The 54,693-nt window shown below is 65.9% G+C and carries 59 protein-coding genes, 2 tRNA genes and 1 pseudogene (1 of these 62 only partly in view); 33 read left to right on the forward strand and 29 right to left on the reverse strand.

Annotation, left to right across the window (positions count from 1 at the left end; all coding sequences use genetic code 11):
* The first annotated feature begins 54 nt into the window (after nt 1-54).
* Complete coding sequence (locus ATO6_RS10075; RefSeq protein ID WP_369597066.1) at nt 55-252, forward strand: hypothetical protein; 198 nt, start codon at nt 55-57, stop codon at nt 250-252.
* Nucleotides 253-413: 161 nt separating this feature from the next.
* Here the strand turns inward: ATO6_RS10075 and ATO6_RS25420 are convergent, their stop codons facing one another.
* The 4 genes from ATO6_RS25420 to ATO6_RS10095 all read right to left on the reverse strand — a co-directional run bounded on the left by ATO6_RS25420 (nt 414) and on the right by ATO6_RS10095 (nt 2,988).
* Nucleotides 414-548 carry a hypothetical protein gene (locus tag ATO6_RS25420; protein ID WP_088623886.1) on the reverse strand — a complete coding sequence of 45 codons (135 nt, stop codon included), beginning with the start codon at nt 546-548 and terminating at the stop codon, nt 414-416.
* Nucleotides 549-656: 108 nt separating this feature from the next.
* Entirely contained in the window at nt 657-2,285 is a 1,629-nt protein-coding gene (groL, locus tag ATO6_RS10085) for a chaperonin GroEL (RefSeq protein WP_088623887.1), read from the reverse strand.
* Between the two features lie 44 nt (nt 2,286-2,329).
* Nucleotides 2,330-2,617: a co-chaperone GroES gene (locus ATO6_RS10090; RefSeq protein ID WP_062563235.1), complete on the reverse strand. Its 288-nt coding sequence runs from the start codon at nt 2,615-2,617 to the stop codon at nt 2,330-2,332.
* 134 nt (nt 2,618-2,751) lie between these two features.
* Nucleotides 2,752-2,988, reverse strand: a complete 237-nt coding sequence (locus tag ATO6_RS10095) for a hypothetical protein (RefSeq protein WP_088623888.1) — start codon at nt 2,986-2,988, stop codon at nt 2,752-2,754.
* A 150-nt stretch (nt 2,989-3,138) separates the two neighbouring features.
* Between ATO6_RS10095 and ATO6_RS10100 the strand changes: the two genes are divergently transcribed.
* On the forward strand, nt 3,139-3,873 hold the full coding sequence (locus ATO6_RS10100; protein WP_088623889.1) for a Crp/Fnr family transcriptional regulator: 735 nt from the start codon (nt 3,139-3,141) through the stop codon (nt 3,871-3,873).
* Between the two features lie 58 nt (nt 3,874-3,931).
* On the opposite strand, the gene ATO6_RS10105 is transcribed toward ATO6_RS10100, so the two are convergent.
* The 3 genes from ATO6_RS10105 to ATO6_RS10115 all read right to left on the reverse strand — a co-directional run bounded on the left by ATO6_RS10105 (nt 3,932) and on the right by ATO6_RS10115 (nt 5,167).
* On the reverse strand, nt 3,932-4,120 hold the full coding sequence (locus ATO6_RS10105; RefSeq protein ID WP_088623890.1) for a hypothetical protein: 189 nt from the start codon (nt 4,118-4,120) through the stop codon (nt 3,932-3,934).
* A gap of 211 nt (nt 4,121-4,331) precedes the next feature.
* Nucleotides 4,332-4,745, reverse strand: coding sequence for a hypothetical protein (locus ATO6_RS10110; RefSeq protein WP_254919113.1), 414 nt, complete (start codon nt 4,743-4,745; stop codon nt 4,332-4,334).
* Nucleotides 4,742-5,167: a hypothetical protein gene (locus ATO6_RS10115; protein ID WP_088623892.1), complete on the reverse strand. Its 426-nt coding sequence runs from the start codon at nt 5,165-5,167 to the stop codon at nt 4,742-4,744. The genes ATO6_RS10110 and ATO6_RS10115 overlap by 4 nt, the downstream gene beginning before the upstream one ends.
* Nucleotides 5,168-5,439: 272 nt before the next feature.
* Between ATO6_RS10115 and ATO6_RS10120 the strand changes: the two genes are divergently transcribed.
* From ATO6_RS10120 to ATO6_RS10150, 8 genes are all read left to right on the forward strand, one after another.
* Nucleotides 5,440-5,754, forward strand: a complete 315-nt coding sequence (locus ATO6_RS10120; protein ID WP_229804748.1) for a hypothetical protein — start codon at nt 5,440-5,442, stop codon at nt 5,752-5,754.
* A complete protein-coding gene (locus ATO6_RS10125; protein WP_088623893.1) occupies nt 5,751-6,137 on the forward strand; it encodes a hypothetical protein in 387 nt (128 codons plus the stop codon). The genes ATO6_RS10120 and ATO6_RS10125 overlap by 4 nt, the downstream gene beginning before the upstream one ends.
* Nucleotides 6,134-6,607, forward strand: a complete 474-nt coding sequence (locus ATO6_RS10130; protein WP_254919114.1) for a hypothetical protein — start codon at nt 6,134-6,136, stop codon at nt 6,605-6,607. The genes ATO6_RS10125 and ATO6_RS10130 overlap by 4 nt, the downstream gene beginning before the upstream one ends.
* 212 nt (nt 6,608-6,819) lie before the next feature.
* Nucleotides 6,820-7,590 (forward strand): hypothetical protein, encoded by a 771-nt coding sequence (locus ATO6_RS10135; RefSeq protein ID WP_141101961.1) that lies wholly within the window; start codon nt 6,820-6,822, stop codon nt 7,588-7,590.
* 13 nt (nt 7,591-7,603) lie between these two features.
* A complete protein-coding gene (locus tag ATO6_RS10140; RefSeq protein ID WP_369597064.1) occupies nt 7,604-8,431 on the forward strand; it encodes a transglutaminase family protein in 828 nt (275 codons plus the stop codon).
* A gap of 90 nt (nt 8,432-8,521) precedes the next feature.
* Complete coding sequence (locus ATO6_RS24795) at nt 8,522-8,701, forward strand: hypothetical protein (protein ID WP_141101962.1); 180 nt, start codon at nt 8,522-8,524, stop codon at nt 8,699-8,701.
* Nucleotides 8,702-8,778: 77 nt separating this feature from the next.
* Complete coding sequence (locus ATO6_RS10145) at nt 8,779-9,312, forward strand: hypothetical protein (protein WP_088623895.1); 534 nt, start codon at nt 8,779-8,781, stop codon at nt 9,310-9,312.
* A gap of 133 nt (nt 9,313-9,445) precedes the next feature.
* The gene (locus ATO6_RS10150; RefSeq protein ID WP_254919115.1) at nt 9,446-10,492 is read left to right on the forward strand and encodes a transglutaminase family protein; all 1,047 of its coding nucleotides are present in this window, start codon (nt 9,446-9,448) and stop codon (nt 10,490-10,492) included.
* 507 nt (nt 10,493-10,999) lie between these two features.
* On the opposite strand, the gene ATO6_RS10160 is transcribed toward ATO6_RS10150, so the two are convergent.
* Nucleotides 11,000-11,446 carry an A24 family peptidase gene (locus ATO6_RS10160; protein ID WP_088623897.1) on the reverse strand — a complete coding sequence of 149 codons (447 nt, stop codon included), beginning with the start codon at nt 11,444-11,446 and terminating at the stop codon, nt 11,000-11,002.
* Nucleotides 11,447-11,625: 179 nt separating this feature from the next.
* Here ATO6_RS10160 and ATO6_RS10165 point away from each other — a divergent pair, with 179 nt between their 5' ends.
* Complete coding sequence (locus ATO6_RS10165; protein WP_088623898.1) at nt 11,626-13,185, forward strand: DUF4331 domain-containing protein; 1,560 nt, start codon at nt 11,626-11,628, stop codon at nt 13,183-13,185.
* A 2-nt stretch (nt 13,186-13,187) separates the two neighbouring features.
* The gene (locus tag ATO6_RS10170; protein ID WP_088623899.1) at nt 13,188-13,436 is read left to right on the forward strand and encodes a hypothetical protein; all 249 of its coding nucleotides are present in this window, start codon (nt 13,188-13,190) and stop codon (nt 13,434-13,436) included.
* Nucleotides 13,437-13,508: 72 nt separating this feature from the next.
* Here the strand turns inward: ATO6_RS10170 and ATO6_RS10175 are convergent, their stop codons facing one another.
* From ATO6_RS10175 to gspL, 7 genes are all read right to left on the reverse strand, one after another.
* On the reverse strand, nt 13,509-14,429 hold the full coding sequence (locus tag ATO6_RS10175) for a general secretion pathway protein GspK (RefSeq protein ID WP_088623900.1): 921 nt from the start codon (nt 14,427-14,429) through the stop codon (nt 13,509-13,511).
* The gene (locus tag ATO6_RS10180) at nt 14,426-14,965 is read right to left on the reverse strand and encodes a type II secretion system protein GspJ (RefSeq protein ID WP_088623901.1); all 540 of its coding nucleotides are present in this window, start codon (nt 14,963-14,965) and stop codon (nt 14,426-14,428) included. The genes ATO6_RS10175 and ATO6_RS10180 overlap by 4 nt, the downstream gene beginning before the upstream one ends.
* Complete coding sequence (locus ATO6_RS10185; RefSeq protein WP_176440883.1) at nt 14,962-16,074, reverse strand: penicillin-binding protein activator; 1,113 nt, start codon at nt 16,072-16,074, stop codon at nt 14,962-14,964. The genes ATO6_RS10180 and ATO6_RS10185 overlap by 4 nt, the downstream gene beginning before the upstream one ends.
* A 126-nt stretch (nt 16,075-16,200) precedes the next feature.
* A complete protein-coding gene (locus ATO6_RS10190) occupies nt 16,201-17,436 on the reverse strand; it encodes a type II secretion system F family protein (RefSeq protein WP_088623903.1) in 1,236 nt (411 codons plus the stop codon).
* A gap of 1 nt (nt 17,437) precedes the next feature.
* A complete protein-coding gene (locus tag ATO6_RS10195; RefSeq protein WP_088623904.1) occupies nt 17,438-19,042 on the reverse strand; it encodes a GspE/PulE family protein in 1,605 nt (534 codons plus the stop codon).
* Nucleotides 19,039-19,494: a type II secretion system protein GspM gene (gspM, locus tag ATO6_RS10200; RefSeq protein WP_088623905.1), complete on the reverse strand. Its 456-nt coding sequence runs from the start codon at nt 19,492-19,494 to the stop codon at nt 19,039-19,041. The genes ATO6_RS10195 and gspM overlap by 4 nt, the downstream gene beginning before the upstream one ends.
* Nucleotides 19,491-20,624 carry a type II secretion system protein GspL gene (gspL, locus tag ATO6_RS10205; protein ID WP_088623906.1) on the reverse strand — a complete coding sequence of 378 codons (1,134 nt, stop codon included), beginning with the start codon at nt 20,622-20,624 and terminating at the stop codon, nt 19,491-19,493. Before gspL ends, gspM begins: the two co-directional genes overlap by 4 nt.
* 163 nt (nt 20,625-20,787) lie before the next feature.
* Between gspL and gspG the strand changes: the two genes are divergently transcribed.
* From gspG to ATO6_RS10235, 6 genes are all read left to right on the forward strand, one after another.
* A complete protein-coding gene (gene gspG / locus ATO6_RS10210) occupies nt 20,788-21,312 on the forward strand; it encodes a type II secretion system major pseudopilin GspG (protein ID WP_088623907.1) in 525 nt (174 codons plus the stop codon).
* Between the two features lies 1 nt (nt 21,313).
* Nucleotides 21,314-21,811, forward strand: coding sequence for a prepilin-type N-terminal cleavage/methylation domain-containing protein (locus ATO6_RS10215; protein ID WP_088623908.1), 498 nt, complete (start codon nt 21,314-21,316; stop codon nt 21,809-21,811).
* Nucleotides 21,808-22,188, forward strand: a complete 381-nt coding sequence (gene gspI / locus ATO6_RS10220) for a type II secretion system minor pseudopilin GspI (protein WP_088624193.1) — start codon at nt 21,808-21,810, stop codon at nt 22,186-22,188. The genes ATO6_RS10215 and gspI overlap by 4 nt, the downstream gene beginning before the upstream one ends.
* On the forward strand, nt 22,185-23,087 hold the full coding sequence (locus tag ATO6_RS10225; RefSeq protein WP_088623909.1) for a type II secretion system protein N: 903 nt from the start codon (nt 22,185-22,187) through the stop codon (nt 23,085-23,087). The genes gspI and ATO6_RS10225 overlap by 4 nt, the downstream gene beginning before the upstream one ends.
* A 10-nt stretch (nt 23,088-23,097) precedes the next feature.
* Nucleotides 23,098-25,038 carry a type II secretion system secretin GspD gene (gene gspD / locus ATO6_RS10230; RefSeq protein WP_254919116.1) on the forward strand — a complete coding sequence of 647 codons (1,941 nt, stop codon included), beginning with the start codon at nt 23,098-23,100 and terminating at the stop codon, nt 25,036-25,038.
* 72 nt (nt 25,039-25,110) lie between these two features.
* Entirely contained in the window at nt 25,111-25,950 is an 840-nt protein-coding gene (locus ATO6_RS10235; protein ID WP_176440884.1) for a DUF4198 domain-containing protein, read from the forward strand.
* A 302-nt stretch (nt 25,951-26,252) separates the two neighbouring features.
* On the opposite strand, the gene ATO6_RS10240 is transcribed toward ATO6_RS10235, so the two are convergent.
* Complete coding sequence (locus ATO6_RS10240; RefSeq protein WP_088624195.1) at nt 26,253-26,720, reverse strand: Lrp/AsnC family transcriptional regulator; 468 nt, start codon at nt 26,718-26,720, stop codon at nt 26,253-26,255.
* Between the two features lie 115 nt (nt 26,721-26,835).
* Here ATO6_RS10240 and ATO6_RS10245 point away from each other — a divergent pair, with 115 nt between their 5' ends.
* Nucleotides 26,836-29,208, forward strand: a complete 2,373-nt coding sequence (locus tag ATO6_RS10245) for a 1-deoxy-D-xylulose-5-phosphate synthase N-terminal domain-containing protein (protein ID WP_088623911.1) — start codon at nt 26,836-26,838, stop codon at nt 29,206-29,208.
* 195 nt (nt 29,209-29,403) lie between these two features.
* Here ATO6_RS10245 and ATO6_RS10250 read toward each other — a convergent pair whose 3' ends face one another.
* The 8 genes from ATO6_RS10250 to ATO6_RS10280 all read right to left on the reverse strand — a co-directional run bounded on the left by ATO6_RS10250 (nt 29,404) and on the right by ATO6_RS10280 (nt 37,604).
* A complete protein-coding gene (locus ATO6_RS10250; protein WP_088623912.1) occupies nt 29,404-31,347 on the reverse strand; it encodes an FAD-dependent oxidoreductase in 1,944 nt (647 codons plus the stop codon).
* Entirely contained in the window at nt 31,340-31,747 is a 408-nt protein-coding gene (locus tag ATO6_RS10255) for an OsmC family protein (protein WP_176440885.1), read from the reverse strand. The genes ATO6_RS10250 and ATO6_RS10255 overlap by 8 nt, the downstream gene beginning before the upstream one ends.
* 64 nt (nt 31,748-31,811) lie before the next feature.
* The gene (locus ATO6_RS10260; RefSeq protein ID WP_088623914.1) at nt 31,812-33,197 is read right to left on the reverse strand and encodes an MmgE/PrpD family protein; all 1,386 of its coding nucleotides are present in this window, start codon (nt 33,195-33,197) and stop codon (nt 31,812-31,814) included.
* Nucleotides 33,190-33,990: an MmgE/PrpD family protein gene (locus ATO6_RS10265; protein WP_176440886.1), complete on the reverse strand. Its 801-nt coding sequence runs from the start codon at nt 33,988-33,990 to the stop codon at nt 33,190-33,192. The genes ATO6_RS10260 and ATO6_RS10265 overlap by 8 nt, the downstream gene beginning before the upstream one ends.
* Before the next feature lie 187 nt (nt 33,991-34,177).
* The gene (locus tag ATO6_RS10270; protein ID WP_088623916.1) at nt 34,178-35,014 is read right to left on the reverse strand and encodes a MaoC family dehydratase N-terminal domain-containing protein; all 837 of its coding nucleotides are present in this window, start codon (nt 35,012-35,014) and stop codon (nt 34,178-34,180) included.
* A gap of 108 nt (nt 35,015-35,122) precedes the next feature.
* Complete coding sequence (locus tag ATO6_RS10275; RefSeq protein ID WP_088623917.1) at nt 35,123-36,535, reverse strand: amidase; 1,413 nt, start codon at nt 36,533-36,535, stop codon at nt 35,123-35,125.
* Nucleotides 36,532-36,708 carry a hypothetical protein gene (locus ATO6_RS25050; protein WP_176440887.1) on the reverse strand — a complete coding sequence of 59 codons (177 nt, stop codon included), beginning with the start codon at nt 36,706-36,708 and terminating at the stop codon, nt 36,532-36,534. Before ATO6_RS25050 ends, ATO6_RS10275 begins: the two co-directional genes overlap by 4 nt.
* Nucleotides 36,705-37,604, reverse strand: coding sequence for a polysaccharide deacetylase family protein (locus tag ATO6_RS10280; RefSeq protein ID WP_088623918.1), 900 nt, complete (start codon nt 37,602-37,604; stop codon nt 36,705-36,707). The genes ATO6_RS25050 and ATO6_RS10280 overlap by 4 nt, the downstream gene beginning before the upstream one ends.
* A 289-nt stretch (nt 37,605-37,893) precedes the next feature.
* Here ATO6_RS10280 and ATO6_RS10285 point away from each other — a divergent pair, with 289 nt between their 5' ends.
* The 8 genes and pseudogenes from ATO6_RS10285 to ATO6_RS25585 form a co-directional block, all read left to right on the forward strand.
* The gene (locus tag ATO6_RS10285; RefSeq protein WP_141101964.1) at nt 37,894-38,820 is read left to right on the forward strand and encodes a LysR family transcriptional regulator; all 927 of its coding nucleotides are present in this window, start codon (nt 37,894-37,896) and stop codon (nt 38,818-38,820) included.
* A gap of 139 nt (nt 38,821-38,959) precedes the next feature.
* Nucleotides 38,960-39,838: a sugar phosphate isomerase/epimerase gene (locus ATO6_RS10290; protein WP_176440888.1), complete on the forward strand. Its 879-nt coding sequence runs from the start codon at nt 38,960-38,962 to the stop codon at nt 39,836-39,838.
* Nucleotides 39,839-39,890: 52 nt separating this feature from the next.
* Entirely contained in the window at nt 39,891-40,715 is an 825-nt protein-coding gene (locus ATO6_RS10295; protein WP_176440889.1) for an ABC transporter permease, read from the forward strand.
* 7 nt (nt 40,716-40,722) lie between these two features.
* A complete protein-coding gene (locus ATO6_RS10300; RefSeq protein ID WP_088623922.1) occupies nt 40,723-41,565 on the forward strand; it encodes an ABC transporter permease in 843 nt (280 codons plus the stop codon).
* Nucleotides 41,566-41,609: 44 nt separating this feature from the next.
* A complete protein-coding gene (locus ATO6_RS10305; protein WP_176440890.1) occupies nt 41,610-42,692 on the forward strand; it encodes a PotD/PotF family extracellular solute-binding protein in 1,083 nt (360 codons plus the stop codon).
* A gap of 2 nt (nt 42,693-42,694) precedes the next feature.
* Nucleotides 42,695-43,834 (forward strand): ABC transporter ATP-binding protein, encoded by a 1,140-nt coding sequence (locus tag ATO6_RS10310; RefSeq protein WP_254919117.1) that lies wholly within the window; start codon nt 42,695-42,697, stop codon nt 43,832-43,834.
* A 181-nt stretch (nt 43,835-44,015) separates the two neighbouring features.
* On the forward strand, nt 44,016-44,849 hold the full coding sequence (locus ATO6_RS10315) for a CoA ester lyase (RefSeq protein ID WP_088623924.1): 834 nt from the start codon (nt 44,016-44,018) through the stop codon (nt 44,847-44,849).
* A 309-nt stretch (nt 44,850-45,158) separates the two neighbouring features.
* A pseudogene (locus ATO6_RS25585) lies at nt 45,159-45,407 on the forward strand (addiction module antitoxin); the annotation flags it as partial.
* Nucleotides 45,408-45,525: 118 nt separating this feature from the next.
* On the opposite strand, the gene ATO6_RS10325 reads toward ATO6_RS25585, so the two are convergent.
* The 4 genes from ATO6_RS10325 to ATO6_RS10340 all read right to left on the reverse strand — a co-directional run bounded on the left by ATO6_RS10325 (nt 45,526) and on the right by ATO6_RS10340 (nt 49,744).
* Nucleotides 45,526-46,383, reverse strand: coding sequence for a sulfurtransferase (locus ATO6_RS10325; protein WP_176440891.1), 858 nt, complete (start codon nt 46,381-46,383; stop codon nt 45,526-45,528).
* Between the two features lie 13 nt (nt 46,384-46,396).
* Nucleotides 46,397-47,914, reverse strand: coding sequence for a GMC oxidoreductase (locus ATO6_RS10330; RefSeq protein ID WP_088623926.1), 1,518 nt, complete (start codon nt 47,912-47,914; stop codon nt 46,397-46,399).
* Nucleotides 47,915-48,013: 99 nt separating this feature from the next.
* Nucleotides 48,014-48,352 carry a monooxygenase gene (locus ATO6_RS10335; protein ID WP_088623927.1) on the reverse strand — a complete coding sequence of 113 codons (339 nt, stop codon included), beginning with the start codon at nt 48,350-48,352 and terminating at the stop codon, nt 48,014-48,016.
* Nucleotides 48,353-48,439: 87 nt separating this feature from the next.
* Nucleotides 48,440-49,744 (reverse strand): ATP-binding protein, encoded by a 1,305-nt coding sequence (locus ATO6_RS10340; RefSeq protein ID WP_088623928.1) that lies wholly within the window; start codon nt 49,742-49,744, stop codon nt 48,440-48,442.
* A gap of 42 nt (nt 49,745-49,786) precedes the next feature.
* On the opposite strand from ATO6_RS10340, the gene ATO6_RS10345 reads away from it, so the two are divergent.
* The gene (locus tag ATO6_RS10345) at nt 49,787-50,704 is read left to right on the forward strand and encodes an MBL fold metallo-hydrolase (protein ID WP_088623929.1); all 918 of its coding nucleotides are present in this window, start codon (nt 49,787-49,789) and stop codon (nt 50,702-50,704) included.
* A gap of 78 nt (nt 50,705-50,782) precedes the next feature.
* A tRNA-Asn gene (locus ATO6_RS10350) sits at nt 50,783-50,857 on the forward strand.
* Between the two features lie 327 nt (nt 50,858-51,184).
* Here the strand turns inward: ATO6_RS10350 and ATO6_RS10355 are convergent.
* Nucleotides 51,185-51,260, reverse strand: a tRNA-Ile gene (locus tag ATO6_RS10355).
* A gap of 84 nt (nt 51,261-51,344) precedes the next feature.
* Between ATO6_RS10355 and ATO6_RS10360 the strand changes: the two genes are divergently transcribed.
* The 4 genes from ATO6_RS10360 to rnd form a co-directional block, all read left to right on the forward strand.
* Nucleotides 51,345-52,199, forward strand: a complete 855-nt coding sequence (locus tag ATO6_RS10360) for an MBL fold metallo-hydrolase (RefSeq protein ID WP_088623930.1) — start codon at nt 51,345-51,347, stop codon at nt 52,197-52,199.
* A gap of 86 nt (nt 52,200-52,285) precedes the next feature.
* On the forward strand, nt 52,286-53,341 hold the full coding sequence (gene purM / locus ATO6_RS10365) for a phosphoribosylformylglycinamidine cyclo-ligase (protein ID WP_088623931.1): 1,056 nt from the start codon (nt 52,286-52,288) through the stop codon (nt 53,339-53,341).
* Nucleotides 53,338-53,928: a phosphoribosylglycinamide formyltransferase gene (gene purN / locus ATO6_RS10370; RefSeq protein ID WP_088623932.1), complete on the forward strand. Its 591-nt coding sequence runs from the start codon at nt 53,338-53,340 to the stop codon at nt 53,926-53,928. Before purM ends, purN begins: the two co-directional genes overlap by 4 nt.
* Nucleotides 53,929-54,021: 93 nt before the next feature.
* Nucleotides 54,022-54,693, forward strand: the 5' portion of a protein-coding gene (gene rnd / locus ATO6_RS10375) for a ribonuclease D (protein ID WP_088623933.1). It continues 486 nt past the right edge of the window; 672 of the gene's 1,158 nt are visible here — the first part of the coding sequence; it begins with the start codon at nt 54,022-54,024; its stop codon lies off the right edge, out of view.

Consider the following 54,693-nt stretch of genomic DNA (forward strand, 5'->3'; position numbering starts at 1 on the left):
AGAAATCAACCTGCGGACTCTCCGGAAATCCGGAGGAGAGTCGGGTCTCCGGTCATCTGGCTCAGCGGCTGCGCCACGGGCGCTTCTGACGTCGGTGGCCTTGGGGCCTGTCCGCCCGTGATCGAATACAGCCTGGAGTTCCAGGCGCGGGCGGCCGAGGAACTGGCTATGCTGCCTGAGGGCTCGGCGATAGCGGAGATGCTGGCAGACTACGCGGTGATGCGGGATCAGGCGCGAGGTTGCATTAACTAACTCGCCGCTTCTCGATCAAATACGCATGTCGAGCATTCTCTCCGGCAACTCTTCATCGTCGTTTTCTGGCGAGCCAGAGGCTTTCCGACGCAGCAAGTCGCCGCGTATCCCTCTGCCATCTGGCTCTGCCTTCGATGCTAAATAATCAATCGGACCGCTACTTATTTCTTCTTTTGCTCGCCAAGGTTGGTCAGGGCTTTGCCCTTCGTGAAGTCGGCTGTTGCAACGACCTTTTCCTTCACCTTCTTGGGCTTCTTCGCTTCACGGTTGCCGCGTTGCTTGTCACCTTTGGACATTTCGATTCCTCCTGGTTCTGATTTTTTTTCTGAAGCACTGCTCGGTGTTTGTTTTCATGAACGCCGTGGATTAGTGTCGCGGAGCTCCTGCCCGCGGGACGCCGCCCTTCACATCATTCCACCCATGTCGGACATTTCGCTGTCGGCGCCGGCCTTCTCGAGCTTTTGCGCGACCATCGCTTCGGTCGTGATCAAAAGCCCGGCAATGGACGCGGCGTTTTCGAGTGCGATCCGAACTACTTTCGTCGGATCGATGACACCGGCCTTCAGCATGTCGCCGTATTCTTCGGCCTGTGCGTCGAAACCGAAGCTCCGTTTGTCGTTCTCGATGACCTTGCCAACAACGACCGATCCGTCGACCCCGGCATTTTCGGCAATCTGGCGCAGCGGTGCCTGGATCGCGCGCCGGACGATCTTGATGCCGGCATTCTGATCGCCATTCTCGCCCTTCAGCGTCGCCAGCACCTTTCCGGCGTGAACCAGGGCCACGCCGCCGCCGGGCACGACACCTTCCTGAACCGCAGCGCGGGTGGCGTTCAGCGCATCGTCGACGCGGTCCTTGCGCTCCTTCACCTCGATCTCGGTTGCCCCGCCGACCCGGATCACGGCGATACCTCCGGCAAGCTTGGCCAGCCGTTCCTGAAGCTTCTCTTTGTCGTAGTCCGAAGCGGTTTCCTCGATCTGCGCGCGAATCTGCGTGACGCGCGCCGCGATCGCATCCTTGTCGCCAGCACCGTCGATGATCGTCGTGTCATCTTTGGTGATCGTGACCTTTCTGGCGGACCCGAGCATGTCAATGGTGACGTTCTCCAGCTTGGTGCCCATTTCCACGGAAATCACCTGACCGCCCGTCAGCACGGCGATGTCTTCCATCATCGCCTTGCGGCGATCCCCGAAGCCCGGTGCCTTGACGGCCGCCACCTTCAATCCGCCGCGCAGCTTGTTGACGACCAGCGTCGCCAGCGCCTCGCCCTCGATATCCTCGGCCACGATCAGAAGTTGCTTCTCGGCCTGAATCACAGCCTCCAGCAACGGTACCATGGATATGAGAGCGGTCAGCTTCTTTTCGTGAAGCAGGACGACGCAGTCATCCAGCTCGACGACCATTTTCTGAGCGTTCGTGACGAAATAGGGGCTCAGATAGCCGCGGTCGAACTGCATGCCTTCGACCACTTCGGTCTCGGTCTCCAACCCTTTGTTTTCCTCGACGGTGATCACGCCTTCCTTGCCGACCTTCGCCATCGCGTCGGCGATCTGCCGGCCGATCTCGACTTCTCCATTGGCCGAAATGGCACCGACCTTGGCAATCTCGTCACTGTCGCCCACAGGTCGGGACATGGTCTTGATCTCGGCCACGACTGCAGCGACGGCTTTGTCGATCCCGCGCTTGAGATCCATCGGGTTCATGCCGGCCGCAACCGACTTCATGCCTTCCCGGACAATCGCATGGGCGAGTACGGTTGCCGTGGTGGTTCCGTCGCCGGCCTCGTCGTTCGTGCGCTGCGCGACCTCCTTGACCATCTGGGCGCCCATATTCTCGAAATGATCCGAAAGCTCGATCTCCTTGGCGACGGTCACACCGTCCTTGGTGATGCGCGGCGCACCCCAGGATTTATCGAGAATGACGTTTCGGCCCTTGGGGCCGAGGGTGATCTTGACGGCATTTGCCAGCGTGTTGATGCCTTTCAGCATTCGGTCGCGGGCATCGGTACTGAAGCGAACTTCCTTGACGGACATGGTGTGAGTTCCTGAGACTGAGGTTGATGTGAAAGGTTTCGGACTCAGGCGATCACGCCGAGAATGTCGCTCTCCTTCATGATCAGAAGGTCTTCACCATCGAGCTTGATCTCTGACCCGGACCATTTTCCGAACAGGATCCGGTCGCCGGCCTTGACGTCCATCGGGATGCGCTCGCCGTCCTCGCGCCTTCCTCCGGCGCCAACGGAGACAACTTCGCCTTCTTGAGGCTTCTCCTTGGCAGTATCTGGAATGATAAGGCCGCCCTTGGTCGTCTCGTCGCCTTCGATACGGCGAACGAGCACCCGGTCATGGAGGGGAGTGAATGACATCGATGTGCTCCTTGTCGAGGTTTGGTTGGCGGAACTGGCCGGGTCGAATGCCCGGCTGCATTGTGCGCAGGTCCGCGGTTACCTATTGTGTCTCCACTTCGAGAATTCGGATCGACACCCCCGCCCCGAGCGGTTCACGGCCGTCGAACCGAGTTTCCGCCCGCGATGATCGCGTTGATCATTTCGGCGACGGCCCGGTGCCTTTCCATTTCGAGTTCGGTGCCAACGGCATTCTCATGGGTCGCCGCGGCGTCGCGAAGAACCCCCACAATCTCGTGCTCCGGCAGCAACCCGCGATCGTTCAAGGCAAGCAGGAGCGCCTCGCAGATTGACAGGGCGGCCTGGCCTGCATGTTCGCTCGCGGTCGACATCTGGCGTCCCTTCCTTGGCATCGTGATCCCCGTGGAAGGCGAGTTTCAGATACATCCGTACTTCTCGCAGGAAGTGCTCTATGCTGGACTGATCCAGAGCAGTGTCCGGACCGATTTCCGCTCCTGGGTCACGGCACGCCGGGAGCCTTCATGACATCAGCCGAACACAGCCCCCTGACACGCAAGCTCTCCGCCTTCGTCGCCCTGTCGGAGGTCGAGCTGGCCGTGCTTGAACGACTGCATGAGCGTCGTCGCTCATTCGTCGCGGGGCGTGACATGGTGCATCAGGGGCAGTCGGCTCAAGCCGCGTACATTCTGTCGTCGGGTTGGGTCTGTTCCTACAAGCTCCAGGCCGACGGGACGCGGCAGATCGTGGATTTCCAGGTGCCGGGGGATTTTCTGGGATTGCGCAGCGTCCTGTTGCGCACGTCGGATCACAGCTTCGAACCCATCGTTGACATTGAGGCCGTCGAAGTGCTGGCGAGCGACCTTATCGATGCCTTTGCGCGGACGCCGCGCCTCGCGACCGCCATACTCTGGGCAGCGTCAAGGGACGAAGCGATGGTCGTGGAGCATCTGGTCGGGATCGGTCGGCGTGATGCGGACGCCCGAATGGCGCATTTCCTGCTCGAACTGGGATCGAGGCTTGCGCTGGTTGGAATAGGCAGCAAGGAAGGATTCGACTGCCCTCTGACGCAATACCACCTCGCCGATACGCTGGGGTTGAGCGCGGTCCATGTGAACCGCGTCCTGCGGCAGCTTCGCGAGAGTGGACTGGTCACCTTTCGGGACGGCCGCGTTACGTTTCACGACTATGGCGGGCTGGTGGAACTTGCCGAGTTCGATCCGGAATATCTGGACCAGACTGGGCCGCTACTGAAATGAGAGGGCCGCCCTCCCTTGCTCGGCAGGCGGCCCCAGTGTTCACGTCAGACGCCGGAGGTTACGCGAGGGCGTGGGTCGCCGCATCGAGTTCCTTGTTGGTCTCGGCGTCGTTCTTCGCGGTGTTGGCCTTCTCGGCTGCTTGGTAGTGCTTCAGCGCCGCATCCTTCTTCGGACCAGCGGGCGCCTTGTCCCATGCGGCCTTCACGGAGGTCATCTTTTCGGCGGTCTTTTTCTGTTCGGGAGTCATTGGGATTGTCCTTTCTGGACGCTCCGAGAATAAGAAGCGTGTCGACATGCCGTCCTTTTTGGGATCGGCACGCCCACACGCTTCTTGGGTACTCGGAAAAATGCACCACCGAATGTTCGGCGGCACGTCTCACCTAAACGGAGTCGGCGCCCCGCCGCACTGACGCAGGTTAGCCCCGACGCCTGCGGCAGGTCGATTACCTCTGCGCTTGTCAAGCCACCGAAGTTTGCTGATGGGAAATCCTCAGCCATCTGTCGTCATCGTTGAGGTAGGTAGAGGCACAGAGGGCCTTGTAGATCGGCACATCGGGTTTTTCTGCCGAGACGCGATAGGTGAGAATGGCGATATCACGACACCGGGTGACGCGCCGCTCGGCCATCGAGATGGACCGCCAGCCGGTTCTCTGTTGAAGATGGGTCCAGATTTGGTCGCCCTGGAGGATCCCGGGCGGATAGGGGAAGACCATGACGGCGTTGGTCGCAGTCGTTGCCCGCGCGTTGTCGGCGCCACTGGTCCAGAAGTGTTCCTCCATGTGCCAGAGAACGCCCTGTTCGCGAGGCGATAGCGTGCCGGACTTGTGTGCCGCATGTGCCGGTCTGCCCATGGTTGCCGTTGAGACGGTCATTCGCCTGACCCCGACCCGCCAAGCATGAACATCTGAAACAGCACAAAGACGGTCCCGAGCACCGCCCAGATCGCTCCGCTTGTGCCCGGCCGGCCGCCGGCCACCGTCGAGGCGGTTCGCTTCAGACTACCTGACGCCCGGTCTTCGGGGAGCAGCTGGCTCAGGTCTCGTGCGATCCTGCCGTGATCGCTGGCGAGCGCAGGAACGTCCCGAAATCGGGCAAGCAGCGTTCCCAATCGTGCCCGCGCGGCGTCGCGCCCGAGCGCGACCAGTTCAGCGGTTTCCTTCCATGGATCGAGGCCAAGCCGTGCGAGCGTGGAGAGGACAGTCACGGCATAGCCGTTCCGGTCCTCGCCGACGGAGGCATGGAGAAACCGATCGAACTCGGGCGGGTGCGGGTTGAGAACATTGGGGTCGGCCATCGCCAATCCTTTCAAGGGTTGCAGGAATGCAGATCATCCCTGTTTCCCAAAGAATACGCGCAGGTCGGTCTCGCCGCCCTTACACAGGTCAGTACGGGCGACTGCCCTCAAGAAAGTCGCAGCCGTTTCGGTGCCCGGGACTAACATGCGTCAGCGCCAGGCGAACGATCCCGAGGTACAAGACACTCAATCGTTCGACTGGTCGGTCCCGCACTCCAAGGGGCCGTCAACAGTGGTGAGCGACGGATCTGCCAACATCGCGGAGACCAGAGATGAACATGCGGTCGACCAGATCGACGGTGACATTTTCGAACCCGTTCGCGTTGCCGGGATACCCAGGCAATTTGCCCCCGGGCGACTACGAGGTTCTTGTTGAGGAAGAACTTCTACAAGGGCTCAGCTTCGAGGCGTATCGCCGGACCGCGACCTACCTGACGGTGCGCGGAAGGGGCGGTCATGCGGGACGGACAGAGTTACGGGCGATTTCCGACAGCGACCTGAAAGAGGCGCTGAGCCGGGATCGGGCCGCGACTGAGAAGAACAATCACGGCGAGGCGGCGCCTTCTCCGCAGGAGGACTTGAAATGAATACTCCCGAATGGCTCAAGCCCGGCATCTATGGTGCGGTGATCGGTGCGGTTTTCGTCGGCGTGGTCGGTTTTACCTGGGGCGGCTGGGTGACCGGCGGAACCGCGCATGACAGGGCAATGGCGATGTCCCAGGACGATGTCGTCGCTTCCATGGTGCCGGTCTGCCTTGAGATGGCACAGTCTGACCCAGCACGGGCCGAAAAGCTTGAAACGATCCGGGCCGCCTCGACCTATCAGCGGCGCGATGCCCTGATGGAGGCGGGCTGGGCGACGGTGCCCGGAACAGATGCTCCGAACCGCGATATCGCGCAGGCCTGCCTCGCAGCCCTTGATGTTGACTCGTTGCCGGAGCGCCCGGAAAGCGCGGTCGATGAAGGATGAACCGCGCCATGCCGATAGCTTCACCCGAGAGCACCGACCTCGAACGGCGTGTGCTGGCTCATGAACGGATCCTGCAAGCTCTGATCGCCTACATGGCCCGTACCGAGCCGCGTTTCGTGGACCACCTTCGAGAACGCTTCGTCGAGCCGATGAGTATGGCCAGGCACGAACACGACCACCGCGAAACCGACGACTACGCGGCAGAATTCATTCGCGCCGTGATGCTCCTCGGAGAAGCGCGCGTGCCAAAGGCGAAGGAGCCGGAAATGACCGACATGAAACCCGTGCCGCCGAAAAGCAGAGGAGCAAAGGATTCTTCGATGGACCGGCCGGCACAGCGCGGTGGGGTTCAGGTTCGCGAAAGAAACGGCATCTGGGAGGTGCAGGTCGATGGCAAGTTTCGCGGCGACTACCACCAGAAGGAACATGCTCTTGCCGCTGCGGCCTTGCACAAATTGTCGCCCCGATGACCAGCAGCACCCACCCCACAGTCCCGACAGACTTCTCGATCCAGGTGGCTGAGAACGAAGGCATGCCAACGAGACCGAATTCCAGAGCCTCCCCGTTACCGGCCGCGCCCACTCGACGGCTGACCGGAACGCTCACGCTTGGGCTATCGAGGACTCGCGCGGCCACCGGCGGGCACTGGTCCGCCAAGGAACAAGTTGCGATGAGACATCCCTTGGCGAGTCTGATCGCGCGGACGGCAGCCATAGCCGGTGTGATCGCCTCTTTCAACTTTCCCGTGCTTGCGCAGGATGGAACCGGCCCAATGCCGGAGAACGCCCAGCCGCGCAGCTATGGCGGTGGATGGGTCTGCGACATCGGTTACCGGGTAGAGGGCGCCGAATGCCTGCCTCTCGATATCCCCGAGCATGCCTATCCAACCGGGCGCTCCTACGGGACGGGGTGGGAGTGCAACCGAGGGTACGAGGAGGCGGACAGGACGTCCTGCAATCCCATCCCGGTGCCCGCCAATGCCTTCCTCCGGTCTTCCGGTTACGATTGGCAATGCGAACGCGGGTTCCGGCAGGAGGACGAGGCATGCGTGCCCATTGTTCTGCCCGAGCGTGCCTACCTGACGGACGATGCCTCGGGGAGGGGATGGACCTGTGATCGTGGCTATGAGGCCGCTGCAGAGACATGTTCGCCGATTGCCGTGCCAGAGAACGCGTATCTGACCAACGCAGACTACGGCGCCGCCTGGGCTTGTGAGAGAGGCTTCGTCAGAATCGACGACCGATGCGACGCCGTTGTCGTGCCATCGAATGCTTATCTGGACGAGGCATCCTATGGACCGGGCTGGAGCTGCGAGCGCGGATACGAGGTGCTGAATGGCGCCTGCGTCGCCATCGATCTGCCGGAGAACGCCTATCTCGACCGATCCGGCAACCGGTGGAGCTGCAATCGAGGTTTCCAGCTTTCGGACGGGGCGTGCGTCCTTGGAAGATGAGGGTGACAGAACGATGCGCAGCCGCGTGTCCGGCATGCGCGTCAGCATAGGGTGTCGTCTCCGATACAGCTTCCCTCAACCGACGCCGCTGATTGCGCTTCTGAACGTGCACTACTCGCGGTTCGGCGATCTGGAGCGTGCCGATTATCTCGTGACCTCGCCGAGCGTGCCCCTCGAAAGCTACCGGGATGGCTTCGGCAACTGGTGCACGCGCGTCCTGGCTCCGGCGGGCGACTTCTGCCTGTCGACGGATGGCGTCTTCCGCGACACGGGCCTGCCTGATCCCTACATGCCCGGCGCGCGGCAGCACGAGGTTCAGGATCTGCCTTTCGAGACGCTCGTGTTTCTGCAGGGCAGCCGGTATTGCGACACCGACCTTCTGTCGGAGGAGGCGTGGCGCCTATTCGAGACCACGGACGCCGGATGGTCACGCGTCCAGGCGATCTGCGATTTCGTGCATGGACATGTCCGCTTCGACTATATGCAGGCAAAGGCGACGCGCACAGCGTCGCAGACCCTCGCCGAGGGGCAGGGTGTCTGCCGCGACTTTGCCCATCTCGCCATCGCCCTGTGCCGATGCATGAACATTCCGGCCCGCTACTGCACCGGATACCTGAGCGACATCGGGGAGCCTCTGCCTCATCCACCCGGCGATTTTGCCGCGTGGATGGAGGTCTTTCTCGCTGGGGAATGGCACATGTTCGACCCGCGGAACAACAAGCCGAGATATGCGAGAATTCTGATCGCGCGCGGTCGCGATGCTGCCGATGTCCCTCTGACCCAGACATTCGGCCAAAACACGTTGATGGAATTCAAGGTCTGGACGTATGAATTGGCCTGACTGACCTCGGCTTCCTTTTCGATGCACCATCGCAATTCGGGTCGCCAGCCCCCATATGTACAGTACCGATGCGAGGTATCCCGGTCCGACATGGACGAGGAGCTGGCGTCGGAAAATCAAAGGATCGATGAAATGTCCTTCAAGGACCTGACCGCCAGGGCTGCGGCTGCGTTAAAGCCCAAGCCTGCGAAAACAGCGACGACCCCTGCCAAGGAGACCGAGCCCAAGGCTTCTGGCAAGGATGCACCCGCGAAACCCAAGACATCTTGAGGGTGTACACCGGTTACGCGCCTCATTCCCGTGAGGGGCGCGGACCGCCCACAGCACCATGGGAAAGGAGCGCGCCAATGGAAGATCTGAGAAGAAAGACCGTTGCGGTTTTTTCCCGACCCTTCACCGTTCCGGGCTTTGACGAGATTCTCCCAGCGGGAGAGTACGAGATCGATACGGAAGTGGCTTCGCCCCCTGATCAACGGGATCCCGCAGCCTGGAAAGCCTCCGTCCTTGTGAAGCTTCATCCCAGGATATCTCATCCTGGACTTGCACGGACTCTGACTGTCTCCCTTGCCGACCTCGACCAAGCACGCGCCAGGGACAAGCTGACCGGCAGGGACTTGTCCGACTTTTTCCTTGAAGAAATGCTGGCTGATCCGATGGTACAGCTCGTGATGAAGGCCGACGGGGTCTCCGAGGCGCACCTGCGACAACTCTATTCCCGGTCTGGGACGTCCGATCCGAACCTGGCTGCGCCGCCTTCGACGACGACCGCCCGAGGAGCGCGGGACGAAGAATCGATCCGGATCGCCGAAAACGAAGGCATGCCTACGCGACCGGACTCGCCGCCGCCCTTGCGCACCCGTCTGGCTGCGGGAAAAACGTGATGGCGGACAAGGCCCTCGCCGAAGGTGACGTACCGGGCATCGCGACCCCAAGGGCCGTGGGTGATGTTCCGCAAGAACGCCGATGCCTGCGATGCGAAACCTCGTTCTGGAGCGAGAGCTTCGGAGAACGGATTTGCCGACGCTGCAAGGGGTTGAATGCCTGGCGGAACGCCGCGCCCGTCAGCGCGGGCGCATCTCGCCGCCGCTGATCCCGCAGCCGCGCGCCGTCTTCCTCAATCCTGACTGGAATATCATTTTGGCCTGCCTCAAGATCGTTCACACCACGACCTACAGATACCGTCAAGAGGTCCCTCTTGGACCCCATCGGTTGATGCTACGTCCCCGAGAAACAAGGGAACTGCGACTACTGGCACATGCCCTCTCGATTTCTCCGACGGCGACGGTGACCTGGGCGCATGACGTGGCCGGCAACGCTGTCGCCACGGCCGTCTTTGACGGCGTGACGGATCATCTGGTGATCGAGAGCCGTGCCACAGTGGATCTCACCGCGCCTGCATGGCCGGTCTTTGCCATCGCCGCCTCGGCCGCGCAGTACCCTTTTGTCTACGCCGACGACGAATGGACGGATCTGGGCGCGTTGACGGTTCCGCAATATCCCGACCCGGACGGTCGGCTTTCCCTATGGGTCGAGGGCTTTGTCATGGCGCGCCCGACCGACACGCTGTCCTTGCTGAAGGACATCAGCAATGGTGTGTTCACCCAGATTTCCTACCAGAGCCGCGACACTGAAGGCACCCAGGCACCGATCGAGACGCTCGACCGGCGATGGGGCTCGTGCCGTGATCTTGCGGTCCTGTTCGCCGAAGCCGCGCGCACACTTGGGCTCGGTTCCCGCATCGTATCCGGCTATCTGTCAGACGCGGAAGAATGCCTTTTGGGTTCTGCGGGTTCCGGGTCCACCCATGCCTGGGTCGAGATATTTGTACCCGGTGCCGGATGGATTGCCTTCGATCCCACGAACCGAAGCTTCGGGTCCCGGAACCTGATACCACTCGCCGTGGCCCGAAACATCGCACAGGTGACCCCGGTGGCAGGCAACTTTGTCGGAACGAACGTCGATTTGCTCTCAATGGAGGTATTCGTAAGAGTGGACAGTGCTTCGGCACAAGACAACTCGCTACTGGCCCCAAGAGGCGGGGCGGACATCGCGCTCGTCTGATGGCGTTTCGGTGGGACTGGCTTGCGCCTGCTGGTTTAAACCTATTCATAACAATGCCTTAATGACCGGAGAAGGTTGGATATCAGGCCCATCCCCTCCGCCACTTGCCCTTGAGAAATGGTTTTCCCGATCCGGCTGCGGCCGGGTTCGATGCCCCGAACAACCGGTTCGTGGCTCCGGTCGCCGGCACATACCTCTTCGGCTTGACGCTCATCTACAAGGTCACCGCCAGCACCACGGCGAGGATGCGCGGACGTCTGGTCCTGAACAAGACGACCGAAATCCACGGCTCAATTGGAGAACTCTCCTAACTTGCTCCATTTATAGTCCGCACTCATGGATCGGCTCAGTACAGGGTTTGGTCATTTCCTGACCGTTCATGATACTCACCCGGAGTGAGCCCTCAATTCGAGGATATTTCAGGGTTGGCACGTCAGGTCGTGTATCTGCTTCCGACGTCGCCCACATTCCGGATTTGAACCGCTCAGCCGCATGAAACGCGGTGGCTCATGGCAAGCGACTTGCCCAGCAGACCGCGAAACCCAGGCACAGCCATGGTCCGAACGCGATCTGTGGATCGGACCGGGATCGTGTCACCACGGCCTGCAGCAGTCCGCCCAATGCGGCGATCAGGAGGACGGCGGGGAGGGCCATCCAGCCCAGCCATGCACCGGCCGCTGCAAACAGTTTCGCGTCGCCCTGACCAAGACCCTCTATGCCCCGAATTCTGAAAAAGATTTCGCCTGCCAGCCAGAACATCGAGAACGCCAGGACTGCCCCGGCGACGTGAGGCCATGGCCAGCCGCCGGTGCCGGCCACCGCAAGAAGCAGGCCCGCCGCGATCAGCGGTAAGGTCAGGATATCCGGTAGTTTTTTCGTCCGAATGTCTATCACCGACAGCGCCGCGAGGGTGGCAATCAGAGGCACTGTCGCCACGAGTTCCAGCTTGTTCATCCACGCTCCACTCGTGCCGCTCCGGGTGCTTTTTGAAACTTTTTTGCGCGATTTGGGAAACTATCACGTCTCCTCACCGTGAATGAAGATAACGCGCGTTTCGGGAACGATCAAAGGCCCTGCATCGCGCGTTCTCCGATCCCCCGATACGCGGGGCGGAAAAATCCAGGGAGTGATCAATGTCAATTTCATTCAGACACGCGACAACGGGGCTGATGGTCAGCGCCCTCGCGCTTGGTAGCACGGCGGCCTTCGCGTCGTCGCACCGCGAAGCGCCGGGCATCACCAAGCAGCCCAAGGTCGATGCGACTGATTTCTACATGTTCCGCAGTTACGAGACGGGACGCGAGGGGTACGTGACCTTCATCGCGAACTACCAGCCGTTGCAAGGGCCGTATGGCGGCCCCAACTACTTCACCATGGATGCCGATGCGATCTACGAGATCCACATCGACAACGACGGCGACGCCGTTGAGGACATCACCTTCAAGTTCGATTTCAAGAACCAGCTCGGCGGCGAAGGCGGCGCGGGCGTCGCTCTGGACATCGGCGACGAGAAGGTGGCGATTCCGCTGAAGGCAGCCGGCGACGGCTCCTCGACGCTCTTCGTCAACGAGAACGAGAAGTATGCGCTCGCCATGATCACCGGCGATCGCCGCTCCGGCAAGGCGGCGCTGGTCAAGCGGACCTCGGGCGAGACGGAATTCGTCAAGCCTCTGGACAACATCGGGACCAAGACCATACCCGACTACGACGCCTACGCGAACGACTTCATCTACGACGTGACGATCCCGAACTGTGACATGCCGGGTCGCGTCTTCGCGGGGCAGCGCGCCGAGGCCTTCGCCGTCAATCTGGGCGAGATCTTCGACAGCGTGAACTTCGTGCCGCTCGAGGGCGGGATCACGCAGTCTCGCGACAATGACGATCTGGTCGGTAAATTCAACGTCACCTCGCTGGCGCTGGAAGTCCCGATTGCCTGCGTCACCGGCAGCGGGAACGGCGTGATCGGGGCCTGGACCACGGCAAGCCTCCCGCAGGCAGAGATCGAGGATCCGTCGCCCACCTACGAGAAGACGTCGAAATACGGTGGTGCATGGGTGCAGCAGTCCCGGCTGTCCGCGCCGCTGGTCAACGAGGTGGTGATCGGTTTGCCCGACAAGGATCTGTTCAACGCGGCCGAGCCGACGCAGGACAGCGCCCTGGCTGTCTATGTCACGAACCCGACGCTCCCCGCGCTTCTGGACATCCTGTTCCGCGACGCGCTTGGCGCAACCAGCAACATCGCGCCGTCCAACCTGCCGCGGAACGACCTGGTCACGGCTTTCCTGACGGGTTTTCCGGGCCTGAACCAGCAGGCCACGGTCACAGCGTCCGAGATGATGCGCCTGAACACGGCCATTCCGCCCACCCCGCAGGGTGCGCAGAGCAACTTCGGTGTCGTGGGCGAGGATCTCGCCGGGTTCCCGAACGGACGCCGTCCGGGTGACGACGTGGTCGATATTGCGCTGCGGGTTGCCATGGGTGCCCTGTGCCACCCGGTGCCGCTTGGTGCCGAACTGGGTGTCGAAGGTGCAGTCGAGGACACGCCGAGCGACATGATCAACCTCGGCCTCTGCGACCCCGAGGATGCTCCGGTGGGTGACCAGCCCTTCACCGATGGCGCGCCGATCTCGGCCACCGACGTGATGGCCGTATTCCCCTACCTCAACTCGCCGCTGCCCGGCGCTGGAGGCTGAAAATGGCTGACACGATGACCATTCCGGCAGTCGGACGGCTTTCGGGCCGTACCCGGATCGCAGCCGGCGCGCTCGGAGCCCTGCTCCTGGTCGCGGCCTGCGACGACGGCGGCTCGGTCTCGGACGGGATCAACTCGCTCGGGTCCGACTTCCTTCGGGTCTTCAATCAAGACCCGAACGCGGAGCCGGTCCAGAACGTCCAGTCGCTGAATCTGGCGCTCACGCCGATGAAAGAACCGTTCAACCCGTAAGGGGTTCGACACGACATTGGAAAGGCCCCCGGTTCCGGGGGCCTTTTTCCGTGCCGTCGCAGGCGTTCCGGATTAGTCGGCCTCACCCGCATCACCGGGAACGATCCGGCGGCGCAGGACGCGCACGCTCAGACCGTTCAGCGGATCGGTCCTGAGCAGTCTGGTTTGCAGCGTCATCGACGCGCCACCCACATCGGCCGTGACGAAGACGTCAAAGACGCCGGATGTGAAACCGCTGTTCTCGGGCCTGATTCCGCCCGCGCCGGTGATGTCGTCCCGCGTGATCTGCCCGGTCCGGTCGCGCGTCGAGATCAGTCTGAGCGCGATGGACCGGTTGCGCAGCATCGTCTCAAGCAGGAGCGGCGACACGGTGTTCAGGTTGACGGTTCCCGGCGTGGGCAACGCGGTGACATAGGGCTCCAGCGCCACAATGGTCGCGTCGGGGATGCCGAAGGCCGCGAGGTCCGACAGGTCCGCCAACGGTCCGGCCCGCCGCACGACCGCCGCCATCCGGCGCGCAAGGTCGGGCGGCTGATCCAGCGCCGCCAGCAGCCGCCCCATCATTTCGACGGACCCGATCCCCGGCGAGCCGAGCAGGTTGACGTCGTATTTCGCCTGCACGTCCTCCACCCGGACCGAGAAGCGCCCGGTCGGAAGCTGCACCTCGTCCTGGATCACCGCCGCCCAGGGTTCACGGAAATGGTCGGTGTCCGGAGCGGTCTGCAGGTCGCGGTACAGCGCGTCGATGACCGATGCCTCGGCTCCGAGTGCCAGCTGCTGCGTTTCCGCCGCCTCGGCCATACGCGCCACCCGATCGAGCGAGACCTCCTGCCGCGAGAGCATCAGGTAGACGACGGTGGAGGCGAGCGCGATGATGACAAGCACATTGATCAGGACCACCCCGCTTTCACCATCACGTTTCGTGCGATCCCGCGCGGAGGCCTCGATCGGCGATCTCCGCTCCGGTGGCAGCAGGCGCAATCGTCGGGTCATCGGCGTGCGCCTTCCGGCATGGAAAAGACCCGCACGATCCGGGCCTCTGCCGCGCGGCCTGTCAGCGGCAGGGTCAGTGTCAGCTCTGTCGCGATGGGCGCCGGATCGTCGGTGGCCCAGGTGTCGCGCCAGCCGCGGCCCTGGTCCATGGCCCGCCAGGACAGGTCCGACACGTTGTCCAGCAGCTGCTGTATCACCTCGCCCTCGCGCCCCGGCAGGGCACGGATCAGGGCCCCGTCCTCCAGTGCATAGCGCAACGGCCGGGGGCCGTCCCCGCCGCTCTGCATCAGGGTCAGGCTTGCGCCGTTCAGCCCCACGCCCACGGGCTCGGCCTGCAGCATGTCGCGACCCACGACCAGCAGGGCGCGGTCAATCTCGGCAAGCCGCTCGAGCCGGTCTTCCGTGCCCCGGTTGACCCGGACGACGGTGTCGAGAATGCTCATTCCAGCCAGCCCGATGACCGCGAAGATCGCCAGCGCGACCAGAACCTCGACCAGCGTCAGACCGCTGTCAGAGCCCCGGCCGGGCGAGATCATACCGAGGTAGCCCCGATCAGGCTGAATTCGCCGGACCCGACCTCGAGCACCGCAAGGCCGCGCTGGCACTGCCCGTCGGGCAGGAAGCGGTAGGGCCCGAGCACGCCGTTGAACCCGTCGTCGTTCAACAGCCCCCGGCGGGACATCTGCCCGCGTTGGCCCAGGACGCGAAGCAGTTCGGTGCCGTCGTAGGCAAGGCCCGTGATGATGCCGCCCTCCGACGCGTAGGCCTCTTCGAATGCCTCCTTGAACGGTGCGAAACGCAGGGGATCCGGCGCGGCGAACCAGGCGCCGCGGAAGGCGCGTTCGCTTTCCAGATCCAGCGCCGACCATTGAGTGGACCCGATCAACTGCACGCCCTTGCCCGAAAGGGCCTGCGCGAAGGGCCGCAGCGTGGCATCGGCGGCGGGCAGATAAACGGCGTCGGGCATCCCGCCGCCCGCGTTCAGCGCGTCGACGAGGCCCGCGGCGCTGTCGCGCACCAGCGGCGCCCGCAGGCGGATTCCAAAGGACTGGGCGAGGACGGTCGTCGCGGCGACGGACTGGCTGCCGTAGGCCCCGGACGGAACCACGATCGCCATGTCGCGCAGGTTGCGCTGCGCGGCGAGGCTCAGCACCGCGCGGGCACTGTGCGTGGGCGTGACGCCGAAGACCCAGACACCGGAACCGGCCAGGCTTTCGTCGTTCGACAGCGTCACGACCGGCACACTGCGCGGGGCGATCGCGGCGACCGCGCGGGCCTGGGCCGAGAAGACCGGCCCGACCAGCATCTTCGCGCCCGCGTCCAGCGCGGTGCGCGCGGCAACCACGGCCTGTTCGGGCGTGTCACCGCTGTCGTGGATGTCGATGCCGATCCCCGGTCCGCCGCCCAGCTTCGCCGCCGCCTGCAGCAGCTCGCCCAGTTGCGCCTGCCGCCCCGACAATGGCAACAGCAGCGCCGATTTTCCGGGTCCCGCGGCGGACGATCCACCGCCGTCGCCCAGCCCCTCCATCGCGCCGCAGCCCGCCGCCGTGGTGACCAGCGACAGCGCGCCCAGTCCGCGCAGGACGCGGCGGCGGTCTGGCGGCGCGTGGGCCTCCGTCGCGCGTTCCGTCGGGTTTCTGTCCATGATCCGCCCCTTCTTCCTGTCGTGGCTGCCGGGGCCTTGCCCGAGTTGTCCGTCCGACTGTCGCATGTGTTTCCCTACCGCGCCACAGCTTGCCTTCGACGCGCAGGGGGGCGGCGCAACCCCGCCTCAGCCCGCAAGATTGTTGAGGCTGACGATCGGCATCAGGATCGACAGCACCAGCAGCATCACGATCCCGCCCATCACCAGCAGCACCGCAGGTTCGACCAGCGCCACCACGGCGGCGACCTTCGCCTTCAGATCCGCCGATTGCTCGGCAGCACTTCGGTCGAGGCTGGCGCCCAGCGTGCCGCCCGCCTCGCCGCTGGCGATCATCGCGATCAGCATGGGCGGGAAAATCCCCGAAGCGTCGGCCGCCCGCGACAGCGCCGCACCCTCGGTCACACGGCGGGTGACGTCACGCAGCTTCCCCCGGATATGGAGGTTCGGGACCGTGTCGGCGGCGGCCGACAGCGCGTCGGCCAGCGGCACGCCGCTCTGCACGAGGGTGGCGAGCGTCCCGGTAAAGCGCGACGCGTTCAGCTTGAGCACGGTGTTGCGGGTCAGCCAGCCCTGCGCCAGCATCCGGTGCCAGACCAGACGCATCGCAGGCCGGCGCAGCGCCAGCGCCAGCGTCACCCCGCCCGCCGTCAGCACGGCCAGCACCGTCAGCCCCCATGTCGACACCGCGTCCGACAGGGCGATCAGACCGCGCGTCAGCGCCGGAAGGTCGGCCCCGCGCGACGTGAAGACGCGCACGATGTCGGGCACCACGAAGGTCAGCAGCGCCACGATCACCGCCAGCGACACCAGCGCCAGAAGGGCCGGGTAGATCAGCGCCAGTTGCAGCGCCTGGCGGTTGCGGCTCTGATCCTCGATATGCACGGCGAGGTGCTCCATGACCTCGGGCAGGCGGCCCGAGGTCTCGCCCGCCCGGACCGAGGCGCGGTAGTAGTCGCCGAAGGTCGCCGGGTAGTCGTCGAGCGCGGCGGCGAAGCTGCGCCCGTCCATCACCGCGCTGCGCAGGTTCAGCAGCAGCGAGGCATCGCGGGCCCCGCGCGTCTGGCTGCCGACGATGCGCAGCGCCTCCTCGATCCGGACCTGGGCGCCGATCAGCGTGGCCAGCTGCCGGGTGACGAGCGTCAGCCGCTTCAGCCCCATCCGGGGCGTGCCGAGCGAGATGTCGCGCGATCCGATCCCGCCCTGCGATGTCCCGGTGGGCTTGCGGCGCGTCGTCTCGACCGCCAGCGGCAGGAGCTTGCGTTCGCGCAGGATGGCGCGGGCGGCGGATTCCGAAGAGGCCTCGATCACCCCCTTCAGGCGTCGCCCGCCGGGGTCGACGGCGCGGTAGAACCAGGCGGACACGTCAGCGCTCCCCGTCGATCGGTGGGTCGGCCCTGTCGGCGATCTGTTCGTCGCGGACGGCGCGGATGACCTCTTCGGCGGTGGTCAGGCCCGTCTTCATCCGCGCGATCCCGTCCTGCAGGATTCCGGGGGCGGTGCGGCGGGCGGCGGCGGTCAGTTCCGCCTCGGACGCGCCGTCGTGGATCAGGCGTTCCATCGTCCGGTCCACCGCGATGATCTCGTAGATCGGCATCCGCCCGCGATAGCCGGTCTGCCCGCAGGCGCTGCATCCGGCGGCCTTCCAGACCTGCGTCCCCTCGGGCAGGGCGCCCGACAGCAGCCGCACCTCGGCCTCGGTCAGCGCATGCGGCTCGCGGCAGTCGGGGCAGAGCTTCCGCACCAGCCGCTGCGCGATCAGCCCGCGCACCATCGGCGCCAGCAGGAACCGTTCGACCCCCATGTCGATCAGCCGCGACACCGCGCCGACGGCGGTGTTGGTGTGCAAGGTAGACATCACGAGGTGCCCGGTCATCGCCGATTCCACTGCGATCCGGGCGGTTTCGCCATCGCGGATCTCGCCCACCATGATGACGTCGGGGTCCTGCCGCAGCAGTGCCCGCAGGCCCCGCGCGAATGTCAGGCCGGTCTTCGCGCTGACCTGCATCTGGCCCACGCCGTCCATCGAATATTCGATCGGGTCCTCGACCGTCAGGATGTTGCGCTGGCGGTCGTTGAGGTTGTGCAGCGCGGCATAGAGCGACGTGGTCTTGCCCGAGCCCGTGGGCCCCGTCACCAGCACCAGCCCCTCGGGGGCCGATATGATGTGCTCGAACACCTCGCGGTCGCGCTCGGACATGCCCAGGTGGTCGATCCCGAGGCGCGTCTGCCCCCGGTCGAGAAGGCGCAGCACCACCCGTTCGCCGAACTGCGACGGCAGGGTCGAGATCCGCACGTCCAGCTCGTAGCCGCCGACCCGCAACGAGACGCGGCCGTCCTGCGGCAGGCGCTTCTCGGCGATGTCGAGCTTGCCCATCACCTTCAGGCGGCTCGCCAGCAGCGGGGCGAGGTCGCGGCTCGGCTCGATCACGTCGCGCAGCCGTCCGTCGACGCGGAAGCGGACGACGAGGCGTCGCTCCTCCACCTCGATATGCACGTCGGACGCGCCTTCCTTCACCGCCTCCAGCAGCAGGGCGTTGATCAGGCGGACGACGGGGGCGTCGTCCTTCTGGTCCAGCAGGTCGTCGACCGAAGCGGCGGTTTCGGCCAGCGCCGACAGGTCCGCGCCGTCGGTGGCGGCGAATTGCGCGGCTTCGCTGGCGCTGTCGCGGTAGAGCGCGGCGAGGCGGTCCTCGAAGGTGGCGGTGTCGACCCGTTCCCAGGCGATCAGACGGCCCGCGATGCGCTGCGCCTCGATCAGGGCCGCGACCGGCGCGGTGTCCAGATGACGGCAGATCGGCTCGTCGCCGTCGCCGGTGTCCAGCAGCACCCCCTGCGCCTTGGCGAAGCCGTAGCCGAGCCGGACGCGGGCGGCGTCGGGCGCGGGGCGGGTCTCGTCCGGGGCAGGGGCGGCCTCCGCTGCGGTGGCCTCATCCCGGTGAATGCCGGTGTCGGTCGTCAGGTCGGTCATTGCAGCGCCTCCACCGTCAGGCGGGCGGTGACCACGCCGGGTTCCGTCAGCCGCTCAACATCCAGTGCGACCGCCTTCGCGCCCTCGCGACCTTCCAGCGTGCCGATCCAGGCCAGCAGGTCGTCGAACCGGGCGCGTTCCACCACCACGCGCAGCCGCGCGCCGTCAGGATCGAGACGCGACAGCGGCACGCCTGCCTCGCCCGCGCTGCGGGTCACGCGCTGTGTCAGCGGGATCGTCGCCCGCGGCTCTGCCCCGGCGCGGGCGGTCACGCTGACGTCGTCCGCGACCTGCGCCAGCATGACATAACGGGTCAGGTCGGCCTCGAGCGCCGCGCGTTCCTCCTGCATCGGGGCCCAGGCGAAGCGCCACAGGACCAGCGCGGCGAGGATCAGCCCGCCGCCGATCACCATCACCCGTTCGCGCGGGTTGAGGGCCGAGAGCGCGCTCATTGTCCCGCCTCCCCGCGCAGGGCGAACTCGGCCCGAGCCGCGCCGTCGCCCGCCGTGGCGGTCCCGACATCGACATCCAGCCCGCCGCTGCGCAGCGCCTCTTCCGCCGCCTGCAGCTGGCCGAGGTCCGCGGCCTCGATCGACAGGGTCAGCGTGCCGCTGTCCGCCGACCAGACCATCCGCCGCACCTCGACCGGCACGCCGGAGGCAAGCAGCGCGCCGGACGCGCCATCCAGCCGGGGCAGCAGGCCGGACCCGCCGGGCTGCGCGGAGGCGCGTGTCAGGCTGCGGTAGAGCAGGCGGGGATCGTCCATCACGGTCGCCTCGGGGATGCGTTCGGCCAGCAGCCCGGCGGTCACCTCGCGCTGCGTCTCGACGAGGCCGCGCAGGGCTCCCAGATCGGCGCGGGCGATCCCGAGGTGCAGCAGCCCGACCAGCACCACGCCCGCGACGAGGGCGGTCAGCGGCGCGCGCAGGTTCCGGCGGGTGCGGAAGTCGCCCTGCCTCAGGTCGATGGCCAGTTCTGCGGGTGAGGGCGGGACGGGCGGCTCGGCGCTCCAGACGAGGTCCGCGGGCAGCGCCGCGCCACGGTTCAGGATCGCCGGTCGCCCCGCCGCGGCCCAGAGATGTGCCAGCATCCCATTCGACACCGCGAATCCGCTACCGTCCGAGGCGCGGACCAGCACGCGATCGCCGTCGCGCAGGGTGTTCCAGACGGTCTCTCCCGCCGATCCCGGTTCGGGCGCGGGCAACGCGAAGGTTTCCGGCAGCAGCGCTTGGCCGGGATGCGCTTCGGACAGCGCCCGCATCCGGTCGCGAGCGACGACCACTGCGAGGGCCCAGCCCTCGGTCAGATCGCGCCCGAGTGCGATGTGCGTATCCTCGAGCGGTCCGGCGAGGAATTCTTCGGTCGCGTAGGGCAGCGCGGCACGTTTCTGTCGCTCGGATCGCAGCGGTAGCGGAACGGCGATGAGCCCGATGTCTTCCGCCGGAACGATGGCCGTGGCGCGGGCCTGACGGGCTGACATTGTCTTGCGCAGGATCTCCACAGTGACGGGATCGCGCAGCTCACCCACGTCGTTCGCGCCGTCGTGGGGAGCGGGATCGCTGCGATCGAGGGGGGGCGCCATACCGTCAGCAGCCGCCGGGGCGGTGGATGACTTTCGGATAACCCAAGATAAAGACAAGGCTTTTTCTCTTTACAGTGGCTGCGTGCGTGGTATGGTTCCCTCAGCTTCGATCAGTGCATTTCACATCCACAGAAAAGCACGTAGGTCGAAGGATAAAAGTTTCATGCTCAAGCTGCTTGGCTGTCAGGCGAAATTTCTCCGGGCCGCGGGTCCGGTTTCTGGAGGTGCGCGACGTGCCCGCGGGGCAGGGCGCGCGCCCGACGCGGGGGTCACGCTGATCGAGATGATGGTCGTCCTGGTCATCATTGCCGTAGTCGCGGCGATGATCGTGCCGAACGTCATCGGCCGCCCCGACGATGCGCGGGTGACGGTCGCGCAGACCGACTTGCGCTCGATCTCGGGCGCGCTGGAGCTCTACTATCTGGACAACCGGACCTATCCGACGACCGCGCAGGGGCTGGCTGCGCTGGTGGATCGGCCCGCCTCGGCCCCGGTGCCGCAGAACTGGGCTGCGGGTGGGTATCTCGACACTCTGCCGCAGGACCCCTGGGGGAACGAATACATCTACCGTTCGCCCGGACAGGGTGGCGCGTTCGACCTGGTCAGCCTGGGCGCCGACGGGCGGCCCGGCGGCGACGGCGTGAACGGCGACATCCCGCTGGGTGACCAGCGCAGCGCCAAGAACTGAGATGACCGTTTCGGCCACCACGATATCCCGCCACAAAGACGCCGGTGTGACACTTGTCGAGGTGCTGGTAATTCTGGCTATCCTGTCCGTGGTGACAGGCATGGCGGCACTTGCGTTGCCGTCCGGTCCGCGCCCCGCGACCCTGCGTCAGCAGGCCGATCTGCTTGCCGCCCGGCTGGACATCGCGGCCGAGGAAAGCCTTGTCTCGGGCCGCGCCGCACGGCTGGAATGGGACACCGGCGGGTATCGTTTCACGGCACGCGAAGGTGGAGAATGGGCGCCGCACCGCAACCCGAACCTTGCCGGGCCGCACCGCCTCGAGGGAATGGCCCTGCGCCGCGCAACCGGCGGACAAACCGGGGCATTGATCCTGCGACCGGACCTCGGCCCACCGGACGGCGCGGTGGCCGCGCTGGACCTACGTGCGGTTGAGGCGCGAAACAATTATCGCGTAACGGTGCTGTTCGACGGCGCCTCGGCTAGGGTGGACGCGCGATGACCGGACCCGACCGCGAACCCGAAGCGGGATTCACCCTGATCGAGACGCTGGTGGCGATGGCCGTGCTGGCGGTGGCGGGTGTCACATTGCTGACGGCCACCGAGCGCCACGCCGCCCGGACCACCGCGCTGGAGGACCGGATCGCCGCCCGCTGGGTTGCGCAGAACGCCATGGCCGTCGCCGAACTCAAGATTCAGATGCAGCCGCAATGGCAGCGGATGCTGGATCGCGACTGGCAGGTCTCGGCCCGGCGCGGCGCCCTCGCGGACAGCGGGCTGGACCGGGTGACGATCCTCGTCGCGCCGCCAGGCGCGGATCCCGAGGACACGATCCTGCGCCTGACCGGTTACCTGCCTGCGAGCGGGGGGCAGCCATGAGCCGGGCGCTGATCTGGATTGTTGTGGTGACCGCGCTTGCGGCCCTGTCGGCGACGTTGTTCCGCCCCGCCGAACGGCTGGCGCGGCATCTGGCCGGGCAGGTCACGGTCGCCGGAATGGACCTCGACCGACCGGTGTCGCAGGATAGAACGCAGGCCGAAACCGACGTCTCCAATATCCTCGCATTCGCGCCGTTCGGCGATCCCGCCATGCCCGAGTCCGAAGCGCCCGACACACCGACCGGTCGAGTGCTGGACCTGGCGCTGCGCGGCGTGCTGGCGGCGCAGGATCAGGCGTCCTCGCGGGCGCTGATCCTGGTCTCGGGCAAGGGCGGTTTCTACCGCGTCGGGGACAACCTGGCGCGCGATGCGGTCCTGACGGCCATCAACCCCGAAACCGTCGAGGTCGAGGTGGACGGGACGGCACAGACCTACGGCTTCGACGGCATTCTGCGGGATGACGAGCCTGTCGCGTCCGCCTCGGCGACCGGAGACGCGGACGAGACGGCGTCGACCACCGGATCGCCCCTCGACCGGTTCAACGCATCGGTCACGGCTGGGCGCGGCTCGCTCGACCTGCGCGAGGCGCCGCCGCCGGAAACCACTCAGGAATATATCGCCATGTGGCGTCAGCGCATCATCGACAGCCCGAACGAGGTGCTGGAGACGATCGGCTTGGTCGCAGGGGCGGATGGCTATACGATCAGGGAAGATCCGAATACAGGCGTCATTCTGGCAGGGCTTCGGCCCGGCGACGTGGTGACGAGGGTCAACGGACAATCAGTGGGCGACCCCGAGCAGGACACCGCGTTCTACGACGAAGTGGCGGCTTCGGGTCATGCCAGGCTGGAAGTCGTGAGGGGCGATGAGAAGATCCTCATGTCGTTCCCGCTTCGGTAGAAGGGCGGAGATGCCGTACATTATCCAGAGATGGCTGCGCCTGATCTGCATGGCGCTGGCGGTCCTTTCGGGGCCGCAGACTGTCCTGGGGCAACCCCTGACGGAAACCGGCGAATACACGATCAACCTGCGGAGCGCCGACATCTCGGTGCTGGCCGAACAGGTATCCGAGATCACGGGCCGGACGCTGGTGATCGACCCCGGCCTGTCCGGCAATGTCTCGGTCATCTCGTCAGAACCGCTGACCGAGGCGGGGGTCTGGGCGTTGTTCCAGTCGATCCTTCGGGTGCGCGGCTTCGTGGCCGTGGAAAGCGGAGTCGTCTGGGAAATCGTGACCGAGGCCGACGCGCGGTCCAAGGGCATGACGCTCGACAGCGCTCTGGCCGGGTCGCAGGATGTGGTGACAAAGCTGCTGCCGCTGGACCGCCTGCCGTCGGCCGAGGCGGTTCGCGTCCTGCGCCCGCTGGTTGCGCAGGAAGGGTATATCGAGGCGCTGAACGACCCGAACGCGATCATCATCACCGACACCCAGGCCAACGTGAACCGCATCGTCGAGATCGCGCGCACCTTCGACAGCGGGACAATCCTGCGGACCGAGGTCATCCGCTTCACCTATGCCGACGCCGCCGCCGTGCTTGAGGCGCTGAACCAGGTGCTGGGGACCTCGGGCACCGGGGCGCGGTTGTCGGTCGATCCGGCGTCGAACATCCTTCTGGTGCGCGGCACCGAGTCCGACATCGACCAGATCCGCAGCCTCGCCCGCAGCATGGACGTGGCGCCGCGCACCAATCCTCAGGACGCCAGCCGGACGCATATCTACAAGCTGCTTTATGCCGACGCCGAGGTGGTGGCCGAGATCGTGACGGCCACGCTTCAGGGCGGCACCGACATCACCAACCCCGTCGCGGCCTCCGTCGCCGAGGGCGAGGACAGCGCCGCGCCGCCCGCGCCCGTGGGCCCCGCGCCCGAGGTGTCCGTGCAGGCCTCCACCGCGACAAACTCGGTCATCGTGCGCGGCAACGCCCGACAGATCGACGAAGTGGTACAGATCATCCGCGCGCTGGATCAGCCCCGCGCCCAGGTGATGATCGAGGCCGCTATCGTCGAGGTTTCGGGCGACGTCGCCGAACGCCTGGGCGTCCAGCTGGGGATAGGGCCGGAACAGCCGTCCAGGGGCATCGCGGCGACGTCCTTTTCCGAAGGCGGCGCAGGCCTGGGGGCGGTCCTCGCCGCGCTCGGGGTGCCGCAGGGCTCGGCCCTGACCTCGGGGCTGACTGTGGCGGGCACGGCCGACAATTTCGGCATCCTCGTCCAGGCTCTGTCGCAATCGACGAATGCCAACCTGCTGTCCACGCCGTCTATCACCACGATGGACAACAAGGCCGCCACCATCGTCGTCGGCCAGAACGTGCCCTTCCGAACGGGCAGTTTCGGGACAGACGGGAACACGGTCCAGCCCTTCACCACCATCGAACGCCGCGACGTCGGCATCACCATGCAGGTGTTGCCGCGCGTGACATCGAACGGGATCGTCCGGCTGGACATCTCGCAGGAGGTGTCGTCGCTGGTGAACACCACGGTCCAGGGGGCTGCCGATCTGATCACCAATCGCAGGGTGATCGAGACGACCGTGCAGGCCCGCGACGGCGGCACCGTAGTTCTGGGCGGGCTGATTACCGACGACCAGCAGAACACGAAATCCAAGGTGCCGGTTCTGGGCGACGTGCCGCTGATCGGGGGGCTGTTCCGCGCGAATAACAACTCGAATACCCGCCGGACGCTCTTCGTGTTCATGCGCCCGACCGTGATCGACAGCGCGCACAAGGCCCAGGCGGTGGCCGACCGCCAGTTCCGCAAGCTGCGCGCCGCCGATGCGGCCGAACCGCCGCGGAACCTGTTGAAGGAGCGCAAGGTCCAGAAGCTGCCGCTCGAGATCAACGGGCTTTACTAGCCTGCGCCGAAACTCTTGCCCGCTGCCGGACGTGACTGGGGGGACGGCCAACAGGGCAAGAGAGGAACGACAGTGAACCTGAAACCTGCGACATCCGGCGCAAAGGCGGCCCTTGCCGCGATTGTCGGCGCGGTGCTGATCTGGGCCGCGCCCGCCTCGGCCCACGAGTTCTGGCTGGAGGCCGAGGACTGGACGGTCGAACCGGGCGGGACCATCCGTCTCGATATGCGCAACGGGGTCGAGATGAAGGGCCCGACTTTCCCATGGGACGCGCGGCGCGTCGCTCGGGCCGATCTGGTCGCGCCCTCGGGCACCACGCCCTATGAGGGGCGGATCGGCGACATGCCGGCCGTCCGGATCGAGGACGCGCAGTCCGGGCTGAACGTGATGATCTTCGAAAGCAAGGTCACGAGTCTGACCTATGACCGGTTCGAGTTGTTCCGGAAATTCACCGAGGAAAAGGCGCTGGACGACGCGCTTCGCACGCATCTGGACGAAAGGCTGCCGCAGAACGGATTGCGCGAGATCTACACCCGGCACACGAAGGCCCTGATCGCGGTCGGCGACGGCGCGGGCGAGGACGCGGATCGCGGTCTGGACCACGAACTGGTGGCGCTGACGAATCCCTATACCCTGGCGCCGGGCGAGCCGATGCGGGTTCGCCTGCTCCGGGACGGCGCGCCGGTGCCCGATGTCCGCATCACCGTCTTCCGGCGCGACGATGCGGACGAGGTGACCGTCGCGCCGTATCAAACCGATGGCGAGGGGCGCATCGCCTTTCCGCTGGAGGCCGGGTCGGACTACCTGGTCGACAATGTCTACCTGCGTCGCACGACCCGCCAGGAACTGCTCGAGCACACCGCGATCTGGGCGTCCTCGTGGGCGGCCCTCACCTTCGGGGTGGACGGCTGACGGATACGAAAGCGGCTGTCGAATTTGGGCGACCGATGAAGCCCCCGCGACTTGTGTCGATGCACCGGCAGATGCCGGAATGTTTGACCGACTTCCCAAAGCACACCGCGGTCATGGGTTCTTTACGTGCTGCCCGAGGGCGCTTGCCAGTCCGCAGAGTTACGATCCTCAGTGTTTTGAGAAGGTGCGACGTGGGGCCCATCGTCTCAGCCGGTCGATCTGTGAAACCAACGACTGCGCGGACCTGATGAATAGCTTGCAAGGTTATTTGACCAAAGACCGCCGACAGATTGCATCGCCGCCTATGGCCGGCCCCTCTGGGAGGTCTTGACCCGCCGCAGGGATACGGAACTTTCGATGTTGGACACGCCTGTCACCTTGGTCAGTTTGCCGGTCAGGAAGGCTTCGAACGAGGCGAGGTCGGGCGTGACCACTCTAAGCAGATAGTCCCGGTTGCCGGTCATCAACCAGCAATCGGAGACTTCGGGAAAGTTGTCTATCGCCTTTTCGAACTCCACGAGCGCCTGATCGACCTGGCGACTGAGCTGAACCGAGACGAAAACCGAGAAGTCGTAGCCCAGGGCCGCTTCGTCGATGATCGCGGCGTAGGAGCTGATGATGCCCCTTGTCTCCAGCTGCCGGATGCGGCGTGACACCGGTGTGGGTGACAGTCCGACAGTCTGGCTTATCTCTTGCAGGGACATGCGACCGTCTTTCGACAGAAGGTCGAGGATTCGCCAGTCGATCGGATCGAGATTAGCCAGACTCATCGTGATTTCCGCCATTCTGTAGTTGGAATCACCAATACACGGTCATCAGGGTGGCGAAAACGCAAACTTCGAACCCCGCGTGTCTGGTAACCTGCTCCGGATACAGGAGAACACGATGTCCAAGTCCCATCTGCGAACCATTGAACAGCGGCTGCTCTGGCTGTCGCACTGGATGATTCACAACGCCAACCACGTCCGGCCCAAGGTCGACGGAATCAAGGTGGGCGGACACCAGGCCTCCTCCGCGTCGATGGTTTCGATGATGACGGCGCTCTATTTCTCGGCGCTGCGCCCCGAGGACCGGGTGGCGGTGAAACCGCATGCCTCGCCCATCTTTCACGCGATGCAGTACCTGATGGGCAACCAGACGCGCGAGAAGATGGAGAACTTCCGCGGTTTCGGCGGTGTGCAATCCTATCCCAGCCGGACCAAGGATATCGACGACGTGGATTTCTCGACCGGTTCGGTCGGGCTCGGCGTCGCCATAACCTCCTTTGCCTCGATCATCCAGGACTACGTGACCGCCAAGGACTGGGGAAAAGAGGTCCGTTCGGGGCGGATGATCGCGCTCATGGGCGATGCCGAACTGGACGAGGGGAACGTCTACGAATGTCTGCAGGAAGGCTGGAAGCATGACCTGCGCAACGCGTGGTGGATCATCGACTACAACCGGCAGTCGCTGGATGGCGTCGTGCGCGAGGGCCTGTGGGAACGGATCGAGAAGATCTTCGGCGCCTTCGGATGGGATGTCGTCCGGATCAAGTACGGGGCACTGCAGCGGGCCGCCTTCGAGGAGCCGGGCGGGGATCGCCTGCGGGACTGGATCGACGCCTGCCCGAACGATCTCTATTCCGCGCTGACGTTCCAGGGCGGAGCCATCTGGCGTGAACACCTGATGGAGGACCTGGGCGACCAGGGCGACGTGACGGCCCTGATCGAACGCCGCAGTGACGCGGAACTGGCCGAGCTGATGGAAAACCTCGGCGGGAACTGCGTTCAGACGATGGCCGACACCTTTGCCGGTATCGACCACGACCGCCCCACCTGTTTCCTCGCCTACACGATCAAGGGCTGGGGCACGCCGATTGCCGGGCACAAGGACAACCATGGCGGGCTGATGACCAAGGGCCAGATGGCCGAGTGGCAGAAGCACATGGGCGTGCCGGAAGGTGCCGAATGGGAACCCATGGCGACGGTCGAGGATCCCGACGCCCTCTCGGCGTTCCTGCGCGACGTGCCGTTCTTCGCGGCCGGCCCGCGCAGGCATGAGGATGCGCGCCTGGCGGTCCCCGAGATCGCGATGCCCGTGGATCGGGACATCGCCACCCAGATGGCGTTCGGGAAAATCCTCGACGACCTTGCGAAGGGCGGGTCCGAGCTGGCGCAGAGGATTGTGACGACCTCGCCTGACGTGACGGGGACGACCGGGCTGGGACCATGGGTCAACCGGCGCGGCCTGTTCGCGCGCCGCGAACAGAAGGACACCTTCCGCGACCGAAAGATCCCGTCGACCGCGAAATGGGACTTCTCGCCCGAGGGGCAGCATATCGAACTGGGCATCGCCGAGATGAACCTGTTCCTGCTGCTCGGTGCGGCGGGCCTGTCGCATTCGCTGTTCGGAAAACGGCTGATACCGGTCGGCACCGTCTACGATCCCTTCGTGAACCGGGGCCTCGATGCGCTGAACTACGCCTGCTACCAGGATGCGCGTTTCCTGATCGCCGGGACGCCTTCGGGGGTGACCCTTGCGCCCGAGGGCGGTGCGCACCAGTCCGTCGGCACCCCGCTCATCGGGATGAGCCAGGACGGCCTCGCGGCATTCGAGCCCGCCTTCGTCGACGAGCTTGCCGTCATCATGGAGTGGGCCTTCGACTACCTGCAGCGCGACGGGGCAGGGGATCCGGATGAACGCACGTGGCTGCGTGATGAAACCGGCGGGTCCGTCTACCTGCGGCTCAGCACGAACCCGATCGAACAGCCGGGCAAGCGGCACGACGACGCGTTCCGCCAGGGCGCCATCGACGGGGCATACTGGCTGCGCAAGCCGGGACCGAACTGCGAGGTCGTGATCGCCTACCAGGGCGCGGTCGCCCCCGAGGCGATCCGGGCCGCCGGCATGATCGGTCAGGGCCGGCGCGATGTCGGCGTCCTTGCGGTCACCTCCGCCGACCGTCTGAACGCGGGCTGGACGGCGGCACAACGCGCCCGTGCGCGCGGGCAGGGGCAGGCTCAGGCGCATGTGGAACGGCTCTTTGCCGAGGTGCCCCGGTCGGCCAGCCTTGTCACAGTGATCGACGGACATCCCGCCACGCTGGCGTGGCTGGGATCGGTGCAGGGCCATCGGACCGTGCCGCTCGGGGTGGAGCATTTCGGGCAGACCGGGACGATCGGAGACCTGTATCGCCACTACGGGATCGACGCACGCAGCATCGTGGAAAAGGTGCAGGGTCTGACGGTCGGCCGGTCCATTCCCGTGTACCAGTCCTAGGACCCGCGCCATTTGGCCAGTGTGATCAGGGGCGCCGGTTCTATTGGCGCCCCTGTCTGCATGTCACCTCAACCGAGCGGCGCCTCGTGACATCGGAGCGGCCAACAGCCCCGGACCAATGCGCGGCGTTGACAAAGGAACGGGGGCGGCAAGCGCCACCCCCGTACATCCGAGGCGTTCCGAGGGAAACGACCGTCAGATCCTGCGGCCGATTTCGTGGCCCTGGTACATGACCTGAAGCAGGTCCCGCGGGGCCAGCGCGTCACCGATGACCGAGGTCGCATATCCCTCGGTGATCGCGGCGAGCGGGTTGTCGCGCGGCAGGCCAGGGCTGGACACGCAAACCGTATCGACGGACCGGATCCAGCGGTCTTCGTCCGAGCCGTCGGTGAACCGCACATCCGTGCCGTTCCATTCAAGGATCCGCGCCAGTGTGTAGAACTTGACGCCCGCCTTCTTGAGCCGGTCGACGATCAGCATCTGGCTGTAGGAATTGATTTCCCAGAACAGGCCCGCACCTGGCGACAGCACGCTGACGTCGTGACCGGCGGTCGCGAGCGTCTCGGCGGCCGACGCGGCGCGCCATGCGCCTTCGAAGTCCAGCAGGACCACGCGCTGCCCCGCATCGGCGGGCCGCCCGATCAGGTGCGCGGCATCCAGCACCGGGGCATCCAGCGAAATTTCAGTGGTCGGCGCGGCGCCGGTCGCGATCACGATATGGTCCGGCGCCAGGCTCTCGACCATTGCGCGGTCGGCCGTCACGCCGGTCCTGATCTGGACGCCGATGCGATCCAGCTGACGACGCTCGTAATCGACCAGCTTGCGCAGATCGGACCGGCCGGTGCCGCGTGCGCCCACCCGGAGGGCCCCGCCGATATCGCTGTCCTGTTCCCAGACATGCACGTCATGTCCCCGTGTGGCCGCGACGCGCGCGGCTTCCAGCCCAGCCGGACCGGCCCCGATGACAAGGACCTTCCGCCGGACCGCAGCGGTGCCGTAGTCGTCATCCGGCCATGACTTTTCCCGTCCCGAGGTGGGGTTCATCATGCAGCTGAGGGCCAGTCCCCGGTTCAGCTCGCCGATGCAGTAATTGCAGCTCACGCAGGGGCGAATTTCGTCGACACGGCCTTCCTGCGCTTTCCGCATGATCTGCGGGTCCGCGATATGCGCGCGTGTCATGCCGATCATCGAGATCTTCGTCTCCGCCAGCACACGCTCGGCGATGTCGATGCTGGTCATCCGGCCGAGGCCCATGACCGGCACATCGGGGAACCGTTCCGCGACGGCGGTCGGAAGGTGCACGAACGGCGCATCGCCGTAGTTCATGTCGGCGACATGGTAGCCGATGCTGGGCGAGGTGTATTCGGCATGGGACACGTTGATGAAATCCAGACGCGGGACCGCCCGGCGCGTGATCTCGACCATGTCCAGCGTTGCGTCCAGCCCCATGCCGCCGGGCACGAAGTCGTCGGCGCTGATCCGGATCCCGACGGCGAAGCCGGGGCCGACGGCCTCCTCCACGGCGGTCACGAGCTCGATCCCGAGGCGTGTGCGGTTCTCGAGCGATCCGCCGTATTCATCCGTCCGTTCGTTGCTGTTGAGCGACAGGAACTGGTGGACGAGGTGGCCATGGCCGAAATGCACCTCGATCCCGTCGAACCCGGCCCGTTCCAGCAGCAGCGCGCAGCGGACGTAGTAGTCGGTCAGCTCCGCGATATCGCGTTTCTCCATCGCGTGCGGGACCCGGCCGAGCGCGTTCCAGCGTGTGGCAGAGGGGGCCCAGGCCACGCTGCCGGTGACGAGGTTGTCGTTGTGGCGGCCGGTATGCACAAGCTGCCCCATGATCCTTGTGCCGTGTTCGTGCACGGCCTCGGCGATGGCGCGGAAGGCGTCCTCGGACTCTTCCTTGTAGCCCACGATGCAGTTGGGCCGGCCGATGCTGGTCGGATGAACCCGGATGCCTTCCGTGATGATCAGGCCGACGCCGCCCTTGGCGCGTGCCCGGTGGAAGTCGACATGCCGCTGTGTCGGCATGAAATCGTGTCCGAAGTTCGTCGTGTGCGCAGACACGAAGATCCGGTTCTTCAGGTCCAGTGGCCCCAGCCGGACCTGCTGGAAGCATCTCTCAAAGTCAGCCATGGCTGCCCACCCCGACGGAAACGGTCGCCATCCCGTTTGCGAAGACCTTCGAGACGGGGCAGCGGATATGCGCCTTGTCGGCCACGTCCTTCAGCGTCGCCGGATCACCGGACGTCGCCATGACGGTGAGCGTCGCCTTCGTGATCTCGTAGACCCCGTCATTCACGGACAGGACGACCTCCACGTGGAATTCGGGATCGGTCGGCACCCCGGCAAGGTTGGCCTCATAGGCATAGGCCCCACCATAGCAGGCGGCCCAGGCCCCGGCCAAAAGTTCTTCGGGTGTCACGCCGGGCGTGGTCACGCCGGGGGGAATGACCTTGCTGTCGATGCTGCCGGTTTCGGTCCAGACGCGGCCTTTCCGGCCCCCGGTGGCGCGTGCGGTCGACGGATATTCCATTTCCAGGTCCCTTCTGTCTTCGGTGGGTGAGTGGCGGTGCGCGGTGCGCATCATGCGAGGTTCTTCAGTAGGTCGGTGCCGGTTCCCGGCTGGAGAGCAGCGCGTGCGATCCCGAGACGAGGGAAACGACCGGTTGCAGCCCGTCGGTCTCCGGCAATGTCAGGATCCGGCGCCAGGCCGCTTCCGGCTCCGCAAGATACGGGCGGGTCAGGGCCAGGAACTTGCGCTCCAGATCGGCGGTGGTCATCGGGTTCGCGATGCTGCCCGTGGCGTTCTCGATGACGATCTCGCGCTCGGTCCCGTCGCTCAGCACGATCGCCGCGCGGCAGGATTGCTTGAGCATGGCGTCGTCCACCACCAGCGTGACCTTGCGCCGGGCCGCGATGCTGTCGGGGCGGTTGGCCAGCTCGGTCGAGAATTCCGCCAGCCCGCCGTCACCTTCCAGCAGGCCGGCCGCGAAGCAGTGATAGGCGGAGAACTTGGATTGCGTCCCGTCCTTCGGCTCCTTGACCCCCATGACGGCCGGGACCGTATGGTTCACGCGGATCGTGACCGACGCGAGGTCGTCGACGGTCAGCCCATCGTGCCTCAGCTGGCGTCCGACGTCGATGATCGGGTGACTGACGATCCCGCAGGCGTATGGCTTGAAGGCATTTGCGTCCAGCTCCCACCCGGACCCGAGGCCATCGGCCACCGTTGCCCAGGACAGCGTCCCGGCGAATTCCGCTCCGACCCCATCGTCCGCCGCGCGCGGATCGACATCGGACAGCATCCCATCCCCGGCCATCTGCACGAGACGCAGCATATCCGCCGCCGCCTTTCCGGGATGCAGGGGCTTGGCCATCGAGCCGAGCTGTTCGGTATGCCCGGCGAGAGTCTTGAGCGCCATGGCGACGACTCGTGCGAGGTCATCCTGCGACAGTCCCGCCAGAAGCCCGCCCGCCAGCGCGCCGCCGATCCGACCGGCGGTCGAGGTCAGGTGCCATCCGCGATCGAAATGCGAGGACCCAAGGGACAGGCCGACGCGCGAAGCGATCTCGACCCCTGCGGCGACGGCGGTGGCGAAATCCCTGCCGGACCTGCCGTTCAGGACGGCGACCGACAGGGCGACCGGCACGATGGGTGCGCCCGGATGCAGAACGGTGCTAAGATGGGTGTCGTCGAAATCCTCGACATGCATCGCGGTCCCGTGGACGAGGCAGGCGGAAACCGGGTCCAGCCGGGCCGCCCGGCCCAGCACCGGCAGGGTGCGTTCCTCGTCGGCGAAGGTGCCATGCGTTTCGAGCGTCTTCAGGATGATCGACACGGTTTCCGTATTGGTCCCGGCCACGCCGAGGCCGAGGGAATTGCCGATTGTGTGCAGCGCGGCCATGCGCGTCGTTTCCGGCAGGTCATCCCATGCAAGGGAGGTGGCCCATTTCACCACGGTGGAAAAAGTCGTCTCAGACATGCGCGTGCTCCCGTTCGAATGAGGCGGCCAGTTCGGGATGCAGATCGCGGAGCCTCCCGGTTGCGGTGGTCGCGGCCCCGGAGCGGGCGGCAGGGGACAACACGGTTCCGGGCCGCAGGGCGAGGCCTGCCGTGATCGCAGCGGACTCGCCGCCGCCCAGTGACGCCCGCCAGCCGCGCGCACCTTCGAGGCCCTTGGGCGAGGCGGTGAAACCCTCGTGGGCAAGGCAAGCGGCGAGGGTGCCGTTGGCGCAGCACAATGCGACCATGAGGGGCATGGCTGCGCCCGTCCGATCCGGGCGCCGGGTGGCCAGTGTCATGCTCGACGCAATGCCGAAGGCGTTGCTCAGCCTCGTCGCGTCGGTGCCGAGCAGGAAGGCGACGCCGATCGCCATCGACATGGGAAGGACGTGACCGGGTTCCTCCACGGAGGTTGCCGGGACAACCTCTGCCAGCTGATCGGCGGCATGGGTCGCGATGTCGAGGGCGGCGATCACCTGATCCATGGCTTTGTCATGGGCGAGCCCGACGGCGATCAGCGTGGCCGCATGCCCGATCTCGAACGCGGCACGCCGGGTGTCAGTGTCACGAACTGCTGCGGGAACGCCCTGCATGGCGCGCGTCACGACGTGCTGCACCCGGTAGAGGTCCGACGGGTCATGGTAGCCGGTCGTCCCGTTGCCGATGGCTTGCGCTGCTGCGGAAAGACTTGTGCGCGCCTCGCGCGATCGCACCTCGTCCAGCGGTTTCGAAAACCGCTCAATCAATCCGGCGACGAAATCAGCCTGTTTCATCGAATTCATTCTGCTCCTCCAGTTGGTATTTCGGACAACACCCTCGGCGCGGCTTTCGCGCGGCGTGTCCCTCGGGGTTTGACGACCCCGTGGCCGGGTGATCTGGCACAGGGCAGCGACCCTTGCCGCAGTCGTGCGCCCGGCATCGCGACACACAGGCCACGGACTGGCGGCAGGACGGGCGCGGTTACCATTCCGCCGTCGCCTTCATCCCGACCGGCCCGCCGACACTGGCGGTCCAGAGCTCGGCCCGATCCCCGTCGGGTGTCGCGTTCAGCGTGAAATCGGCGGTGTCGAAGACCGGCGAAAGGCTGCGGAAGCTGAAGCGGCGGGGTGCGGAGCCGCGCAGTTCCTCGGCCAGTCGTATCAGCATGGTCGCCTGCATCGGACCCTGCACGATCAGGCCGGGGTAGTGTTCCTCCTCCCGGACGTAGGGCAGGTCGTAGTGGATGCGGTGCGAATTGAAGGTGACGGCGGAATACCGAAACAGCTGCGTCGCCGACGGCCGGACCGTGCTCACATGCGCGCCCTGCGGGGCGGCGTCCTCTCCGCGCTGGCGGGCCGCGTTGGCGGGGGCCGTGGCGTCGCGGTAGACGATGTGCTGGACCTCGGTGATCCGGGTCTCACCCGCGACGGCCCAGTCATGTCCGACCGTGACGAAGCACAGCCTGCCCGAGCGGCCTTCCTTGACCTCGACGTTCTGGATGGTCGAAGTCCGTTCGACCAGATCGCCGACGCGTATCGGCGCGTGAAAGTCGAGACTGGCCGCGGCCCACATCCGGCGGGGCAGGGGGACCGGGGGCAGGAAGCCACCCCGCGCCGGATGACCGTCTTCGCCAAGGCCAGACGTCGGAACGATGGGCTGGGCGATACAGTAATGCGCGAGCAGGGGCGCGGGGGCGCCCGTGGCGGGTGCGGTGGCATCGTCGAACGTTGCATTGAACTGGGCGGCCAGATGCCCCGACATTTCGCCGGTCATCCGTTCCTGCCGCCCGATCCATGTCCTGAGATGTGAAATGTCCATGTGGTGCGTGCTCCGGTACCGGATTGGCGGGTGGCGCGGCCGCGTCTTGCCCGACGGGACCGCTGACAGGGGTGTTCGCGGTCCGAACGATGTCGGACACGCGGTCTTTCAGGCGGGATCGAACGCCTTCGGCATCGCGCCTGCGATTGTCTCGTACGCCGCCGCCGCACGGATCAGGGCGGGCTCATCGCATGGACGCGCGGCGAGCTGGATCGAGATGGGCAGCCCGTTGGACGCGAGACCGGACATCAGGGAGATCGCGGGCGCACCTGTCACGTTGAACGGCGTCCGGGCCTGCCGCGCATAAGTCCGGGCGGTGCCTGCCGGATCGTCGAAGCGTCCGGCCGGGTCCATCGAGGAGGCGCACAGGATGATGTCGTACTCGGCAAAGCACCGCGCCATCTGCTGCACCAGTTCCGTGCGGCGCATCTGCGCGCGCACGAGGTCCGCCGCGCCGACGAATGCGCCGACAAGCAGGCTCTCGCGCTGCGCCGCGCCATAGTCCTGCGGCTGATCCTTCAGGAAGTCCTGGTGAATCGCATAGGCGTCCGAATGCAGGATCACCCGGTTCACGGCGAAATATTCATCCGCCGCAGCCAGTTGGTAGTCGTCCACGCGGGCGCCGGCGTTCGAGAAGAGTTCGGCCGCGCGATCCAGTCCCGCTGCAACCTCGGGGTCCGCGATCACGTCCTGTTCGTGGAAATGGCGGACATAGGCGATGCGCAGACCCTCAGCGTCGGACGTGCCACCGGACAGGGTCGTCCAAGGCATCGTGACGCTCGACGGGTCGGCGGCGCTCGGATGCGCCAGAGCCTCGAGCGCGATCGCCGCGTCGCGGGTCGAGCGGGTCAGCAACCCGACCGTGTCGAGGCTGGGCGAGAGCGGGAACACCCCCTCGCGCGAAATGGCACCGTAGGTCGGTTTCAGCCCCACGATCCCGCAAGCGCTGGCGGGATGACGTGCCGAACCGCCGGTATCCGTTCCGATGCCGAGGGGAAACATGCCCGCCGCGACCCCGGCCCCTGACCCCGAGGACGATCCGCCGGGGTGATGGTCGACGTTCCACGGGTTGCGGGCAGGCGGCGCCGGCAGGTCGAGCGAGGGCAGACCATTCGCGAATTCGTGCGTGGCCACCTTGCCGAGGATGATCGCGCCCTGTTCCCGCAGCGTCCGTGTGACGGATGCGTCGCTGGTGACGGGGTGATCCGGCATGATCCGGGATCCGCATCGTGTCGGCATGCCCGCGACGTCGATGATGTCCTTGATGCCGACCGGGATGCCATCCAGCCGGCCGCGCGGCGTGCCGGCGCGATAGGCGCGGTCCGAGGCGGCGGCCATGTCACGTGCGCCGCTGACATCGAGGTGGACGAACACCGAGAGGCGGCCGTCGGTCTCCTCGATGCGGCGCAGGCAGCTTTCCAGAACCTCGGTGGGCAGGAAGTCACCGGCGGCATAGCCGTCGAGCAGGGCCTCGATGCCCAAGGTCCAGAGCTCGGTGGAGGGCGAGGTCCGCGCGCTCATTTCATCACCGTCATCGGGGGCCACGGCTCGCCGAAGCGACCGCCCTCGAGCCTGATCCTGGAACCGGCATCGCCGGCGCGCCTGGCCGCCGCGATGACGCTCTGCGGATCGGTTTCCACCGCGCGGTCCAGACCGAGACGCCGCGCGACCTGCAGGACATCCTCGTCTGTCATTTGACGCTCGCGAGTGTCCTGCCCTGCGGGGCCGGGACAGCGTTTTCAAACCAGTCGATCAGCTGCCTGCCCTGAACGAAGGCCACGTCGTCATGGCTCATGAGCAGGTCCAGCATGTCGCAGAATTCGCCGAAGCGATGCGGCACGCCCATCAGGTGCGGGTGAAGCCCGAGGGACAGCACCTTCGGACCGGTCTCGGGTTCGGCATCGAAACATTCGAGCGTCTTCTTCAGCCGCTTGGCGAATTCGCCCGTTGCGAAGTTCGCGATCACGTAGAGCGGGCTGTCGTTGAGTTCGAGGTTGTACGGCATGTTGATCATCGGGCCGTTGCGGGTGTCCATCCAGCACGGCTGATCGTCCAGGACCCAGTCGAGGATATAGCGGATGCCGAGTTCGGACAGGTAATCCGGGGTGTCGTAACTTTCGCCCAGGCCCGGCCCGAGCCAGCCGAGAACCTGTTCGCCCGAGAATTTGGACAGCTTATCCAATGCGGCGGCGATCACGGCACGTTCGTCGTCTTCGGTCTGGACCGCCTTCTGGTACATCCCGTGGCCGATGAATTCCCAGCCGAGGTCGCGGACCCGTGTCGCGATGCTTTCATAGACCTCGACGACGTCGGCGTTGATGCTGCAGCCTGCCGTCAGCCCGCGGGATTCTATCGCTTTGAACATCCGGGGCATCCCCACGCGCAGACCGTATTCCGCCCATGCGAAGTTCGGCACGTCGGGGACACTCTTCTGGCCCTGCGGGGGCGTGCTGATGCCGCGCGGCATCGGATGATCGAACCGCCAGTGCTCAAGGTTCACCACCAGATGCACCAGGATGCGCTTCCCTTCGAACAGTGGCAGGGCAGGGGCGTCGGTGGAAGCTCGGAAGGGAATTCTCGGGTTAGACAAGTGGTTCTCCGTTACTCAGATCGGCCCCCGAAGCGAAGCCATCGCGCACCCCGCGCGATGGCGCGGCGTGCTCAAAGGTTGTGCGCGCTAGTGCCCGCAACGAAAAAAGTTCGACAATGTCGGCGCTGAGCAAGGGCAGCCTCTGGACTTGATAGATCCCTGGAGTATTGCGAAAATACTCGCCTCTGCTCTTCCGCGACTTCTCGACCTCCGTTGTGTAGCAGGCGAAAGCGGCGCTGAAACAGACTTCGTTCGCACTATCAGCTATGCCGTCCAGAGGGGTCGTCACTTGGAACTCAAGCAACTCACCTACTTCTGCGAGGTCGCGGCGGCGGGAAGCTTTTCCAAGGCCGCCGTGCAGCTTTCCATCGTTCAGCCCGCGCTGAGCCGCCAGATTTCGCGGCTGGAGGAAGAGGTCGGGGTCAAGCTGTTCTACCGGAACGGACGCGGAGTCGAACCGACCCCCGAAGGCCTGCAGTTGCTGGACACGGCGCACAGGGTCCTGGGCGACCTTCAACAGCTCCAGGCGTCGCTGGCCGGGACGCAGAAGGAGGTGATGGGCCGGGTGTCGCTGGCGATGCCGCCATCCGTCGACGGCCTGATCGGCGCCGCCGTGGTCGAACGGGTCCGGACCGAACTGCCGCGCGTGCAGCTTCACATCAGCGAAGGCTTTTCCGGTCATGTCGCCGAATGGCTGATGACGGGGCGCGTCGATCTCGGCGTCGTTCATCAGGCGGGCGCCCAGCCCTCGATGCAGGCCGAGGTCATCATCGACGAACCCCTGCACCTGGTCGGCCGCCCCTCCGAAGAATACGGGCTGGTCGCGGAGCAGGGCGGAACCTTTCCCGTCTCGGGGCTTGCAAGGCTGCCCCTGCTGCAGCACGGAGAGAACCACGGTTTGCGCAGGCTGACCGACCGGATGATGTCCGAGGCGGGGCTGTCCTTCAAAGCGGATATCGAAGTCGACGCGATCGCCACCATCCGAAAGCTTCTCAGGGTGGGCAAATACTACGGCGTCCTGCCCGTGGGCTATATGGAGTATGAACTGTCCCGCGGTGACGTTTTCGCCTGGCGGCTGGTCGAGCCCGGTGCAAAGAACGTGATGACCCTGGCGATGTCCCCGAACCGTCCGTTCACCGTCGCGGTGGAAGGTGTGCGCAAGATCATACTGGCGGAAGCCAGGCGCGTTCAGAAAGCCGGCGTCGCGATCACCTGAAGCGAAGGCCGCGACAGACAGGCACCTACGGGGAGGCGGAGCCAGCACGCCCCGGCATAGCTGCTAATTTCTTTGCAACATAGATGGGGCCGTACTTCATGCGGTAGGTTCGTGGAATGCTATGTCCCAGGCAAGATACATGACATCCGCCCATGAGAACCTACTGAGCGTAAACGCATACTTGGCACCCGCCGAGCAAGACCCTTCCAGCTTTGCCAAACAGGCGGCGCGTGCAGGGTTCGGCGGGGTCGGCTGGACCCAGGCGATGCTGCAGGCGGTCGGCGCGAGCGAGCTCAGGAAGATCTCGGATGGCGAGGGTCTTGTCGTGACCTCTCTCAACAGCGCTGGCTACTTCACCTGGCCGGACGCCGCGCGACAGCAGCAGCAGGACCGCGTAAACCTCCAGCTGATCGACGATGCGGCGGTGCTCGGTGCCCGCCAGCTCGTTGTGATAACCGGCGGGATCGACGGCGGTTTGGATGCCGCGCCCTCCCGGCAGAGCATGCGCGATGCGCGGGCGCGCGTGGAGATCGGGTTGACGGCCCTCGACCGGCGCGCGGCCGCCTCGGACGTCCGGCTGGGGCTGGAGCCGATACACCCGGCCGATCATCTGCGGAAGGGGTGCATCAACTCGATAGATGATGCCCTGAGCCTGTGCCGCGCGCTCAAGGTCACGGATCTGGTCATCGACACGTTCCACTCGGCCTGGGACCGTGCGCTGCTTGACCTTCGGTCGATCGCGGGCGATCGCCTCGGCTGCATCCAGGTCTGCAACTGGTTCGAACCTTCGCCCGAGGCAAAGCCGTCACGGTGTCTGCCCGACGATGGCCGTCTGGACCTGGCGGCGATTACCGGCGGGCTGCTCTCGGGTGGATACGCCGGCCCCATCGAGTTCGAGATGTTCGACATTCACCGTCGGGGCCGATCGGTGGAGTCGCTGCTCGATGCAGCACATCGCCAGATCTCGGCGCTTCTTGAACAATCAGACACGACGGAGGCTGCACGTGCCGGCGCCTAGAACCCCAAAGCCGTTTCCCGGAATCCGCCCTTTCGGCAATCCGTTGCTGCTCATGGCGCCTGGCCTTGTCTTCCTGCTCTGCATCGGGCTCGCCCCGGTCATCCTGACGGTCGTGCTGTCCTTCTGGAGGTCCTCGATTTTCGGGACGACCCCCGACTTCCAGTTCGGCAATTACGCGCGGATACTGGCGGAGCCGGTCTACTGGCAGCTGCTCGTCCATACGCTCAGGGTGGCGCTCGTGACGACGCTCGCCTGCCTCGTCATCGGCTATCCGCTGGCATGGTTCCTGTCGACCCGGCCGAACCGGACCAAGGTGATCTGGCTTATCGCGATCTTCGTCCCGTTCTGGATCAGCTACGTCGTCCGCACGTTCGCATGGCTGCCGATCCTCGGGGTCAACGGCCTCATCAACTCGACACTGATCCGGATCGGGGTGATAGACGCGCCGCTCGACTGGCTGCTCTACACCTCCGGAACGACCTACCTCGGGCTGGTCTACGTCTACATCCTGTTCATGACATTGCCGATCTACCTGTCGCTGCAACGGCTGGATCCGCTGGTCATCTCGGCGGCGGCCGACCTGGGGGCGCGGCCCAGTTCCATCCTGCGCCGGGTCATCCTGCCGCTCACGCTGCCCGGTGTCCTGTCCGGTTCGCTCATGGTCTTCCTGCTGTCGATCTCGGCCTACGTGACGCCCCGTCTGCTGGGCGGTCCGTCCGGGGTGATGTTCGGCACAATCGTCGCCGACCAGTTCCTGACCTCGAACAACTGGGCCTTCGGCGCCGCGCTCGCCACCAGCCTCATGCTGGTGATCATCCTGGTGCTTTCCCTCATGGCCATGATCCCGCCGGTTCGTCGCGCCATGCTGAGCAATTGAGGCTGCCATGTCCGTCACAGATACACATTCCGGTCGTCAGGCCATGAGCGAGGCGAGCCCCCGGATCCGGGTCCCCTACGCCAACCTGAAGCGGCTGCTGACCGTCTACGTCGCCGTCCTGCTCTTCGTTCTCTACCTGCCGCTCGGCGTGGTGGCGCTGCTGTCCTTCTCCGAGACCGGGTCCATCAGCTTTCCGATGGGCGAGCCGACGGTCCGCTGGTACGGCGAGGTCGCGACGAACAACACCCTGCTGGCGTCTCTCGGGCGCAGTCTGCTGATCGGGTCGCTGTCGGCCACCATCGCGACGCTGATCGCCCTGTTGCTGGGCCTTGCCTTCCGGCACGACACCAAGCTGAAGCCCTACGCGCTCGGCCTCATATTGCTTCCCCTGCTTCTGCCTGGCGTTGTCGGCGGCGCGGTGCTGTTCGTCTTCTTCGGCCTGCTCGGCGTCAAGAACGGGCTCTGGACGACCGTCCTGCCGGCGCACATCGTCTATGTCCTGCCGTTCGCCTTCCTCACGCTGTCGCCGCGCCTCAAGGGTTTCAACCGGACGATTGAGGAAGCCGCGGTGGATCTCGGCGCGCGGCCCGCGATGGTCTTCACCCGCGTGGTGTGGCCGATCGTCAAGCCGGCGGTCTTCGCCACCTCGCTCTTCGCCTTCACGCTCTCCTTCGACGAATTCATTCGCACGCTCTTCGTGACCGGCTTCGACCGGACCGTGCCGGTGCTCTTCTGGGTCACCGTGACCGAGCAGGGTGCGCCTTATCTTCCGGCGATGGCAGTCATCATCATGCTGATCTCGATCGCTGCCTCCGCCGTCGCCTTCCTGCTGGACAGCAAGAAGAAATGACCACGCTGAACCAAGTATCCCCACTCAAAGTGAAAGGTAATGCCATGAAGTCCTTCAACCTAGATCGTCGCCAGTTCCTCGCCGGGTCGGCAGGGCTCGTGGCAACCTCCATGGCCGCGCCCGCCGGGGTCCTGGCGCAGAGCCAGTCGATATCTGCACTGATGCCCGGCGTGCTGCTGCCGGAGAGCCTTCGCGGCCCGGCCGAAGCCGCGACCGGGGCAGCGATCGAGAACCTGCCCTACGTGTCACCGACCGACACGGTCGCAAAGCTCCTCGCGCCGGGGGCGCAGGGCCGGTACGACCTGATCAACAACATGATGAACTTCGTGACCGAGCCCCTGATGGCCGCCGATGCCCTGCAACCGCTCGACCTGTCCAAGGTCCCGAACTGGGATCAGCTGTCGCCCTACTGGCAGTCCCAGGCGGTGATGAAGGATGGCGAAGTCTACATGATCCCCTGCATGTGGGCCTACGACAGCGTGCTCTACAACAAGGACTTCATCCCCGAGGATGACGAAGTCACCCAGAGCTGGGGTGTCATGTTCGACGACCGCTACGCCGGCCGGATCGCGCCGCGCGACGACGCCTACCAGATGATCACCCTGACGGCGCTTCACCTCGGCGTCGAGGAGCCCGCCACGATGTCCCGGTCGGACATCAAGGAAATCCAGGCCTTCCTGATTTCGAAGAAGGCCAATTTCCGGACGCTCTGGAGCAGCTTCGGCGAAGCCGTCAACCTGATGTCGAGCCAGGAAGTCTGGGCCATGGTCGGCTGGATGCCGATGCGGCTTGCGCTGCAGAAGCAGGGCATGAACGTCACCAACAACTGGCCGTCGGAAGGTCTGATGACGTTCCAGAACGGGCTCTTCATCCCCAAGGGGTCGCAGAAGACCGACCTCGCACACGCGGCCGCCAACTTCTTCATCTCGCAGGAATATGCCAGCGAACTGGCCAAGCTGATGGATTACGGCGTCACGAACGAGGCCGTGATCAACGGGTTCTCGCAGGAAACCATCGACCGCGTCGGCTATGATATCTTCGACCGTGGTGTCAAAACCTATCCCTACACCTGGCCGGCCGAGATGGATGCATGGATCGAAGCCTGGAACAGCTTCAAAGTCGCATGACAATGTTTGACCAAGCACAGACCGAAGTCATGAACGACGCCAAGGGGGCTTCCGTGCAAACGGAGGCCTACCTCGAGATCCGCGATGTCGCCAAGCTGTTCGGCGACACCGTCGCGCTTGAACGTGTGAACCTCACCATCCGAAAGGGCGAGTTCTTTTCGCTCCTCGGCCCGTCCGGTTGCGGCAAGACTACGTTGATGCGGATGATCGGCGGCTTCGAAGCGCCGTCATCCGGTGATATCCGCATCGACGGGTCCAGCGTGGTGCATCTCGCGCCGCATTCGCGGCCGACGAACATGGTGTTCCAGAGCCTGGCCCTGTTCCCGCACCTCAATGTGCGCGAGAACATCGCGTTCGGACTGCGGATCGCGGGCCTGTCGAAGAAGGAGATGCGCGACAAGATCGCGTCCGTGCTGTCCGTGATCCGTCTCGAAGACTTTGCGGACCGCGAAGTCTCGGCCCTGTCGGGCGGACAACAGCAGCGGGTCGCCATCGCGCGGGCGCTGGTGAACGAACCCAAGGTGCTCCTGCTCGACGAACCGCTGTCGGCACTGGATTCGAAGTTGCGGGAGGAGATGCAGGAGGAACTTCGGCGCATCCAGAAGCACGTCGGGTCGACCTTCGTTTTCGTCACGCACGACCAGGCCGAGGCCATGTCGATGTCCGACCGCATCGCCGTCATCAATGACGGGCGTCTGCAGCAGATCGGGACCCCCGAGGAGCTCTATGCCAAGCCCCGAAACCGGTTTGTCGCGCACTTCATCGGCAACTCGACCCTGTTCGACGGCGTGGTGGAAAACGGGACCGCTGGGCCCGTCCTCCGGTCGGGCGATCTCGAACTCTCGTGCATGCCGCCTGAAGGCGTATCCATGCCGTTCAAGGCGACCGGTGCGCTCAGGTTCGAATCCGTGTCGGTGTTGCCCGAAGCCGCTGGAAAAGGACGTCTCGCGACAGTCATCTCGCGCAAGTTCCACGGCGCGTTCACGCGGGTCAGGTGCGACATGGACGGGTGCGAGGTCGCGGCCGACGTGAAGCCGACCGGGATGGCCATCGAGCCGGGAAGCAAGGTTCGGCTGGCCTGGGAACCTGACGCTCTGCGTATTCTTCCGACTGTCAACACGATCCCGGACAGCAATCGCTGATCCGTTCTGGCGATCGGCACGCGCGGGCCATCTGGTCTTCGCGGCTGAGAGGCAACACACACCTCGGGCCGGTCAGCGCGCAGGAAGCACGCGCGCTGTCTCGCAACGCGCTGCGCCATGAGCGCTCCGACGATGGAGTCCGCCTTCGCGTGGTGCAATCGGCTTTGGAGACCCGTGCAGCATGAACGTGACCAAGACGCCCAGATCCTGGCTCTTCGTCCCCGGCCATTCGCGCCGGATGATGGACAAGGCGCTTGGCTCCGGCGCCGACGTTTTGATCCTGGATCTCGAGGATGCCGTGGCACCGGAGGCCAAGGCAGATGCCCGCGCCACCGTTGCGGAATTCCTCCAAGAGGTCCCGACCGTGCCCTGCTATGTCCGGGTCAACGCGTTGACCTCCGGCATGACCGGTGCGGATCTGAAAGCAATCGGGTCCCATGCCGCCGGGTTCGTTGTGCCCAAATGCGAAAGTACTGGTGATCTGGACAGGTTCGCGGATCACACGGGCGGCGCTCCGGTGCTCGCCATTGCCCCCGAGACGGTCCGCGCCGTGCGGGCGCTGTTGACGCAGGACTGGTCTCATCCGACGCTGACGGGCCTTGCCTGGGGCGCAGAGGATCTGGCGGCTGACCTGGGCGCTGTCACCAAGCGGGGGCCCGACGGCAGATACCTGTCCCCGTTTGCCATGGCGCGGGATGCCATGCTCTTCGCCGCGAAGGCAGCCGGCGTGGCAGCCGTCGACACCGTCTATGTCGATACCGCAGACACCGACGGGCTTCTGGCCGAAGCAACCGCGTCAGAAAGCATCGGCTTTACCGCCAAGATGGCCATCCACCCACGTCAGGTGCCGCCGATCCACGCGGCTTTCACACCGTCACCCGCCCGTGTCGACTGGGCCCTGAAGGTCGTCGCGGCGCTTCGGGACGCCGGGGGAGGCGTCGCGGTCGTCGAAGGACAAATGGTGGACCGACCGCATCTGCGACAGGCCGAGGCGATCCTGGCGCGCGGTCACTGAAGCCGGTGGTCGTCTGGAGGGTGGGTGCGAAGGCCGGGTATCTGGTCCGTCCGCTCCGCCATCAATCCCTTTGCAAATACCGACAAGCGCCAGACGCGACGCAGAAACAGTCGTGGGTTCAAAGGTCTTTGCCAGGACCATGCGAACTTCTCAGCCTGCGCGCCAAGCCCGTTCCGGGCTGGTCCTGCTGCTGACAGTCGCGGGTCGTCCGGTGCCGGAAGACGGCGACGGATAGGCCGCGGGATGGGGGGACGCTTGCCGCGTGTTCGACCCTGGTTGCCTTGAACTCACGATCAGGGCTTGAGTGCCATGCCTCGGGCCACCGCCATGACCGTGCGCGTCAGCGGCGCGCTGAACGAGGTCGTCGCGACCCATGTCGGCGAAGAGGGCGCCTTAGAGAATGTCAGCGCGTACATCCGGGACCTGATCCGCCGCGACAGGGACCGCGTGGAGCGTGAGGCGTGCGATCGCCTGAAGGCAGAGCCTGACCGCGCCTTCGCTGCGCCCGAGGTCAGCGACAGGCCTGTGACCGCCGCGGAGGTGAGCGCCCGCAATCGGGCCAGACCACATGGCGGCCCTGGGCAGGGCGGCGGGGTCCGTCCGTCCCGACGAGAACCTCCGGTTCACACGCGATGTCCGGGCGAGGCACAGGCCGGGGCCTTTCGTTCCGCCGGGCCTATTCCGTGCCGCAGACCATCGGCCGATCCGCGTCCGACACCCAGTCGATCAGCGACCCGTCATAGAGCGACGCATCGGTCCGGCCAATCAGGTGCAGGGCAAAGTTGGTGCCGCTGGCTGCGATCCCGCCGCCGCAGTAATTGATGATACGCGGGGCGCTCAGCACGCCCGCCGCCTCGAAGATCGCGCGCAGCTCTTCAGGCGGACGCAGCTTCGAGGACCCCGGTTGCAGCAGGTCCCGGACCGGCACGCTGACACTGCCGGGAATGCGGCCAGGGCGCCCGTAATGCGCGCCGCCGGTGCCCGTGAACTGTTCGGCCGACAGCGCGTTCAGCAGCACCGTGCCGTCATCCTCCATGGCCGCCGCAACCTCCTCGGCCCCGACGCGCAGTTCGGACCGCGGACGGGCGGTGAAGGTGCCGGGGCAGGGGGGGCCGGGATCTGCATCGGTCAGGGGCAGGGCCGCCGCTTCCCACGCTTCCTGCCCACCGTCCAGAAGACGCACGTCACGCGCACCGGAGGCCGCAAGAACCCACCAGCAGCGCATGACGGGCACAGGGTGGCCCCGGCCATAGAGCACGATGGTGTCGTCGTCATCGACACCGTTTGCGCGCATCAGTTTCTCGACCGCTGCGGCGGGGGGCAGGCCGTAGGGGATCGTGCCCTCGGGCGCCGACAGATCCTCCCACATGCACAGGTGGCGCGCGCCGGGGATGTGCGCGACCTCCCAGCCGGGACGCCCGCTGATGATGCGCGACCGGCCGACGGGCTGGGGCTCCATCACGGTGGTGCAGTCGAAGATCCGGACCTTCGGGTCGTCGAGGTGGTCGTTCAGCCATTCGGGTGTGCAGAGCATCGCCAGTCCTCCCTCATCGTGCGGCCAGGAACCGCGCCGCGACATTCTCGGCCCAGGCCCCGATGCTGAGCGTCGGCGGCGCGGCTGTCGGGCGCGGGAAGGCTGCCGCGTCGACCACGTAAAGCCCCGGCACGCCATGCACTTCGCCATTGGCCCCGACGACGCCGCCTTCTTCGGGGCGGCCCACGCAGGCCCCGCCCATCGGGTGGACAGTGGCGGGTGTCTTGCCGGCGTAGATCTTGCGCCCGGACCGGCGCGCCATTTCCTGCATGACCTCGTAGATCTGCGCGTAGATCGGGCTGTTCTTCGGATCGAACCGGATGCGGAACCGCCGCCCCTCCGAGGTCGCGACACCGTCCATCGCATCCTCGCCCATGCCGCTGACGACCATCCCGCGCTTCAGCCGCTCGCGCAGGAAACGCGGGAAGGGATAGGCGTTGACGCTGGGCATGTTGTTGCGCCCGATGCCGACCTGCGGAAAGGCGTCGTCGCGCATCTTGATGGCGCCCTTGCTGGGCGTGCCCTCGGAATAATCGCGGTCCGCGTCGTTCAGGTCCCAGAATCCCCGGATGTCGCCGTTGCCGCTGAAGCGCTTGCCCAGCCCCGGCATCCCCTTGAGCCCGCCATAGCGGTCACGGCTTTCCAGCAGCAGACGCAGGGTGTTCAGCGTCCCCGCGCCGACAAAGACGTGATCCGCCTCGATGGCCTTGCGGCCCCCGCCGTCGTGGTCGGTGTAGTCGATGCGGAACCGTTTGCCGCCCTCGGGCAGCGCGGTGATCGAGATCACCTCGCACATCGCCCTGACCTCCAGACCCTGCCGCATGGCCGGGCCGAGATAGATGAAGTCCATCGTCGACTTGGACCCCGACGGCGCGCCGAGAAAGCCATGATCCCCGGTCGCATAGTCGGTTTCCCAGCGGTCGATCCCGGCCTCGGTCTTTACCAGTCTGGGGTTCTTCGGATCCTCGGGGAACCGGAACCCGACGCGCACCTCGTCCTTGGGGATCGCGGGCGCGAAGTCGGGATGGTTGGAGTAGATCTCGACCGCGCCATGCGGCGGCGCATTGTTCGGGCCCGGCCGGGCAGAACCGACGCGGGCGAGGAAGGATGCGTAATGCGGGGCCATCGCCGCCTCGTCCAGATCGTCGCACAGCCCGTCCCAGTAATCGGGACGCGCCGGACGGCGGTGCAATGCGGAATAGACGTGGCTGCCACCGCCCACGCCCGAGGAACAGACCACCTCCATCCCGCGCGAGAAATAGACCTCGAACAGGCCCCGGCGGTTCACCCGCGTGCGTCCCCACGGCAGCCATGGGTGATAGACCGACCGGACAGCGCGCGCGAACAGGCGCATGCCACGCGGCAGCGGCGTGCGATCCGCGATGCCCATCGACCGGACCGGCACCGTGTCCCACCACGGGCCGCGTTCCAGAACCGTTACCTTGACCCCGCCCTCGGCCAGCCGCGCGGCGGTCACGGACCCGCCGAAGCCGCTGCCGATCACGACCGCTTCGGTCGTCTCAGCCTGCATGTGGTTCCTCCCCCGGTCCCGCGTGCTGACTCCCGCGCGGGTTGCTGGTCGTTCACGCGGGCGCCCCGCCGTGTCCGGCCGGACGCCGCTGGCGTCATTTCACTCGGCTGCGGTATCCGTCCGCGCCTCGGGCACGCCATGCACCCGGACCTCGTCGGCATCGTTGTCGACCACGACGTAATTCTCGTAATAGGTCAGCATCGGACGCGCGCCGAACTTCTTTTCCATGTTGTCGGCCCAGTTCTCGTCATACCAGGCCTCTGCCGCTTCGCGGGACTCCCACAGGTAGACGCCGCCACCCCCGGCCTCGCCGTTCAGGTAGTATTTCCGCTTGAGCCCCGGCATCCCGGTGAAGGTGGGGGCCGAGCCGCGCGCCGCCTTGATGGCATCCGCCTCGCTGCGCTGGATGCCCGGAATCTGGACGAGTGCGATAATCATGGTGATGTCCTCCCTATGCGGGGAGTGTCCGCGTCCCGCGCCCGGAGAGTCAACGACATTCCGGCCCCGCTCCATGCGTGAACCGGGCTAGCGGGCGATCACCAGGTCGGCCCTCAGTCCGCCGAGCGTCTTGCTGACCCCCAGGCGGAGGACCCCGCCATGCGCCCGCGCCACATCGGCGGCGATCGACAGGCCCAGCCCGACGCCGCCGCCCTTGTTCCTGTTGCGCGCCGGATCGAGCCGCTGGAACGGCCGCATCGCCGCCTCGCGGTCCTTCTCGGCGATGCCCGGCCCGTCGTCCTCGACACTGATCCTGAGGCTCTTTTCGCCCAGCACGACCGAGACCTCGGCCCGTGTCCCGTGCCGCACCGCGTTACCGATCAGGTTCTCGACCGCGCGCCGGACGGCGGGCGTCCTCAGGTCCATCACTCCCGCGCCCTGCACCTCGCCCAGGCTCACCTCGGCCCCGCCGCGCCGGGCGTCCGCCACGATCTCGCGCACCAGCTGGACGGGCTCCGCCGGTTCCGGCGCATCCTCGGCGCTGCCGCGGGCGAAGGAGAGGAAGCCCTCGATCATCTCCTGCATCTCGGCCACGTCACGCTCCAGCGGCTCGCGGTCCTCGTCGTCCAGCAGCGACAGGCCCAGCCTGAGCCGCGTCAGGGGTGTCCGCAGGTCGTGGCTGACCCCGGACAGCATCAGCGTCCGCTGTTCGACATAGCGTTCGATCCGGTGCCGCATGTCGACGAATGCCTGCCCCGCCGCCCGGACCTCGGTCGCGCCGCCCGGCTTGTAGGGCAGGTTCCGCCCCCGTCCGAAGGCCGCCGACACCTCGGCCAGCCGGGTGATCGGACGCAGCTGGTTGCGCAGGTAGACATAGGCGATCGCCGTCATCAGGCCGCCGAAGAACACCATGTTCACCAGCAGCTGGTGCGGGTTCGAGGCCGAGACCCGCTCCCGGTCGAAGATCAGCTCGATCGGTCCCTCGGGCGTGTCGATGTAGAGGTAGACGTTCCGCTCCACCTCCAGCACCACGCGGCGCAGGCCGGGATGGAACGACTTGAGCCGTTCCGTCACGATGCCGCCGGAAAAGTCGTACCAGACCCGGTCGTCGGCGGGCGGGATCTCTGCCTCGGTGATCGCCCGTGCCTGCATCCCCAGCGGTTCGGTCAGGCCGATCGGCGGCACGCCGCCCGGACCCGGCGTGGCCGCCAGCAGCAGATCGAGCTCGCGGCTAACCGCGGTGGTCATCTGATCCGTCACATCCTCGAAATGTCGTTGGATAAAGACGATGGACACGACAAGCTGGATCACGACCACCGGCAGGATGAGCGTGAGCGTGGCGCGGCCGATCAGGCCCCGTGGCACATATCGTTTGAGCCAGCCGAAGAACATGCGCTAGACCCTATGCGCGCGCCCAGACGGAAGGAAGAGACCATGCAGGCCCCCGACGATTTCAACCCCGAACCGGGCATCGCCGAAACCGTTGCGCCGGGCGTGCGTCGCATTCTCTGCGGCAACCCGTCGGCCTTCACCTATCGCGGCACCAACACCTACCTGCTGGGCAAAGGCCCCGGCATCGCCGTGATCGACCCCGGCCCGCGCAACGCGGCGCATCTGGCGGCGATCCTGGATGCCATCGAGCCCGGCCAGCACGTCAGCCACATCCTCGTCACGCACAGCCACAACGACCACTCACCGCTGGCCGACGAGCTGAAGGCCGCCACCGGCGCACCGATCCTCGCCTATGGCGATTCCTCCGCCGGCCAGTCCGAGGTGATGCAACGCCTCGCCCGCGCGGGCACGCTCGGCGGGGGCGAGGGCGCTGATCCGGACTTCGCCCCCGACCGCCTGATCGCCGACGGCGAGACGGTCACGGGCGACGGCTGGGCGGTGACGACCCACTGGACGCCGGGACATTTCGGCAACCACGCGGTCTTCGACATGGACGGGTTGGTCTTTGCCGGCGATCTGGTGATGGGCTGGTCGACCTCCATCGTCTCGCCGCCGGACGGCGACCTGACCGATTTCATGGCCTCCTGCGACAAGCTCCGCGCCCTTGCGCCGCACCGCCTGTTGCCCGGCCACGGCGCCCCGGTCGAGGACCCGATGGCCCGCATCGACTGGCTGATCGCGCACCGCCGCGCGCGCGAGGCCGCGATACTCGAGGCGCTTGAGGCCGGACCGGCCGACGCGCGAACCCTTGCGGAACGCGTTTATACCGACGTCGCCCCCGCACTGATCCCCGCCGCCGCCCGCAACGTCCTTGCGCATCTCATTGATCTGATGGTGAAATCTCGCGTCGAGCCTCAGGGGGAGCTGACCGCGGCCACGGTCTTTGCCCTCCGGGGCTGACCCCGGAAATTTTCCCGAACTTTCCCGCGGTTTCTCCCTTGCCGCCCCGGAATCAGATTGTTATAGACCGCGCTGTGTTCCGGCGTAGCTCAGCGGTAGAGCAGTTGACTGTTAATCAATTGGTCGTAGGTTCGATCCCTACCGCCGGAGCCAAAATCCCCATTCAGCTCGTTACTGAATGACCCCTCGACGAGGGTCTTCGGCGTTCAGTTTGCGCCCTGAATGGCCTGACGGCATTGGGTCGTGCCACGTCTTCCGCGCGCGCTCTGCATAACCATCTCCCGAAGCCATGCCGGTCCGGAGCGTATTGCGGCGGTGTCCTGTGAACAGGGCGATGTAACGCGTTGGCCGGTCACGCAATCGCCCTCGACCACATCGCACATGCCAGACACGCGAAAGGCGGCGGCAATCTCCTTGCGGAGCTGATGCCTGCGTGGTGCGTCGGCCTTGTCCCGGGCAACACCGGATGGTCTGGCGTCTTGGTAGGCCCGGAGGGATTTGAACCCCCAACCAAAGCGTTATGAGCGCTCTGCTCTAACCGTTGAGCTACAGGCCCGCCATGTCCCTGCTTTATGGGAAACCTCTCTGGACGGTCAAGGCGGGCGGCACGTAACCTGCGCCGCAAAAGGGAGACAGGGACATGACCAGCACAGCCCCGGTGACGAAACAGGTCGGCGATTTCCGCATCACCGCGCTGCAGGACGGCGCGATGATGGGCAACATCGGCCTGATGCCGGATTTCGACGAGGCCAAGGCGCAGGCCTATTGCGACCGGATGGGGGTGGAGTTCACGCGCAAGCGGATGACCTCGGTCAACTGCTTCGTGATCGAGGGGCCGGGCGGGACCGTTCTGGTCGACACCGGCTCGCCGCCCGATTTCAACAAGGACGCGGGCAAGTTCCCCGAAGCATTCGCGGCTGCCGGGTTCAAGCCCGAGGACATCGACACGCTGGTCCTGACGCACCTGCATGTCGATCACTGGGGCAACATGCTGCGCCGCGAGGATGGTGAGCCCTTCTTTCCCAGGGCCGAGGTGGTGGTCACGAAATCCGACTACGACTTCAACCACGACGACGCGATCTTTGCCGGGCTGAACGAGGCGCGGCAGACCGCCGTGACCCGTGCCCGTGCCTGCTGCGCGCCCTACACGGGGCGGATGCGGCTGGTGGCGGACGATGCCGAGATCATGCCGGGCCTGACCTATGTCACAATGCCGGGCCATACGCCGGGCCATTCCGGGGTGCTGATCGAGAGCGGGGGCGAGGTGCTGTTCATCTTCGCCGACCTCGCGCATGCGTGGTTCTGGCAGGCGCCGTTCCCGGACTGGTCCGTGCTCTACGACCTCGACCAGAAGCAGGCGGCGGCCTCGCGCCGCAAGGCGCTGGCGCGGATCGTCGAGAACGGCTGGCCCTGCGCGGGCATGCACACGCCGTTCCCCGGCTGGTGCCGTGTCGAGCCGGATGGCGACGCTTGGCGCATCATCCCGGAAATCTGAGCGCCGGAGGCCGCAGACCCCGCGCCGCCGGTGGACTCGCGGCCTGATCCGATCTATCGGAGGCGCGACACCACCGGAGGGCGGGAATGAGCGGCACGGGCACGGGCAAAAACGGCATCACCTATGCGGATGCGGGCGTGGATATCGACGCGGGCAACGCCCTTGTCGAGCGGATCAAGCCCGCCGCGAAACGCACCAACCGTCCCGGCACGATGTCCGGTCTCGGCGGCTTCGGCGCGCTGTTCGACCTCAAGGGGGCGGGCTACACCGATCCGATCCTCGTCGCCGCGACCGACGGCGTTGGCACCAAGCTGCGCATCGCCATCGACACCGGCCTCGTGGACGGCGTGGGCATCGACCTTGTCGCAATGTGCGTCAATGACCTGGTCTGCCAGGGTGCCGAGCCGCTGTTCTTCCTCGACTACTTCGCCACCGGCAAGCTGTCGGTCGACCACGCCGCGCGTGTGATCGAGGGCATCGCCGAGGGCTGCGTCCGCTCCGGCTGCGCGCTGATCGGCGGCGAGACGGCGGAAATGCCGGGCATGTATCCCGAGGGCGATTTCGACCTCGCCGGTTTTGCGGTCGGCGCGATGGAACGCGGCAGCGACCTGCCGCAGGGCGTCGCCTCGGGCGACGTGCTGCTCGGCATCGCGTCGAACGGCGTGCATTCCAACGGCTACAGCCTCGTCCGCAGGCTGGTCGAACGCTCCGGCCTCGGCTGGGATGCGGCCTGCCCATGGGGCGAGGGGACGCTGGGCGAGGCGCTGCTGGCGCCGACGACGCTCTACGTCAAAGGGGCCATCGCGGCGGTCAAGGACGACTGCGTCAACGCGCTGGCGCACATCACCGGCGGCGGCCTGACCGAGAACCTGCCGCGCGTCCTGCCCGACGGGCTGGGGGCCGAGATCGACCTCGGCGCATGGCCGCTGCCGCCGATCTTCGGCTGGCTGGCCGAGCAGGGCGGCATCGACGAACGCGAACTGCTCAAGACCTTCAACTGCGGCATCGGCATGATCGCCGTGGTTCCCGCGGACAAGGTCGCCGCCGCCCGCGCGCATTTCGAGGCGGCGGGTCACGACGTGGCCGAGATCGGCCGGATCGCCGAAGGGCAGGGGGTCAGCTACCGGGGCGCGCTTCTTTGAAGCGTGTCGCCATCCTCGTCTCGGGCGGCGGGTCGAACATGGTCAAGCTGGTCGAAAGCATGACCGGCGACCACCCCGCGCGTCCCGTTCTCGTCCTGTCGAACGACCCGGACGCGGCCGGTCTGGTCCGCGCCCGCGACATGGGTGTCGCCACCGCCGCCGTCAGCCACAAGCCGTTCAAGGGCGATCGCCCGGCCTTCGAGGCGGCGCTGTCGGAACCGCTTGAGGCGGCCCGGCCCGACATCGTCTGCCTCGCCGGTTTCATGCGGGTGCTGACCGAAGGCTTCGTCCGCCGCTGGCAGGGCCGGATGCTGAACATCCATCCCTCGCTGCTGCCGAAGTATCGCGGTCTGCACACCCACGCCCGCGCGATTGAGGCGGGCGAGACCGAGGCCGGCTGCACCGTCCATGAGGTGACGGCGGAACTGGACGACGGCCCGATCCTCGGACAGGCCCGTGTGCCGGTCCTGCCGGGCGACACGCCCGCCGCTTTGGCCGCCCGCGTTCTGGCGCAGGAACATCAACTCTACCCCGCCGTGCTGCGCCGATTCGCCTCCGGCGACCGCACGCCGCTTTACCTTCCCTAAGGTCCGCCTGCCGCAATCCTTCCCAAGCGAAGGAGTTTACGCTATGACGCCCGGACGCCGGGCGGGGACCGGCGACAACGATAACGGGTCCATATGAAGACTTTGACGACGACCGAGGAACTGGCAGCCTATTGCGCATCGGCAAAAGGGCAGCCCTATGTAACGGTCGATACGGAGTTCCTGCGCGAACGGACGTATTATTCCCAGCTCTGCCTCGTTCAGCTGGCCCTGCCGGGCAAGGATGACAGCAACGCCGTTCTGGTCGATCCGCTGGCCGAGGGCATGTCGCTGGAACCGCTGCACGAGCTTTTCCGCGATACCTCCATCGTCAAGGTCTTCCACGCCGCGCGGCAGGATCTGGAGATTTTCCAGGTCGACGCGGGCGTGATCCCAGAACCGCTCTTCGACACGCAGGTCGCGGCGATGGTCTGCGGCTTCGGGGAACAGGTGGGCTACGAGACGCTGGTCAAGAAGATCGCCCGCCAGCAGCTCGACAAGTCCTCGCGCTTCACCGACTGGTCGCGCCGCCCGCTGACCGACGCCCAGAAGAAATACGCGCTGGCCGATGTCACGCACCTGCGCCAGATCTACGAATTCCTCGACAAGCAGATCAAGTCGGCCGGTCGCGAGAAGTGGGTGGCCGAGGAGATGCAGATCCTCACCGATCCCGAAACCTACATCGTCCACCCCGAGGATGCGTGGGAACGGGTCCGCACCCGCACGAATTCCGGCCGGTTTCTGGCGGTGCTGCGGGAACTTGCGCGC

It is taken from the genome of Oceanicola sp. 22II-s10i (assembly GCF_002210105.1).
Lineage (GTDB): Bacteria > Pseudomonadota > Alphaproteobacteria > Rhodobacterales > Rhodobacteraceae > Pseudooceanicola.

Coding starts and splice junctions, on each gene's coding strand:
- ATO6_RS10140 (WP_369597064.1), top strand. CDS start 7,604: ATGCGCAGCCGCGTGTCCGGCATGCGCGTCAGCATAGGGTGTCGTCTC.
- ATO6_RS10240 (WP_088624195.1), bottom strand. CDS start 26,720: ATGAGTCTGGCTAATCTCGATCCGATCGACTGGCGAATCCTCGACCTT.
- ATO6_RS10185 (WP_176440883.1), bottom strand. CDS start 16,074: ATGGACAGAAACCCGACGGAACGCGCGACGGAGGCCCACGCGCCGCCA.
- ATO6_RS10175 (WP_088623900.1), bottom strand. CDS start 14,429: ATGACCCGACGATTGCGCCTGCTGCCACCGGAGCGGAGATCGCCGATC.
- ATO6_RS10100 (WP_088623889.1), top strand. CDS start 3,139: ATGACATCAGCCGAACACAGCCCCCTGACACGCAAGCTCTCCGCCTTC.
- ATO6_RS10145 (WP_088623895.1), top strand. CDS start 8,779: ATGGAAGATCTGAGAAGAAAGACCGTTGCGGTTTTTTCCCGACCCTTC.
- ATO6_RS10250 (WP_088623912.1), bottom strand. CDS start 31,347: ATGGCTGACTTTGAGAGATGCTTCCAGCAGGTCCGGCTGGGGCCACTG.
- ATO6_RS10195 (WP_088623904.1), bottom strand. CDS start 19,042: ATGACCGACCTGACGACCGACACCGGCATTCACCGGGATGAGGCCACC.
- ATO6_RS10270 (WP_088623916.1), bottom strand. CDS start 35,014: ATGGACATTTCACATCTCAGGACATGGATCGGGCGGCAGGAACGGATG.
- ATO6_RS10255 (WP_176440885.1), bottom strand. CDS start 31,747: ATGGAATATCCGTCGACCGCACGCGCCACCGGGGGCCGGAAAGGCCGC.
- ATO6_RS10295 (WP_176440889.1), top strand. CDS start 39,891: ATGGCGCCTGGCCTTGTCTTCCTGCTCTGCATCGGGCTCGCCCCGGTC.
- ATO6_RS10260 (WP_088623914.1), bottom strand. CDS start 33,197: ATGTCTGAGACGACTTTTTCCACCGTGGTGAAATGGGCCACCTCCCTT.
- ATO6_RS10290 (WP_176440888.1), top strand. CDS start 38,960: ATGACATCCGCCCATGAGAACCTACTGAGCGTAAACGCATACTTGGCA.
- ATO6_RS24795 (WP_141101962.1), top strand. CDS start 8,522: ATGGACGAGGAGCTGGCGTCGGAAAATCAAAGGATCGATGAAATGTCC.
- ATO6_RS10335 (WP_088623927.1), bottom strand. CDS start 48,352: ATGATTATCGCACTCGTCCAGATTCCGGGCATCCAGCGCAGCGAGGCG.
- gspM (WP_088623905.1), bottom strand. CDS start 19,494: ATGAGCGCGCTCTCGGCCCTCAACCCGCGCGAACGGGTGATGGTGATC.
- ATO6_RS10345 (WP_088623929.1), top strand. CDS start 49,787: ATGCAGGCCCCCGACGATTTCAACCCCGAACCGGGCATCGCCGAAACC.
- ATO6_RS10305 (WP_176440890.1), top strand. CDS start 41,610: ATGAAGTCCTTCAACCTAGATCGTCGCCAGTTCCTCGCCGGGTCGGCA.
- ATO6_RS10225 (WP_088623909.1), top strand. CDS start 22,185: ATGAGCCGGGCGCTGATCTGGATTGTTGTGGTGACCGCGCTTGCGGCC.
- ATO6_RS10165 (WP_088623898.1), top strand. CDS start 11,626: ATGTCAATTTCATTCAGACACGCGACAACGGGGCTGATGGTCAGCGCC.
- ATO6_RS10340 (WP_088623928.1), bottom strand. CDS start 49,744: ATGTTCTTCGGCTGGCTCAAACGATATGTGCCACGGGGCCTGATCGGC.
- ATO6_RS10090 (WP_062563235.1), bottom strand. CDS start 2,617: ATGTCATTCACTCCCCTCCATGACCGGGTGCTCGTTCGCCGTATCGAA.
- gspG (WP_088623907.1), top strand. CDS start 20,788: ATGCTCAAGCTGCTTGGCTGTCAGGCGAAATTTCTCCGGGCCGCGGGT.
- ATO6_RS10130 (WP_254919114.1), top strand. CDS start 6,134: ATGAACCGCGCCATGCCGATAGCTTCACCCGAGAGCACCGACCTCGAA.
- gspI (WP_088624193.1), top strand. CDS start 21,808: ATGACCGGACCCGACCGCGAACCCGAAGCGGGATTCACCCTGATCGAG.
- ATO6_RS10120 (WP_229804748.1), top strand. CDS start 5,440: ATGAACATGCGGTCGACCAGATCGACGGTGACATTTTCGAACCCGTTC.
- gspL (WP_088623906.1), bottom strand. CDS start 20,624: ATGGCGCCCCCCCTCGATCGCAGCGATCCCGCTCCCCACGACGGCGCG.
- ATO6_RS10160 (WP_088623897.1), bottom strand. CDS start 11,446: ATGAACAAGCTGGAACTCGTGGCGACAGTGCCTCTGATTGCCACCCTC.
- ATO6_RS10095 (WP_088623888.1), bottom strand. CDS start 2,988: ATGTCGACCGCGAGCGAACATGCAGGCCAGGCCGCCCTGTCAATCTGC.
- ATO6_RS25050 (WP_176440887.1), bottom strand. CDS start 36,708: ATGACAGACGAGGATGTCCTGCAGGTCGCGCGGCGTCTCGGTCTGGAC.
- ATO6_RS10105 (WP_088623890.1), bottom strand. CDS start 4,120: ATGACTCCCGAACAGAAAAAGACCGCCGAAAAGATGACCTCCGTGAAG.
- ATO6_RS10330 (WP_088623926.1), bottom strand. CDS start 47,914: ATGCAGGCTGAGACGACCGAAGCGGTCGTGATCGGCAGCGGCTTCGGC.
- ATO6_RS10110 (WP_254919113.1), bottom strand. CDS start 4,745: ATGACCGTCTCAACGGCAACCATGGGCAGACCGGCACATGCGGCACAC.
- purM (WP_088623931.1), top strand. CDS start 52,286: ATGAGCGGCACGGGCACGGGCAAAAACGGCATCACCTATGCGGATGCG.
- ATO6_RS10360 (WP_088623930.1), top strand. CDS start 51,345: ATGACCAGCACAGCCCCGGTGACGAAACAGGTCGGCGATTTCCGCATC.
- ATO6_RS10315 (WP_088623924.1), top strand. CDS start 44,016: ATGAACGTGACCAAGACGCCCAGATCCTGGCTCTTCGTCCCCGGCCAT.
- ATO6_RS10215 (WP_088623908.1), top strand. CDS start 21,314: ATGACCGTTTCGGCCACCACGATATCCCGCCACAAAGACGCCGGTGTG.
- ATO6_RS10245 (WP_088623911.1), top strand. CDS start 26,836: ATGTCCAAGTCCCATCTGCGAACCATTGAACAGCGGCTGCTCTGGCTG.
- ATO6_RS10265 (WP_176440886.1), bottom strand. CDS start 33,990: ATGAAACAGGCTGATTTCGTCGCCGGATTGATTGAGCGGTTTTCGAAA.
- ATO6_RS10115 (WP_088623892.1), bottom strand. CDS start 5,167: ATGGCCGACCCCAATGTTCTCAACCCGCACCCGCCCGAGTTCGATCGG.
- gspD (WP_254919116.1), top strand. CDS start 23,098: ATGCCGTACATTATCCAGAGATGGCTGCGCCTGATCTGCATGGCGCTG.
- ATO6_RS10275 (WP_088623917.1), bottom strand. CDS start 36,535: ATGAGCGCGCGGACCTCGCCCTCCACCGAGCTCTGGACCTTGGGCATC.
- groL (WP_088623887.1), bottom strand. CDS start 2,285: ATGTCCGTCAAGGAAGTTCGCTTCAGTACCGATGCCCGCGACCGAATG.
- ATO6_RS10300 (WP_088623922.1), top strand. CDS start 40,723: ATGTCCGTCACAGATACACATTCCGGTCGTCAGGCCATGAGCGAGGCG.
- ATO6_RS10170 (WP_088623899.1), top strand. CDS start 13,188: ATGGCTGACACGATGACCATTCCGGCAGTCGGACGGCTTTCGGGCCGT.
- ATO6_RS25420 (WP_088623886.1), bottom strand. CDS start 548: ATGTCCAAAGGTGACAAGCAACGCGGCAACCGTGAAGCGAAGAAGCCC.
- ATO6_RS10310 (WP_254919117.1), top strand. CDS start 42,695: ATGTTTGACCAAGCACAGACCGAAGTCATGAACGACGCCAAGGGGGCT.
- ATO6_RS10125 (WP_088623893.1), top strand. CDS start 5,751: ATGAATACTCCCGAATGGCTCAAGCCCGGCATCTATGGTGCGGTGATC.
- ATO6_RS10325 (WP_176440891.1), bottom strand. CDS start 46,383: ATGCTCTGCACACCCGAATGGCTGAACGACCACCTCGACGACCCGAAG.
- ATO6_RS10180 (WP_088623901.1), bottom strand. CDS start 14,965: ATGATCTCGCCCGGCCGGGGCTCTGACAGCGGTCTGACGCTGGTCGAG.